This window comes from Rhodococcus sp. NPDC060090 (assembly GCF_042729855.1).
Classification (GTDB): Bacteria; Actinomycetota; Actinomycetes; order Mycobacteriales; family Mycobacteriaceae; genus Rhodococcus.
In genome coordinates this window covers 114373-172043 of sequence record NZ_JBHWXB010000009.1, presented here as the reverse complement: position 1 = coordinate 172043, position 57671 = coordinate 114373, and the positions used below count along the sequence as shown (strand labels likewise).

At 65.7% G+C, this 57671-nt stretch carries 57 protein-coding genes and 1 pseudogene (2 of these 58 only partly in view); 34 read left to right on the top strand and 24 right to left on the bottom strand.

Going from position 1 to position 57671, the window contains the following annotated elements:
* The 4 genes in view from ACFWCF_RS14555 to rfbD are tightly spaced (at most 59 nt apart) and all read right to left on the bottom strand, a layout consistent with a single transcriptional unit that may run on beyond the window.
* Positions 1–695 carry the 5' portion of an SGNH/GDSL hydrolase family protein gene (locus tag ACFWCF_RS14555; RefSeq protein ID WP_378562439.1) on the bottom strand. 70 nt of this gene lie to the left of the window's left edge, so only the first 695 of its 765 coding nucleotides appear in the window; it begins with the start codon at positions 693–695; its stop codon lies beyond the left edge, outside the window.
* 12 nt (positions 696–707) lie between these two features.
* Positions 708–1793, bottom strand: coding sequence for a sugar phosphate nucleotidyltransferase (locus tag ACFWCF_RS14550; RefSeq protein ID WP_378562436.1), 1086 nt, complete (start codon positions 1791–1793; stop codon positions 708–710).
* Complete coding sequence (locus ACFWCF_RS14545; protein ID WP_378562434.1) at positions 1790–2707, bottom strand: glycosyltransferase family 2 protein; 918 nt, start codon at positions 2705–2707, stop codon at positions 1790–1792. Before ACFWCF_RS14545 ends, ACFWCF_RS14550 begins: the two co-directional genes overlap by 4 nt.
* Positions 2708–2766: 59 nt before the next feature.
* The gene (rfbD, locus tag ACFWCF_RS14540) at positions 2767–3633 is read right to left on the bottom strand and encodes a dTDP-4-dehydrorhamnose reductase (RefSeq protein ID WP_378562431.1); all 867 of its coding nucleotides are present in this window, start codon (positions 3631–3633) and stop codon (positions 2767–2769) included.
* A gap of 267 nt (positions 3634–3900) precedes the next feature.
* Here rfbD and ACFWCF_RS14535 point away from each other — a divergent pair, with 267 nt between their 5' ends.
* The 6 genes and pseudogenes from ACFWCF_RS14535 to ACFWCF_RS14510 form a co-directional block, all read left to right on the top strand.
* Complete coding sequence (locus ACFWCF_RS14535) at positions 3901–5403, top strand: LCP family protein (RefSeq protein ID WP_378562428.1); 1503 nt, start codon at positions 3901–3903, stop codon at positions 5401–5403.
* A gap of 35 nt (positions 5404–5438) precedes the next feature.
* On the top strand, positions 5439–6149 hold the full coding sequence (locus ACFWCF_RS14530; protein WP_378562425.1) for a TIGR03089 family protein: 711 nt from the start codon (positions 5439–5441) through the stop codon (positions 6147–6149).
* A gap of 83 nt (positions 6150–6232) precedes the next feature.
* The gene (locus ACFWCF_RS14525) at positions 6233–6625 is read left to right on the top strand and encodes a hypothetical protein (protein ID WP_378562422.1); all 393 of its coding nucleotides are present in this window, start codon (positions 6233–6235) and stop codon (positions 6623–6625) included.
* Positions 6625–7875, top strand: coding sequence for a putative T7SS-secreted protein (locus ACFWCF_RS14520; protein ID WP_378562419.1), 1251 nt, complete (start codon positions 6625–6627; stop codon positions 7873–7875). Before ACFWCF_RS14525 ends, ACFWCF_RS14520 begins: the two co-directional genes overlap by 1 nt.
* Complete coding sequence (locus tag ACFWCF_RS14515) at positions 7872–8504, top strand: hypothetical protein (protein WP_378562416.1); 633 nt, start codon at positions 7872–7874, stop codon at positions 8502–8504. The genes ACFWCF_RS14520 and ACFWCF_RS14515 overlap by 4 nt, the downstream gene beginning before the upstream one ends.
* Before the next feature lie 1396 nt (positions 8505–9900).
* Positions 9901–10011 (top strand): annotated as a pseudogene (locus ACFWCF_RS14510) (ribbon-helix-helix protein, CopG family); the annotation flags it as partial.
* Positions 10012–10048: 37 nt separating this feature from the next.
* Here the strand turns inward: ACFWCF_RS14510 and ACFWCF_RS14505 are convergent.
* Complete coding sequence (locus ACFWCF_RS14505; protein WP_169686801.1) at positions 10049–10402, bottom strand: hypothetical protein; 354 nt, start codon at positions 10400–10402, stop codon at positions 10049–10051.
* 204 nt (positions 10403–10606) lie between these two features.
* A complete protein-coding gene (locus ACFWCF_RS14500) occupies positions 10607–12049 on the bottom strand; it encodes an MFS transporter (protein WP_378562413.1) in 1443 nt (480 codons plus the stop codon).
* Positions 12050–12196: 147 nt separating this feature from the next.
* Here ACFWCF_RS14500 and ACFWCF_RS14495 point away from each other — a divergent pair, with 147 nt between their 5' ends.
* Positions 12197–12676, top strand: coding sequence for a MarR family winged helix-turn-helix transcriptional regulator (locus ACFWCF_RS14495; RefSeq protein WP_378562410.1), 480 nt, complete (start codon positions 12197–12199; stop codon positions 12674–12676).
* An 84-nt stretch (positions 12677–12760) separates the two neighbouring features.
* Here ACFWCF_RS14495 and purE read toward each other — a convergent pair whose 3' ends face one another.
* Both purE and ACFWCF_RS14485 read right to left on the bottom strand, forming a co-directional pair.
* Entirely contained in the window at positions 12761–13264 is a 504-nt protein-coding gene (gene purE / locus ACFWCF_RS14490; RefSeq protein ID WP_378562407.1) for a 5-(carboxyamino)imidazole ribonucleotide mutase, read from the bottom strand.
* Positions 13265–13287: 23 nt separating this feature from the next.
* Entirely contained in the window at positions 13288–14559 is a 1272-nt protein-coding gene (locus tag ACFWCF_RS14485; RefSeq protein ID WP_378562404.1) for a 5-(carboxyamino)imidazole ribonucleotide synthase, read from the bottom strand.
* A gap of 222 nt (positions 14560–14781) precedes the next feature.
* Between ACFWCF_RS14485 and ACFWCF_RS14480 the strand changes: the two genes are divergently transcribed.
* Complete coding sequence (locus ACFWCF_RS14480; RefSeq protein ID WP_378491584.1) at positions 14782–15267, top strand: GtrA family protein; 486 nt, start codon at positions 14782–14784, stop codon at positions 15265–15267.
* Between the two features lie 10 nt (positions 15268–15277).
* Here the strand turns inward: ACFWCF_RS14480 and ACFWCF_RS14475 are convergent, their stop codons facing one another.
* The 4 genes from ACFWCF_RS14475 to ACFWCF_RS14460 are packed head-to-tail and all read right to left on the bottom strand — an operon-like array spanning position 15278 to position 18808.
* Positions 15278–16585 carry a sensor histidine kinase gene (locus ACFWCF_RS14475; protein ID WP_378491539.1) on the bottom strand — a complete coding sequence of 436 codons (1308 nt, stop codon included), beginning with the start codon at positions 16583–16585 and terminating at the stop codon, positions 15278–15280.
* Positions 16586–16615: 30 nt separating this feature from the next.
* Complete coding sequence (locus ACFWCF_RS14470) at positions 16616–17299, bottom strand: response regulator transcription factor (RefSeq protein ID WP_378562401.1); 684 nt, start codon at positions 17297–17299, stop codon at positions 16616–16618.
* A 48-nt stretch (positions 17300–17347) separates the two neighbouring features.
* Complete coding sequence (locus ACFWCF_RS14465; RefSeq protein ID WP_378562398.1) at positions 17348–17911, bottom strand: PH domain-containing protein; 564 nt, start codon at positions 17909–17911, stop codon at positions 17348–17350.
* A 48-nt stretch (positions 17912–17959) separates the two neighbouring features.
* Positions 17960–18808 carry a biotin--[acetyl-CoA-carboxylase] ligase gene (locus tag ACFWCF_RS14460; RefSeq protein ID WP_378562395.1) on the bottom strand — a complete coding sequence of 283 codons (849 nt, stop codon included), beginning with the start codon at positions 18806–18808 and terminating at the stop codon, positions 17960–17962.
* Positions 18809–18924: 116 nt separating this feature from the next.
* Here ACFWCF_RS14460 and ACFWCF_RS14455 point away from each other — a divergent pair, with 116 nt between their 5' ends.
* The 5 genes from ACFWCF_RS14455 to ACFWCF_RS14435 are packed head-to-tail and all read left to right on the top strand — an operon-like array spanning position 18925 to position 22744.
* Positions 18925–20565, top strand: a complete 1641-nt coding sequence (locus ACFWCF_RS14455; protein WP_378491535.1) for an acyl-CoA carboxylase subunit beta — start codon at positions 18925–18927, stop codon at positions 20563–20565.
* Entirely contained in the window at positions 20562–20879 is a 318-nt protein-coding gene (locus ACFWCF_RS14450; RefSeq protein ID WP_378562392.1) for an acyl-CoA carboxylase epsilon subunit, read from the top strand. The genes ACFWCF_RS14455 and ACFWCF_RS14450 overlap by 4 nt, the downstream gene beginning before the upstream one ends.
* Positions 20880–20882: 3 nt before the next feature.
* Positions 20883–21536, top strand: a complete 654-nt coding sequence (locus tag ACFWCF_RS14445; RefSeq protein ID WP_378562389.1) for a Maf family protein — start codon at positions 20883–20885, stop codon at positions 21534–21536.
* Positions 21529–22107, top strand: a complete 579-nt coding sequence (locus ACFWCF_RS14440) for a hypothetical protein (RefSeq protein WP_378562386.1) — start codon at positions 21529–21531, stop codon at positions 22105–22107. Before ACFWCF_RS14445 ends, ACFWCF_RS14440 begins: the two co-directional genes overlap by 8 nt.
* A complete protein-coding gene (locus ACFWCF_RS14435; RefSeq protein WP_378562383.1) occupies positions 22100–22744 on the top strand; it encodes a DUF6308 family protein in 645 nt (214 codons plus the stop codon). The genes ACFWCF_RS14440 and ACFWCF_RS14435 overlap by 8 nt, the downstream gene beginning before the upstream one ends.
* Before the next feature lie 30 nt (positions 22745–22774).
* Here ACFWCF_RS14435 and ACFWCF_RS14430 read toward each other — a convergent pair whose 3' ends face one another.
* Positions 22775–23167 (bottom strand): group III truncated hemoglobin, encoded by a 393-nt coding sequence (locus ACFWCF_RS14430; protein WP_378562380.1) that lies wholly within the window; start codon positions 23165–23167, stop codon positions 22775–22777.
* A gap of 62 nt (positions 23168–23229) precedes the next feature.
* On the opposite strand from ACFWCF_RS14430, the gene ACFWCF_RS14425 reads away from it, so the two are divergent.
* The 7 genes from ACFWCF_RS14425 to ACFWCF_RS14395 all read left to right on the top strand — a co-directional run bounded on the left by ACFWCF_RS14425 (position 23230) and on the right by ACFWCF_RS14395 (position 29109).
* A complete protein-coding gene (locus ACFWCF_RS14425) occupies positions 23230–24123 on the top strand; it encodes a sulfurtransferase (protein WP_378562377.1) in 894 nt (297 codons plus the stop codon).
* Entirely contained in the window at positions 24120–24533 is a 414-nt protein-coding gene (locus tag ACFWCF_RS14420; protein WP_378491528.1) for a SufE family protein, read from the top strand. The genes ACFWCF_RS14425 and ACFWCF_RS14420 overlap by 4 nt, the downstream gene beginning before the upstream one ends.
* Before the next feature lie 350 nt (positions 24534–24883).
* Positions 24884–25987, top strand: a complete 1104-nt coding sequence (locus tag ACFWCF_RS14415; protein WP_378562374.1) for a condensation domain-containing protein — start codon at positions 24884–24886, stop codon at positions 25985–25987.
* Positions 25988–26107: 120 nt separating this feature from the next.
* Positions 26108–27916, top strand: coding sequence for an acetyl/propionyl/methylcrotonyl-CoA carboxylase subunit alpha (locus tag ACFWCF_RS14410; protein WP_378491526.1), 1809 nt, complete (start codon positions 26108–26110; stop codon positions 27914–27916).
* Positions 27917–28050: 134 nt separating this feature from the next.
* Positions 28051–28308 (top strand): hypothetical protein, encoded by a 258-nt coding sequence (locus ACFWCF_RS14405; protein WP_378562371.1) that lies wholly within the window; start codon positions 28051–28053, stop codon positions 28306–28308.
* Between the two features lie 38 nt (positions 28309–28346).
* Positions 28347–28721, top strand: a complete 375-nt coding sequence (locus tag ACFWCF_RS14400; protein ID WP_378562368.1) for a DUF1707 domain-containing protein — start codon at positions 28347–28349, stop codon at positions 28719–28721.
* A gap of 91 nt (positions 28722–28812) precedes the next feature.
* On the top strand, positions 28813–29109 hold the full coding sequence (locus ACFWCF_RS14395) for a VanZ family protein (RefSeq protein WP_378562365.1): 297 nt from the start codon (positions 28813–28815) through the stop codon (positions 29107–29109).
* Positions 29110–29119: 10 nt separating this feature from the next.
* On the opposite strand, the gene ACFWCF_RS14390 is transcribed toward ACFWCF_RS14395, so the two are convergent.
* Both ACFWCF_RS14390 and ACFWCF_RS14385 read right to left on the bottom strand, forming a co-directional pair.
* Positions 29120–29956 (bottom strand): tyrosine-protein phosphatase, encoded by an 837-nt coding sequence (locus ACFWCF_RS14390; protein WP_378562362.1) that lies wholly within the window; start codon positions 29954–29956, stop codon positions 29120–29122.
* Positions 29957–30011: 55 nt separating this feature from the next.
* Positions 30012–30848 carry a tyrosine-protein phosphatase gene (locus ACFWCF_RS14385; protein ID WP_378491521.1) on the bottom strand — a complete coding sequence of 279 codons (837 nt, stop codon included), beginning with the start codon at positions 30846–30848 and terminating at the stop codon, positions 30012–30014.
* A gap of 117 nt (positions 30849–30965) precedes the next feature.
* Here ACFWCF_RS14385 and ACFWCF_RS14380 point away from each other — a divergent pair, with 117 nt between their 5' ends.
* On the top strand, positions 30966–32198 hold the full coding sequence (locus ACFWCF_RS14380; RefSeq protein ID WP_378562359.1) for a DUF222 domain-containing protein: 1233 nt from the start codon (positions 30966–30968) through the stop codon (positions 32196–32198).
* Between the two features lie 73 nt (positions 32199–32271).
* On the opposite strand, the gene ACFWCF_RS14375 is transcribed toward ACFWCF_RS14380, so the two are convergent.
* Positions 32272–32646 carry a pyridoxamine 5'-phosphate oxidase family protein gene (locus ACFWCF_RS14375; protein WP_378562356.1) on the bottom strand — a complete coding sequence of 125 codons (375 nt, stop codon included), beginning with the start codon at positions 32644–32646 and terminating at the stop codon, positions 32272–32274.
* Between the two features lie 123 nt (positions 32647–32769).
* On the opposite strand from ACFWCF_RS14375, the gene ACFWCF_RS14370 reads away from it, so the two are divergent.
* Complete coding sequence (locus ACFWCF_RS14370; protein WP_378562353.1) at positions 32770–33009, top strand: hypothetical protein; 240 nt, start codon at positions 32770–32772, stop codon at positions 33007–33009.
* Between the two features lie 302 nt (positions 33010–33311).
* Positions 33312–33677 carry a response regulator transcription factor gene (locus tag ACFWCF_RS14365; protein WP_378562350.1) on the top strand — a complete coding sequence of 122 codons (366 nt, stop codon included), beginning with the start codon at positions 33312–33314 and terminating at the stop codon, positions 33675–33677.
* Between the two features lie 12 nt (positions 33678–33689).
* Here ACFWCF_RS14365 and lat read toward each other — a convergent pair whose 3' ends face one another.
* Together lat and ACFWCF_RS14355 are read right to left on the bottom strand one after the other, a co-directional pair.
* A complete protein-coding gene (gene lat / locus ACFWCF_RS14360) occupies positions 33690–35027 on the bottom strand; it encodes an L-lysine 6-transaminase (protein WP_378562347.1) in 1338 nt (445 codons plus the stop codon).
* Between the two features lie 70 nt (positions 35028–35097).
* Positions 35098–35547: an Lrp/AsnC family transcriptional regulator gene (locus ACFWCF_RS14355; RefSeq protein ID WP_378562344.1), complete on the bottom strand. Its 450-nt coding sequence runs from the start codon at positions 35545–35547 to the stop codon at positions 35098–35100.
* Between the two features lie 36 nt (positions 35548–35583).
* Between ACFWCF_RS14355 and ACFWCF_RS14350 the strand changes: the two genes are divergently transcribed.
* From ACFWCF_RS14350 to ACFWCF_RS14325, 6 genes are all read left to right on the top strand, one after another.
* Positions 35584–37110, top strand: a complete 1527-nt coding sequence (locus ACFWCF_RS14350) for an aldehyde dehydrogenase family protein (RefSeq protein WP_378562341.1) — start codon at positions 35584–35586, stop codon at positions 37108–37110.
* An 83-nt stretch (positions 37111–37193) separates the two neighbouring features.
* Entirely contained in the window at positions 37194–38735 is a 1542-nt protein-coding gene (locus ACFWCF_RS14345) for an AMP-binding protein (RefSeq protein ID WP_378562338.1), read from the top strand.
* Positions 38732–40105, top strand: coding sequence for an FAD-binding oxidoreductase (locus tag ACFWCF_RS14340; protein WP_378490785.1), 1374 nt, complete (start codon positions 38732–38734; stop codon positions 40103–40105). Before ACFWCF_RS14345 ends, ACFWCF_RS14340 begins: the two co-directional genes overlap by 4 nt.
* A gap of 89 nt (positions 40106–40194) precedes the next feature.
* The gene (locus ACFWCF_RS14335; RefSeq protein ID WP_378490856.1) at positions 40195–40749 is read left to right on the top strand and encodes a hypothetical protein; all 555 of its coding nucleotides are present in this window, start codon (positions 40195–40197) and stop codon (positions 40747–40749) included.
* Positions 40750–40791: 42 nt separating this feature from the next.
* The gene (locus ACFWCF_RS14330) at positions 40792–45384 is read left to right on the top strand and encodes an ATP-dependent helicase (protein ID WP_378562335.1); all 4593 of its coding nucleotides are present in this window, start codon (positions 40792–40794) and stop codon (positions 45382–45384) included.
* 1 nt (position 45385) lies between these two features.
* Complete coding sequence (locus ACFWCF_RS14325; protein ID WP_378562332.1) at positions 45386–46165, top strand: DNA-formamidopyrimidine glycosylase family protein; 780 nt, start codon at positions 45386–45388, stop codon at positions 46163–46165.
* Here the strand turns inward: ACFWCF_RS14325 and ACFWCF_RS14320 are convergent.
* The gene (locus ACFWCF_RS14320; RefSeq protein WP_378562596.1) at positions 46156–46731 is read right to left on the bottom strand and encodes a TetR/AcrR family transcriptional regulator; all 576 of its coding nucleotides are present in this window, start codon (positions 46729–46731) and stop codon (positions 46156–46158) included. The two genes, ACFWCF_RS14325 and ACFWCF_RS14320, sit on opposite strands and share 10 nt — an antisense overlap.
* An 83-nt stretch (positions 46732–46814) precedes the next feature.
* Here ACFWCF_RS14320 and ACFWCF_RS14315 point away from each other — a divergent pair, with 83 nt between their 5' ends.
* A complete protein-coding gene (locus ACFWCF_RS14315) occupies positions 46815–47792 on the top strand; it encodes an oxygenase MpaB family protein (RefSeq protein WP_378562330.1) in 978 nt (325 codons plus the stop codon).
* 48 nt (positions 47793–47840) lie between these two features.
* The gene (locus ACFWCF_RS14310; RefSeq protein ID WP_378490789.1) at positions 47841–48377 is read left to right on the top strand and encodes a hypothetical protein; all 537 of its coding nucleotides are present in this window, start codon (positions 47841–47843) and stop codon (positions 48375–48377) included.
* 36 nt (positions 48378–48413) lie between these two features.
* On the opposite strand, the gene glpD is transcribed toward ACFWCF_RS14310, so the two are convergent.
* Positions 48414–50144 carry a glycerol-3-phosphate dehydrogenase gene (gene glpD / locus ACFWCF_RS14305; protein WP_378562328.1) on the bottom strand — a complete coding sequence of 577 codons (1731 nt, stop codon included), beginning with the start codon at positions 50142–50144 and terminating at the stop codon, positions 48414–48416.
* 124 nt (positions 50145–50268) lie between these two features.
* Between glpD and glpK the strand changes: the two genes are divergently transcribed.
* On the top strand, positions 50269–51801 hold the full coding sequence (glpK, locus tag ACFWCF_RS14300; RefSeq protein WP_378562326.1) for a glycerol kinase GlpK: 1533 nt from the start codon (positions 50269–50271) through the stop codon (positions 51799–51801).
* 29 nt (positions 51802–51830) lie between these two features.
* Here the strand turns inward: glpK and ACFWCF_RS14295 are convergent, their stop codons facing one another.
* From ACFWCF_RS14295 to ACFWCF_RS14280, 4 genes are all read right to left on the bottom strand, one after another.
* On the bottom strand, positions 51831–53417 hold the full coding sequence (locus ACFWCF_RS14295; protein ID WP_378562324.1) for an ABC transporter substrate-binding protein: 1587 nt from the start codon (positions 53415–53417) through the stop codon (positions 51831–51833).
* Between the two features lie 72 nt (positions 53418–53489).
* Positions 53490–54311: a MerR family transcriptional regulator gene (locus ACFWCF_RS14290; protein WP_378562322.1), complete on the bottom strand. Its 822-nt coding sequence runs from the start codon at positions 54309–54311 to the stop codon at positions 53490–53492.
* A gap of 10 nt (positions 54312–54321) precedes the next feature.
* Positions 54322–54738: a VOC family protein gene (locus ACFWCF_RS14285; protein WP_378490793.1), complete on the bottom strand. Its 417-nt coding sequence runs from the start codon at positions 54736–54738 to the stop codon at positions 54322–54324.
* Between the two features lie 199 nt (positions 54739–54937).
* Positions 54938–56335: an NAD(P)H-quinone dehydrogenase gene (locus ACFWCF_RS14280; protein WP_378490794.1), complete on the bottom strand. Its 1398-nt coding sequence runs from the start codon at positions 56333–56335 to the stop codon at positions 54938–54940.
* Between the two features lie 222 nt (positions 56336–56557).
* On the opposite strand from ACFWCF_RS14280, the gene ACFWCF_RS14275 reads away from it, so the two are divergent.
* Together ACFWCF_RS14275 and ACFWCF_RS14270 are read left to right on the top strand one after the other, a co-directional pair.
* Entirely contained in the window at positions 56558–57028 is a 471-nt protein-coding gene (locus tag ACFWCF_RS14275) for a gamma-glutamylcyclotransferase (RefSeq protein ID WP_378490859.1), read from the top strand.
* Positions 57029–57206: 178 nt separating this feature from the next.
* Positions 57207–57671, top strand: the 5' end (the start) of a protein-coding gene (locus ACFWCF_RS14270) for an ABC transporter substrate-binding protein (protein ID WP_378562320.1). 1179 nt of this gene lie beyond the right edge of the window; only the first 465 of its 1644 coding nucleotides appear in the window; its start codon is at positions 57207–57209; its stop codon lies beyond the right edge, outside the window.

The window sequence follows — 57671 nt, the reverse complement described above, 5'->3', positions numbered from 1 at the left end:
CGTCGCCCGACCCAGGGCACGAGGAACTCACGCGCCCACTTGGCGTCGGCCCGACGCTGGTCGGGGCGAGCAACGGCCGGTGCCGGTCCGAGGTCCACGGGCTCGATCTCGTGCTCGGCTCCCAGCGTGTCCAGGACCCGGATCGCCATGTTGCGATGGCCTTCCGGCGACATGTGCAGCCGGTCGAAGTCCCACATCCGGTAATCCTGATACTCAGCGAATCGCCAGTAGTCGACGAGTGTCGCACCCTGCCGGTCGGCGACCGCGCGGACGAGTTCGTTGTAGATCGCGACACGTCCCCGCAGATGCCGGAACACCGGGGCCCAGCCGACGTCGTACGCCGTCCACATCAGTACCCGGGCGCCGGTGCCGGTGAGTGCGGCGATCGCCTCCTCGTACTGCGCGACGAGCGCATCGAGATCCAGACCGGGTCGCATGATGTCGTTGCCACCGGCGTAGATGGTCACGAGATCGGGTTCGAGGGCGACTGCAGCATCGACCTGTTCGTCGAGGATCTGCCGGAGCACCCGCCCACGGATCGCGAGATTGGCATAGCCGAATCCCTCGTGGCTCCTGCCGAGCTGCTCGGCGACGCGGTCGGCCCATCCCCGCACACCGTTCGGACGGGACGGATCGAGATCACCCACACCCTCGGTGAACGAATCCCCCAGCGCTACATACCTATCGAACTTCATCTCGACTTCCGTTCAGACATCGGTGCTGAACCGGATGCCTCCATCCGGGATCCGGACGCCGGGCCACACCCGCGCACCACGCAACAGTTCGCAGCGCGCACCGATGTCGGCGCCGTCGCCGATCACACCGTCGCGGATCAACGCTCGCGGACCCACCCGTACACCGAAACCGACGATAGTCCGCTCGATGACCGCACCGGCCTCGACCCTCGCACCGTCGAAGATCACCGCGCCGTCGAGGCGGGCCCCCGCACCGATCTCGGCGCCACGACCGACCACCGTGCCACCGATCAGCAGCGCACCCGGCGCCACCGACGCACCGGGGTGCACCAGCGACTCGCCACGCTGCCCGTGCAGCGCCGGCGACGGAGCGATCCCACGTACCAGATCCGCCGAACCACGCACGAAGTCCTCGGGGGTACCCATATCGCGCCAGTACGCAGCGTCGACGTGGCCGAAAAGCTTCTTGCCCTCCGTCAACAGCGCGGGAAACACCTCACGCTCGACCGACACCGGACGGCCCTCCGGGATCGACTCGATGATCTCCCGGCGGAACACGTAGCAACCGGCGTTGATCTGGTCGGTCGGCGGATCCTGCGTCTTCTCGAGGAAGGCCGTCACCCGACCGTCGGCGTCCGTCGGCACGCAACCGAACGCACGGGGATCACCGACGCGAACCAGGTGCAACGTCACGTCGGCCTCGGTGCGGACATGCGTGTCGAGCACTGCACCGAGATCTGTACCACCGAGCACGTCACCGTTGAACACCATGACGTTTTCGGCACGAAGTTTCGGGAGCACATTGCGGATACCACCACCGGTCCCGAGGGGCTCGGTCTCGGTGACGTACTCGATCTCGAGTCCGAGATCGGATCCGTCCGCGAAGTGCTCCTCGAAGACCTCCGCCTTGAACGACGTTCCGAGTACCACGTGCTTGATGCCCGCCTCGCGAATACGCGCGAGCAGGTGTGTCAGGAACGGCAGACCCGCGGTCGGCAGCATCGGCTTCGGTGCCGACAGCGTCAACGGTCGCAGCCTCGTCCCCTGCCCGCCCACCAGAATCACCGCGTCGGTTTGCGGTGCGGCAGCACTCGTCATGATTTCCCCTGTTTCTCGTCGAGATCGATCCCCTCGCGGCCGACCTTGCCTGCATCGCGCTCACGTACGGCCGAAGCGACCGCCACCTTCGATCGCACCGCGAGGCCACCGCGCAATGCCCAGCGCAACGGGGCCTGCCACGGATGCGGGTGCCGATCGGCCTGGAACCGGTACGCACTCTCATGGTGCGCCGGAAGCATCAGCTCCGGATGACGTCCCGCAGCGTGACCTTTGGCGTGCGTGACCTCGGAGGACGGTACGAAGACGTTGTGCCACCCGGCGCGCCCGAGTCGGTCACCGAGGTCCACGTCCTCCATGTACATGAAGTACCGGGAATCGAAGCCGTCGACGGTGTCGAAGGCGGCACGGCGAAGAAGCAGGCAGGACCCGGAGAGCCATCCGACGGGCCGTTCACTGATCGCCTCGTTCTCCTGACGGTAACGCTGTGTCCACGGGTTCGTGGGCCACACCGTGCCGAGCAGTGCGTGCCCGGCGCCGGAGGACAACGTCGGCACAGTGCGCGCGGACGGATAGATACTTCCGTCCGGTTCACGAATCAGCGGACCCAGCGACCCAGCGCGCGGCCACCGCTGCGCCGCGTCCAGAAGGGTGTCCAGTGAGCCGGGACTCCACCGGACATCGGGGTTGGCGACCACCACGAACTCTGCCGACTCACCGATCTCGGCGACCGCACGGTTGACCGCGCCGCCGTAACCGATGTTGCCGCCGGTGTGCAGCAAGGTCACATTCGAATGTGCCTGCGCTGCCGCTTCCGGCGTCCCGTCGGTCGAGCCGTTGTCGGCCATGATCACCCGAGTAGGCAGCGACGTCGCGGTCGCGAGCGAAGTCAGAAAGTTCTCGAGGTGCTCGCCGGGCGAGTAGGTCACCGTCACCACGGCCAGCGTCGAATCCACGCGCGCCACCATAGCGGCCGCGGCCGTGTGCGACGAGTCACAGGCAGAGTTCGTCGGATTCACGCGGGTGAACCGAGCGCGCCGAGCGCCGCGTCCAACGCGTCCTTCCACGGCCGGAGCGGAGTGAGGCCGGCCACCGACCAGTCCCGCCCGTCCAGCACCGAGTACGCGGGACGCGGGGCCGGTCGCACGAACTCGTCGCTCGTGCAGGGCCGGACCCGTTCCGGCTCGGCGCCGACACCGGCAAAGACAGCGCGTGCCAAGTCGTACCACGTGGCCTCCCCCGCATTGGTCGCATGCAGGATCCCGCCCGGGACCGGATCTGTGTCGGTGCGCGCTGCGAGTTCGAGCAGGCCCGCGGCGAGGTCACGCGCATAAGTGGGAGAGCCGACCTGGTCGTCGACGACGCGCACAGTGTCGCGTTCACGCTCGAGACGTCGCATCGTCGCGACGAAATCGTTTCCGTCACCGGTGTAGACCCACGCGGTCCGCACGACGTGCGCGGACGGCAGGGCCGCGAGGACAGCCTTCTCGCCGAGTAATTTCGTCCGTCCGTATGCACTACGGGGGTCGGTGAGCGCATCGGTCGGGTACGGCTGTGAGGCATCCCCGGCGAACACGTAGTCGGTGGACACGTGGATCAGGTGTGCACCGGTGTCGGCGCAGACCCGGGCGAGGACGGCCGGGCCGTGCCCATTGACGGCTGCGGCTGCATCCTCGTCGGTCTCCGCCGCATCGACCGCCGTGTACGCGGCACAGTTGATCACCACCGAGCCGGGCTCGACAGCGGCAGACACCGATGCGGCGTCGGTGATGTCGATCTCGGCGGAGCCCGCGCCACGAATCGGGATTCCGGAGGAGGTCGCGAGGTCGAGCACATGACGGCCGAGCTGGCCGTGGGCCCCGGTCACGAGAACATTACGCACCTGGCCGAGTCTGGCACGCCGGTGTCGAACACGCCCGTCGGGGAATTCCACCAGTAACCTTCATCGAGTACCCGGACGACAGCCGAAGGAGGACCGCAGGTGCCGTCAGAGCCGCCCCGCCGCAGGACCAGGGCGCGCCCAAACACGGATGAGCGGCGTAGGACGCGTCCGACGCGCTCGTCGTCCCGGTCCGTAGGTGAGCAACGCAGCTCCCGGCGCAGCGCCGGTGAACGTGCAATTCCCCAGGCCACGCTCGGGGTGTCACGGGTGTTCACGGGCCGGCCGCGCCAGTTCGCGGCCGCGATCGCCGCCGGACTCGTCTTGATCGCCACCGGGGTCGGGTGGCGCACCTACGATTCGTTCGCATCGTCGCTCGCATCTGTGGAAGGCCTGAACCTCGGAAACGGCACGGACGGCGCCCTCGACATTCTCCTGGTGGGTACCGACAGTCGCACCGACGCGCACGGCAACCCCCTGTCGCAGCGCGAGCTCGACGCATTGCGCGCCGGCGATGAAGTAGCCAACAACACAGACACCATCATTTTGGTCCGAGTACCGAACGATGGAAGCTCGGCCACAGCCATCTCCATCCCTCGCGACACATATGTCGAGGTGCCGGACATCGGGATGTCCAAGATCAACGCCGCGTACGGCGCCACGAAGGAACTCGCACGGCTCGACGCCGCCGAATCCGGTGCCGATCAGGCAGAAGCAGAAAAGATCTCCACGAAAGCCGGCCGGGAAGCGCTCATCGAATCGGTCGCGGACCTTACCGGTGTGACTGTGGACCACTACGCCGAAGTAGGGCTCCTCGGATTCGTCCTGCTCACCGACGCGGTCGGCGGTGTCGACGTGTGCCTCAACGCCGCGGTCGACGAACCGCTCTCGGGTGCCCATTTCCAGGCAGGAGAGCAGACCTTGCAGGGATCGGACGCGTTGAGCTTCGTCCGTCAGCGCCACGATCTGCCGCGTGGAGATCTGGATCGCATCGTGCGTCAACAGGTGTTCATGGCGTCGCTCGTCCAGAAGGTACTCAGCGCCAAGACGTTGAGCAATCCGTCGAAGGTCGCGCAACTCACCGCTGCGGTACAGCGCTCGGTCGCGCTCGACTCCGATTGGGACATCGTGCAGCTCGCGACCCAGATGCAGGGCCTCGCGGGCGGATCCGTGCAGTTCTCGACGATTCCGGTGCAGGACATCAACGCAATGACCGACTACGGCGAGTCCGTCGTCCAGGTCGATCCCGACGAGGTACGTGAGCAGGTCGCCGGTCTGGTGAATGAGGAGGCCGGTCAGGAGGGGTCCGAGACCACCACCAGCGACACACCGGCCCCCGATATCGACCCGTCGACCGTCACCGTGAACGTCTCCAATGCCGGCAGCGTGTCGGGGCTGGCGTCCGCGGTATCGCTGGCAATGAGTTCCGAAGGCTACGTCGAGGGCGAGATCGGCAACTACTCCGGCGGCACGATGTCGTCGACGACCCTGTACACCGCCGACTCCGACTCCGACGAAGCACTCGCCGTTGCCGCAGCACTCGGAGACGTCGATATCGAATCCGACCCGAGTCTGCCTGCCGGCACCGTCGAGGTAGTGCTTGCCGACGACTACACCGGTCCGGGTTCATCGTCCTACTCCGGATCGAGCTCATCATCCGCGTCGGGCACGACCGCGCAATCCGGCGTGACACCGGCGGGTGAGTCGGCGACGCCTGCTCCTGCCGCGCCGCCCATCGACGCCGGGTCCGACGGTCCGCGCTGCGTCAATTGATCCATCCCGATACGACTCCCCAGAACGAGGTTTCCGTGACCACCTTGACCGCCGCCCTGCTCGACCCGATCCTCGCGTCCGATCCCGCCGGTCCGCGCATCACGTGGTACGACGACGCGACCGGCGCGCGGATCGAACTGTCTGCGATCACGCTCGCGAACTGGGCAGCCAAGACCGCCAACATGATCCGTGACGAGTTCGGAATTCTGCCCGGCGGCCGGGTGTCGGTGCTGCTACCCGCGCATTGGCAGAGCGCTGCGGTCCTGCTCGGCGCGTGGTGGGCGGGTGCGGAGGTCGTCCTCGACGCCGACCCCGACGCGGAGCTCGCGCTCGTCACCCCGGACCGACTCGACGAGGTCGACGATGTCGCCGAGGTGGCGGCGCTGTCACTGGACGCATTCGGACGCCCCGTTCCCGACCTGCCCCCGGGTGTCACCGATTACGCCACCAATGTGCGGCTGCACGGCGACCAGTTCCGTCCGTCCGGTGCCGGCGACGCCGCGCTCGACGGTCGCACGGTCGCCGATCTCCTTGCGGCAGCACAGGAGTCTGCGTCACGATCCGGGATCACCGGCACCGACCGTGTGTTGTCGAGTCGCGACTGGACCACCGTCGACGAACTCGTCGACGGGTTGATCTCGGTGCTCTCCGTCGGAGCTTCCCTGGTCCAGGTCAGCAATCCCGACCCTGCCGCGATCGGCCGTCGCGTCGAGAGCGAGAAGATCACCGCACGATTGGACGCATGACGCACACCCTCGTTCCGCACAATGGAAGTGAGGTCGGCCCCGTGCGGTAGTCTCCTCGCCGGAGAAGACACGTAGGGGGATTCGTGCCGGGGGGCTCACCATCAGAAGAACTGTTCATCGACGTCGTGGCCGTTGCCATGCTCGCGTCGACGCTCGACACGGCATCGGACGACATGTCGGCGGCGGTCAATGTCCTCGGATCGATCAGCGGTCAGGACCTCGGCTGCGCCGAATTGGATCGCGCTGCAGCCGATTTCCGTGACCGCTGGCAGGGCGGTATCCGCAAGATCGCGTCGGCCACAGACGGCCTCGCGGTCGCACTGACAGAGACGTGCGATGCCTACAGCGCTCAGGTTCATGCCACCGCTGCAGCATTGGGCGCGGTCGGTTCGGCACTGCCCGACGGGGGCGACTCCGCCGGGAATGCCGCACCTCCACCCGCCCGGCCCCCTGTCGTACTGCTGGGAGACTTCTGATGTCGGCACCCGGCACGTCAGGCGATTCGAATGCCGCGCTGTTCCCGAACCTCGGCTTCGACCCTGCCCCGGGCAATCCGGCCACGGTCGGTTCGGTCGCTACCCAACTGCGCACCACCGCACGCACGCTCGACGAAGCGCACCGAGCACTGGCCCGGATGGGGCACAGCGACGGCATCTGGCGGTCGACCGCTACGACAGCATTCCGCGCTCGAAGCGCCGAACTTCCACCGATACTCGACACCGCCGGCTCCTCACTCCAGCAGGCCGGTCGGGCGCTCGAGGCATGGAGCGACGACCTTGTCTCGCTGCAGAAAAAGGCAGTGAGCCTCGAAGAGCTTGCTCGGGTCGCACGCAGCAATGTTGCTGCGGCGGAATCCAATCCTGCGCTGCAGGAACGTCATCGCACGTACTCCGATCCCGACCGGTTGGCAGCTGCACAGGCCCGGCTCGACAGTGCCGTCGCGGAGTTGGATCGCGCCCGCACCACACTCGACGACATCATCGCGCGCGCCGAATCGCTCCGAACGCAACATCGCGGACTCGTGGACGAGACCACACGTGTCATCCGTAAGGCCGCCGAACAGGCACCCGACGAAGGACTCTTCGAACGGCTCGGGCGTCGCCTCGACGACTTCCTCGACGACGTCGGCGAGCTGTTCGAGGACATCTGGGATTACGTGCGGGACAATGCCGATCTCATCAACGAGTTGTCGAACACCCTCGCTACTTTGAGTTCTGTCCTCGGAGCTGCGGCAGCGGTCACGTTCTACTTTCCCGCCATCAGCGGACCGCTCGGAACGGCGGCTCTCGGATTGGGCGTCGCTGCGCTCGCTGGGCACGCACTCGCGAAGGCAGCCGGAGCCGAAGTGACCGCAACAACATTCGTGGTCGATATCGTCGGGGTCGCCACAGGCGGGATCGGCAAGGTTGCTTCGACGCTGGGAGACGGCGCCGGGATGGTCGTCAAAGGCGCCGACAGCATCGGGGACGCCCAGGGCGCTGCTGCCGCGGCCGTCCGGCAAGCGCAGCTTGAAGTGGTCGACAAAGCAGCAGGCAGGACCGGCGCGGGTACCGCACTTACCGTCCCGATTGCTGCACAGCTGACCGGCGCTGAAGGGGTGACCAACATCTTTCAGGACGTCAACAAGTACGTACTCCCTGATACCCCTTCCGAACAATTGAGCACTCTCATTCTCGGTCCGATATCCGGTTCAGTCTTCAACACTCTTGTTCGGGAGTCGTCGTGAGACTGCAACTCGATCTCCCGTCAGGGCTCTCTCTCATTCCGCTCCAAAGGGATATTCCGCTGAGGACAGCCGCAGCCGAGGCTCTTGTCGCCTCAGCCACTACACAAGACTCGAAGGCCGACATCTCCAGTGTTCTCGCAACAAGCGAACTCCTGTCGCATTGCGACCTGGTGCTGGCCGGCGCCCTCGCCCTGCCTGATTCCGAGCCGAGCGAGTTCGCCGCTGCGACGCTGGCCGTTCGGCGCCTCCCTGACGGACGCGGCCCCTTCGATCGACCTGAAGCACGGGATGAACTCGCACGAGCATTGGCGGACACACTGGCTCGGGCCAACCCTGCCGCGGTGGTTCAATACCGCCGACTCGGATGCGGACCGGTCGTCCTCGCGCTGAGGGCATCCCTGTTCGATCTGCCGGGGGACATGACGGTCACCGGCAAAGCGGTCCTGATCACTTCCGATTCGTTCCAAGCCCTGGTTCCGCTGCCTGGAGGTGCCGAGATGGCTGTACTCGATCTCAGTAGTTCATCACGCGAACTGTGGCCCCGGTTCGTGGACATCGCGCTGACGATGGTCGACAGCATCCGCATCGGATCCTCCGACGATGCCCACTCCGACCGAGCCGAGAGGTGAGCGTTGCATCTGCCGACACCATTGACCGCAATAGTCGCATCAGCCGATACCGGCGCTTACACCGCCAGCTGGTGGGCAAGCGTGGCGCTGCTCGTGGCCTTTCTGTATTACGTTGCCGTCTACGATTATCGAGTCGGTCACCGCTGGAAGGTACGAAGAGGTATCAAAAAAGCACCTGCTATCGACATTCAAGAAACACAGATCCGCGCAATTTTCGACGGCAGTCCCATTGCCACAATCGACCCCAGAGAATTTACGGTCACAGTGGCTCGCATGAACGGTATCGCCAACACCTATGGCTACCACTACATAGGAGAACACGGCCATGCCTATGGCAGCACTCGAATCGCGTTCCAGTTCCTGCCCTGCCGCCCCCCTCCGCGGATCCCTATCGTTTCGATTCGTTGGCGACCGTCCCCCCTTCCCCAGGTTCCGACCGCGACGCACCCCCAGCACTTCCCCACCGGCACGCAGCACGCCGGTTACCCACAGGGGTTTTCAGCGCATAACGGAATTCGGGCCGCACCCAGCTCGCCGCGCCCGGATCTATACAGAGCGACCAGGTACTTTTTCGACGGCCGCGACCTCGTACGCGTACGGGGCCCCTTGGAGGATCCGGTATACCTCGCCGACATTGCACACGAGCGCGGATATGCCTTCGCATGGTCGTATATGCCCAGAATCCGATCGTCGAAAAACGCACCGTGCTTCTGCTTTCGCCGCCTCTACCCCGCCGAATGACGCGCTCGTTTCGGGGGCGCCCCAACCTCGAGGGTGAGCTACTCATACTGTCGAGACCCACTCGCCGTGACGGACTCACTCCGCTCCAAGAAGACGGTCGCAGAGAACGGGCCGCGGCCGACGAACTCGTCGTATCGACCACCACCAGGCTCCTCCGACGACACCCACTTCCGCTGAGACGTCAAGAACGCACCGGACATCGACATACAGCAAACACAGATCCGCGCGCTCCTTGACGGCCGTCCGCTCGCCACTCTCGATCCGCGCGAGTTCACCCTCACAGTGGCCCGAATCAATGGCATTGCAAACGAGTTCGGGTATCACTACGTCAATGAATGCGGAAACAGTTTCGGGAGCATACGAGTGCAGTTCCAACGCCTTCCTGAACCTCCACCACCCCGAATACCGCATCTGCCGCGGCGCTGGGCGCAAGGACGCGCCTTCGGATCCACTGGGACGAACACCCCCGGATATCTACCACCAGAGCATGCCGATATTCTCCGCACGCATTGGGATCCCGTCTCGCTGATGCGGTGGAGATCGGCGAGTATGACGTGCTCGACAACTCGGTTGAGGTGCGTCCGGACTATCGCCCCGGCCGGCCCCGCAGTGGGGATGCTGCCGAAGAAACCCGGCCCTTGCCGTTCGACTCACCGAGACCGATCGGCGTCGGTTGGCGGAGTACTCCGAACGGACTGGGCGGCCGATGAGTGCTGTCATTCGAGCTGCGATCGACGAGTACCTGAGCAGGCATCCAGCCGCGTGAATTGAAGCGTCGGATTCAATTCGCAAACGTAGCGTCTTCAGGTGCGGTAGCCGCCGTCCTCGAGCCCCGCTTCGATTTCGAACTTGTTGCGCGAACCGGGGTTGTGTACTTCCTCCCACAGATAGCGCACCGCGAAACCGAGTCCGTGACGTGCCCACTGATCGGCGTGGACGGCCTCGTGGCGAAGCAGCCGGCGCGAGGGCATCGTGCGGGTGAGGAACACTCCCCCGATGGTGGTGCCGCCGCGCGCGAATCCGCCACGCATACCGGTACTCACGTAGAGACCGAACTCGTCGTCGAACGTCACCGCACCGCCCCAGAGACGTGCCCAGGTCAGGGCGAGGGCAGTCGGGATACGAGCGGAGGGGACTCCCCGCGACGCTCGCGTCATACGGTGTGGACTGCGGCCTGTTCTCGACACGCCTCGAGCCTAGCGACGACAGTGGGCGGCCTCCCACGAGGACCGCCCACCTCGACACTTTCCCCCACTTGTCCGAGTTTCCGTTGCCTCACGACCTACGGCAACCCAGGCAACGGGAGGAAAGTGTCGTGCGGTGGGCGACCTTCATACGACGACCGCCCACCGCGACACGTTTCAGACCCGGACAGGGACCGCTTCGTCGACCTTGTCGAGTTGCTTCCGCTTGGCAACCGGAATCGTCAGTGTGATCACGGCGGCGATCACGGCGACACCGCATCCGATGAGCAGACCGGTCTGGAATCCCGATTCGGTCGGGATGCTGTAGTCACCCGACTGGACGCTCATCTGAGCGAGCACGAGACCGACGACGGCGGCCGAGATCGAGGTGCCCATTGCCCGCATCAGGGAGTTGACGCTGTTGGCCGATGCCGTCTCGGTCTGCGGCACCGCCGCCATGATCAGCGCAGGCATTGCACCGTAGGCAAATCCGACGCCGGTACTGCAGATCGCTACAACAATCATCAGACCCCATGTCGACCCCATGAGCAGGAGGGACGAACCGTAGGCGATCGCAATGATCACGCAACCCACGAACAAGGAGACCTTCGGTCCACGTGCCGACGACAACCGGCCCGCGATCGGCGAGACCGCCATCATCATCAATCCGCCCGGCGCCATCCACAAGCCCATCTCCAGCATCGACTGGCCGAGTCCGTATCCGGTTTCAGTGGGCAGCTGGAGCAGCTGAGGGATGATCAGCGACTGCGCATACATTCCGAACCCCACGACAAGTGATGCCGCATTGGTCAGCAGCACCGCGGGCCGGGCCGCGATCCTCAGGTCGACGAGCGGGTCGGTGCGGCGCAGTTCCCACCAGCCCCAAGCCACCAGAACGATCGCCGCGAGCGCGAACAGTTCGAGCGTCGTCGCACTCCCCCATCCCCAGTCGGCGCCCTTCGATACCGCAAGCAGCAGCGATGTCAGTGCGATGCCCAGACCGATGGCGCCCACCATGTCGAAGCGTCCGGGATTCGCCTTGCGCGAACCATCGGGCACCACGTTCCACAGCAGGACGAACACCACGGCGCTCAGGACTGCCGTCGCCCAGAACAGCACACGCCAGCTCGTGTTCTCGGCAACGGCGGCGGCGATGGGGAGACCGAGGGCGCCACCGATACCCATCGATGCGCTCATCAACGCGATCGACGAGTGAAGACGTTCCGGCGGGAGGGCGTCACGCAGCAGGCTGATACCCAGCGGAATCAAGCCGACGCCCAGTCCCTGCAAGCCGCGACCGAGGAGCATCGGCAGCAGTGACGACGACAATGCACACACCACGGCACCGAGAATCAGCGGAACCGTGCAGATCAACAGCATCCGACGCTTGCCGTAGGTGTCACCGAGGCGGCCGATGACCGGTGTCGCCACTGCGCCTGCGAGAAGGGTGACGGTGATCACCCACGATGCGTTGGACGCTGTCGTGTCCAACATGGCGGGTAGTTGACCGATGAGGGGAACCACGAGCGTCTGGGTGAGGGCGCCGACGATTCCGGTGAACGCGAGCACCCCCACCAACAGTGAGGGACGCGCTTCCGGCGTCGCGACAGAACCTTGCATGGAACGAACTCCGTCTTCGAGTAAAGAAAAACCCAAGCTAGCGGGTAATATGTATTGAGCACATGGTATGCATGATGCATATTCGTGGGTCAACACCGAGTTCGCCCATACTGGGAAAACGCGACCTAGGAGTGATGAGACACACAGATGGACAAGCCGACGCACCTGATCGAGTTCGAAATGATGCTCATCGGGCGGCATCTCAACTTCTTCGGCCCCCGCCGGCGAGATGCCGGACGTCTGGACCGTAGTGCGTACACCATGCTCAGTCGCCTCTCCGCCCAGGGACCGATGAGCATCGGCCAGCTGAGCGACGCATTCGGACTCGATTCATCCACGGTCAATCGCCAGACCTCGGCACTGTTGAAGACAGGGTTGGCCGAGCGCATTCCCGACCCCGACGGGGGTATCGCACGCAAGTTCCAGATCACCGAGGACGGCGCCCGACGCCTGGACCACGAACGCGCCCGAGCGATCGAGTCGCTCGAGCGCGTTCTGGTCGATTGGGACGCCGAAGACGTGGTCGAATTCGCGCGCTATCTCGAACGGTTCAACACCGATATCGAGCGCTTGTCCGGCTCTCCATGGACCCGGCACGCCGACATCGGGCAGCCGAAGAACCCGTGACTATCCGGCCGGCGCAGCGACGGGCGACACGTGGGCACCACTCCACCGTTCGAGGATCGGGGTGGTCTGCACGGATCGCACCCGTCAGCCGAGCAGCTTCTGTCGCAATGCCTCGTCCTTGTCGAGCACCATGCTCTCGAGTCCGGCCTGGAACCGTTCCATCTGCTCACGCAGCGCGGGGTCGGATACTCCGAGGATGCGGGCGGCGAGCAGGCCTGCATTGCGGGCACCTCCGATCGACACCGTTGCGACGGGAACGCCCGCAGGCATCTGCACGATCGACAGCAGCGAATCCATTCCGTCGAGGTACTTCAATGGAACGGGCACACCGATCACGGGCAGTGGGGTCGCCGATGCCATCATCCCCGGCAGGTGTGCGGCACCGCCTGCTCCGGCGATGATGACCCGGATTCCGCGACCCGCGGAGTCCTTCGCATAGTCGAGCATCCGCTGCGGGGTTCGGTGCGCGGACACGACACCGACCTCGAATCGGATCCCGAACTCGGCGAGCGCCTCGGCGGCGGCCTCCATCGTGGGCCAATCCGAGTCGCTGCCCATGATCAGGCCGACCTGTGCACCCTGAGTCATGGCAGTTCCCTGCGTGGCGTCTGTCACTGTGCTTCTCCCGTGTGTTCGTTCCAGCCGTCGGTCCACTGTGCATGCGAGAGCCAGTGCGCGGCGCGCTCTGCACGTTCCCGGACCGCAGCGACGTACTCGGCGTCGTCGAGCGAGCCGGCCTGGTCGCCGAGCAGATTGACGTGCCCGATCTTGCGGTCTTTGCGTTCGCCCTTGCCGTAGAGATGCACGCGCACATCAGGCATCCGGGCGAACAGGTGATGCAGCCGCTCGTCCATGCTCATCGCCGGAGCTTCCGGAGCACCGAGGACATTCGCCATCACGACCACAGGTGCGAGCGGTGTCGTGTCGCCGAGCGGGTAGTCGAGCACCGCGCGCAGGTGCTGCTCGAACTGCCCTGTCCGCGCACCGTCCATGCCCCAGTGGCCAGAGTTGTGCGGGCGCATCGCGAGTTCGTTGACGATCAGCTCACCGGTCTGTGTCTCGAACAGTTCGACGGCCATCACACCGACCACGCCGAGTTCGCCAGCGATCCGCAAAGCGAGATGTTCCGCCGAGGCGGCGACATTTGCAGGCAGGTTCGGTGCGGGCGCGATCACGACGGCGCACTGGCCGTCGCGCTGCACGGTTTCCACCACGGGCCAGCTCGCACCCTGGCCGAACGGCGAGCGGGCGACCATCGCCGACAGCTCCCGACGCCACGCGACCTTCTCCTCCGCGAGCAGCGGCACACCGCGGTCGAGTTGCTCGGCAACGATCCGCTCGAGTTCGGACTCGTCGTCGACGATCCACACGCCGCGCCCGTCGTACCCGCCGCGGGCGGCCTTGAGGACGAACGGCCATCCGAGGTGTTCCCGTGCCTCAGTGAGGTCGCCGACCGAGGTGATCTCCGCGAACTTCGGCATCGGCGCACCGAACGCTCCGAGCCGCTTGCGCATCGCGATCTTGTCCTGCGCGAAGATCAGAGCCTGCGGCGGCGGCAGCACAGCCACACCCTCGCTCTGCAGAACTTCGAGGTGCTCGGTGGGGACGCCTTCATGGTCGAAGGTGAGCGCGTGGGCACCGGTAGCGGCGCGACGCAGCGCATCGAGGTCGTCGTGGCTGCCCAGCACGACGTCGGGGCTCACCTGGGCGGCCGGTTCGTCCTCACTGGCCGCGAGCACACGCAGGGTCTGGCCGAGAGCGATCGCAGCCTGATGCGTCATCCGTGCGAGCTGGCCACCACCGATCATCGTCACGACGGGCATTCCGGCCGTCAATGCGCGGGGGGAGTCGGATCTGGGAAGCGAGTCAGGTCTACCGGTCACAGCTGACAATGGTGTCACAGCGGGGGGATGCAGCCGCGCGGCGCCGTCGTGCGGCGATCCGATGAACATTTCGAGACGAACCTTCCGATTCGTCACATTTCCGTGGTATGTCTGAGAATTTTCGTTGTAGTTCGTAGAAACCGCTCCGGGTTTCGTAGACTCGGCCGAGTGTCCGTCGTCGATGATGCTTTGAGCCGCTTTCCCGCACCGCTACGGGAGCTGATGCTGCGTCATCGCGAACTTGTCAAGTTCGCGATCGTCGGTGGTACGACGTTCGTGATCGACTCCGGAATCTTCTACACCCTCAAGCTCACGGTCCTCTCGGAGAAGCCCGTCACGGCGAAAATCATCGCGGGTGTGATCGCGGTGATCTGCTCGTACGTCCTCAACCGCGAATGGTCGTTCCGGAACCGCGGCGGGCGGGAACGCGCGCACGAAGCGTTCTTGTTCTTCTTCGTCAGCGGCATCGGAGTGGTGCTCAGCTTCATTCCGCTGTGGATCTCGAGTTACGTATTCAATCTGCGGGTGCCCGAGGTCAGCCTCACCGTCGAGAACATCGCCGACTTCGTCAGCGCGTACATCATCGGGAACCTGCTGCAGATGTTCTTCCGCTTCTACTGTTTCAAACGGTTCGTGTTTCCCGACGAAACCGGCCCGGACGTGCACATTATCGACGCGCGGGACGAACCCGACCTCGACAGGGCCTGACCACACGCTCTCACCGCGGTTCCCGGGCACCGTCCGCACGTACCGCCGTCCAATCGCGTGCCGCGCCGAGGAACATCGCGAACAACGCAGGTCTGCGCCGCTGCAGTTCGAGGCGTCCACCATCCGCTTCCGCGAGCGCGCGGGCAAGTGCGAGACCGACACCGGTGGATCCCCGACCAGAGAACCCTCGATCGAAGATGTGCGGGACCATGTCGTCGCTGACGCCTTCTCCTTCGTCGCTGACTTCGACGCACACCGTCGAGTCCCCTCTCATCGCGACCTGCCGCACGGACACCGTGCAGGTCCCCCCGCCGTGCGCGAGCGCGTTGTCGACGAGGACGGCCGCCGCCTCGCGCAGACGCGACGCAGTCACGGACGATCGCAGAGACGGGTCGCCGCGAAGCAGCAACTCTCGGCCCGCATCCTGGTACGGACCTCGCCAGTCCGCGATCACCCCGGCGAGCTCCCCCACCACCGAGACCTCGGTACGCAGTTCCGCGCCACTGTTCCGTGACTGACGCACCAACCCGTCGATAGCGGTGGTGAGGCGATCCACCTGAGCCATCGCTGCCTCAGCCTCCTCGACCACCAGCGGATCTTCGTGCGTGGACAGCTCGTCGAGCCGCAATCGGATCGCGGTCATACGCGAGCGGAGCTGGTGAGAGACGTCCCCCACCAGTGCATGCTCGCGCTGCAGACGACCCGAGATCTCTACTGCGGCGGAATCGAGCACGTCCGAGACCCGGTCGAGCTCGACGATGGAATGACGCCGCGGCACCGGCCTGAAGTCGCCCTCGGCGAGCCGGGCGGCGCGGGACGCCACGTCACGCAGCGGGTCGGCCAATCGTCGCGCGGTGGCCACGGCCACGAGTGCTCCCACCGCCACGGACAACAGCACGAGGAAGCCCACAGCAGCGAGTACCTGGTGTTGCAGCGTGCGCATGCCATCGGAGGGCGCTTCGAGCCGCAGGGATCCCGATGTACCCATCGACAGCGATTCGACGAGCGGATTCTCCAAGGGGAGACCACCGATGTCGAGGCGCGCCACGTCGTTCTCGGGTGTGGGATACACCACCACCACCCGCCCGCCGTCCGGCACCAGCAGTCGTAGCGAACTGGTATCGAGTCCGCCGACGACGAGGCCGTCGGTGCCTTCCTGCGCGATGATCTCGTCGGACATCCGCTCGAGCCGATCCTGCAGGTCCCGACGCGTGGTGTCCTCCACGAACAGATAGGCCGTGAAAGCGAGAGGTAGTCCCAGCAGCAGAGCTACGAGCAGCACTGCTGCCAGGACGGCGTTCAGGATGCGCCTGCGCATCGCCGCGCCCCTTCTGGTCGGTGTTCAGCTCTAGTCGGTGTTCAGCCGGAAACCGACCCCGCGCACAGTCGCGATGCGGCGTTCCCCGGCGGGTCCCTCATCGCCGATCTTCCGGCGCAGCCACGACATGTGCATGTCGAGGGTCTTCGAGCCACGGAGGTCGGCGTCACCCCACACCTCGTCGAGGATCGCGTCGCGCGAGACCACCTGGCCGGCGTGTTCGAGCAGGACACGCAGGAGTTCGTATTCCTTGTTGGCGAGGGTGACCTCGGAGCCGTCGACCAGCACCCGCCGGGCCGCATGTTCGAGGCGGATTCCCGACACCTCGACGACGTCGTCCGCTTCGCCGCCACCGCGGCGGCGCAGCAGCGCGCGAACCCGCGCCATCAGTTCGGCGAGCCGGAACGGCTTGCCGACGTAGTCGTCGGCGCCTGCGTCGAGACCCACCACGAAATCGACTTCGTCGGTGCGCGCGGTGAGCATCAGCACCGCCAGGTCGGAACGGTTCGCCCGGATCTGACGGCACACTTCGAGGCCGTCCATCCCCGGCAGTCCGAGGTCGAGGATCAACAACTCGTAGTTTCCGGAGAGCGCCTGTTCGAGCGCGCTGGGACCGGTGGCCTCGGTGGTCACCTCGTAGCCCTCGCGCCCGAGGGCACGGGACAGAGGTGCAGCGATGGCTTCGTCGTCTTCCGCTAGCAGAACGGCAGTCACGCCGTCAGCCTACGGACCGACCGGCGGGAAACCGGCTCACCACGCCAATCACCACACCTTGCGATGTCTCTCACCCTCATCCGGGGGTCGCGCGGCGGAACGGTCGGTGGACGACCTGTCCTGCACATCGAACGCCGTCCGGTACAGCAGAGTGTGGACCTTCTGGACGTCGGGAATGTTGTCGAACTCGAGTGGGTCGTCGGCGGCGGAGACCACGACGAGGGTGCCGGTGCGCAGGAGCCGGTCGACGAGTCCGTGCCGGAACTGCACGTTGCTGATCCGCCCCATCGGGATGTCGATCCCCGAATGGGTGATCACGCCCTGGCGCACCAGCACGCGCCGATCGGTGACGATGAAATGAGTGGTCAGCCACCGGATGAACGGAACGAGACACCGCCACACCACGATGATCGCCCACAACACCAGGACCGCGATCACCACGAAGACGGACGCTCCTCCGTCGAGTCGGGTCTGCGCGAATCCCACGAGGAACCCGGCCACAGCTGTGGCCGGCAGGAAGACGAGGATGGGGATGATCAGCATCTTCGCGTGTGGATGACGGTGGAGCAGCAGGTTCTCGTCCGGTGCGAGGGCGTCCTCCGGGTATCCCATGGGCACCACGATGGCACACCCGATCACCGTACCCGAGTCCCTGCCCGTCTACACCGGCCGGAGGTGTGTGATGTCACCCGCAGCGATCGCGACCGGCTCGCCCTCGCCGTCCGGTTGGATGACGATGCGGCCCTGCTCGTCGATGTTCACGGCGACGCCGTGCAGTTCTGTGTCGCCGGGCAGGATCGCGCGCACCCGCCTGCCGATGGTGCTGCACCGGTCCCGGTACGCGTCGGCAGCAGCCGTGGGGTCCCAACCGTGCCGCTCCCACTGACGGATGCGTTCACCGAACGACACGAGCAGAGCCTCGGCGAGCCTCGTGCGATCGAGTTCGCGGGCACCGGCAAGCAACAGTGACGTTGCCGTGGGCACCGGTAGTTCGTCCTCGGTGAGCGTGACGTTGATCCCGACGCCGACAACGACCGTGGGAACCGGAGAGGTCGATGCGACCTCGACGAGAATGCCTGCGAGCTTACGACCGTCGACGAGGACATCGTTGGGCCATTTGAGCTCGGCCGGAACACCGGTGACCTCGCGGACGGCGTCGACCGTCGCGATGCCGGTGAGCAGCGGAAGCCAACCGAGGTCCGGAAGGGCGACGCCGGGCAATTTCAGCAGCACCGACACGATCACCTGCGCCCCGGGAATCCCGTTCCAGGCCCGCGCATGCCGTCCACGTCCGCCGCTCTGGAACTCGGCAAGCAGGACCCGTCGGTCGCCGGATGTGGCCTCGGCGAGCAGGTCGGCGTTCGTCGAACCTGTTTCGTCGACAACGTCGAGGCGGTCGTAGAACCCGGCACCGTCTTCTACACCGTCCACCAACACGTTCTGCAGCCGCGACACGTCGAGCGGCATACGCAGATCGGGATCATTCGGCAATCTGGGGTTGCGGGACATGAGCCCAGCCTAAAGTGGGCGAAAACCGATACTGGCCGGTAGCTCCAGTTCAATAATTGAACGCACACCGACCTCCGTGCGGCGGTGCAGATTGACGATCGCTAAGCTGACTGCCCATGACCACTGTCCAGGAGCCGTCCGCGCCCGAGGCGGCGAGTACGCCCGATATCCACACCACCGCCGGCAAGCTGGCAGACCTGCGCGAACGGCAGGCCAAGGCTCAGGCTCCGGTCGGTGAAGCAGCCATCGAGAAGGTCCATGCCAAAGGCAAGATGACCGCCCGTGAGCGCATCAACGCGCTCCTCGACGAGGGCTCGTTCGTCGAAATCGATGCGCTCGCCCGCCACCGCAGTACCAATTTCGGCCTCGCCGACAACCGCCCCGTCGGTGACGGCGTCGTCACCGGCTACGGCACCGTCGACGGTCGTGACGTCTGTGTGTTCTCCCAGGACGGCGCCGTCTTCGGCGGCAGCCTCGGTGAGGTCTACGGCGAGAAGATCGTCAAGGTGATGGACCTGGCGCTGCGCACCGGCCGCCCGCTGGTCGGCATCAACGAAGGCGCAGGCGCTCGCATCCAGGAAGGCGTCGTCTCGCTCGGTCTCTACGGCGAGATCTTCCACCGCAACGTGCAGGCCTCCGGCGTGATCCCCCAGATCTCGCTCATCATGGGCGCCGCAGCAGGCGGGCACGTCTACTCCCCCGCGCTGACCGACTTCGTGGTGATGGTCGACCAGACCAGCCAGATGTTCGTCACCGGCCCCGACGTCATCAAGACCGTCACCGGCGAAGACGTCACCATGGAAGACCTCGGTGGCGCGCAGACCCACATGGTCAAGTCCGGTGTCGCCCACTACGTCGGTGACGACGAGCAGGACGCCCTCGACTACGTCAGGGACCTGCTGTCGTACCTGCCGTCGAACAACCAGGCCGCGGCACCGCGCACCGCGCCGACCGACCCGATCGCAGGCTCGATCGAGGATTCCCTCACCGACGAGGACCTCGAACTCGACACGATCATCCCGGATTCGGCGAACCAGCCGTACGACATGCACGAGATCATCCGTCGCCTGCTCGACGACGACGAGTTCCTCGAGGTTCAGGTCGAGCGCGCCAAGAACATCATCGTGGGCTTCGGTCGTGTCGACGGCCGCAGCGTCGGAATCGTCGCCAACCAGCCGATGCAGTTCGCCGGCTGCCTCGACATCGACGCCTCCGAGAAGGCCGCACGCTTCGTGCGCACCTGTGATGCGTTCAACGTCCCGATCATCACCCTGGTCGATGTCCCGGGCTTCCTGCCCGGCACCGACCAGGAGTACAACGGCATCATCCGCCGTGGCGCCAAGCTCCTCTACGCGTACGGCGAGGCGACGGTCGGCAAGATCACCGTCATCACCCGCAAGGCGTACGGCGGCGCGTACGACGTGATGGGCTCGAAGCACATGGGCGCCGACGTGAACCTCGCATGGCCGACGGCGCAGATCGCCGTCATGGGCGCCTCGGGTGCCGTCGGGTTCGTGTACCGCGGCAAGCTCAAGGAAGCCGCCGCGAACGGTGAGGACGTCGACGCATTGCGCCTCGAGCTGCAGAACGAGTACGAGGACACTCTTGTGAACCCGTACATCGCAGCAGAGCGCGGTTACGTCGACGCGGTCATCCCGCCGTCGCATACTCGCGGCCAGATCGTGTCCGCGCTTCGACTGCTCGAGCGCAAGATGGTCTCGCTCCCGCCGAAGAAGCATGGGAACATTCCGCTGTGACCGCGCTGACCGAGGAAAAGATCATCACTGACGCAGAGCTGACCGCCGTGACCATCGGTGCCCTCGAGGACACCGCCGGTCCTGCGACCGCAGACGCAGAGCCGGCAGCGACCTCCGATGCTCCCGCTCTCCGCATCGTGAAGGGCAACCCGACCGACGCCGATGTCGCGGCGTTGGTCACCGTCCTCGCCGCTGCAGCCGCGGGCGGCGCGCCCGAAGGTGACGGGAAACCGCCGGAAACCTGGGGCGCCCCTACCCGGATGCACCGACAGTGGGCTCCGTTCTCGCCGTACTCGTATCCCAACCTCGGCTGATCGATGCCCCGATTGGTTCTCGCTTCGGCGTCGCCGGCACGGTTGTCCGTGCTGCGCGGCGCCGGGGTCGAGCCGTTCGTCCAGGTGTCGGCAGTCGACGAGGACGCGATCATCGCGGAACTCGGCCCCGACGCGCTACCGGAGGTCGTGGTCACCACGTTGGCCCGCGCCAAGGCCGCTGACGTTCTCCGCAGACTCACCGCAGAAGGCACTGCCTCCGACGATCTCGTCGTCATCGGCTGCGATTCGATGCTGCTGTTCGACGGGAAACTCCAAGGCAAACCGGGCACCGTCGAGGTAGCCCGGGCCCGCTGGAAGCGCATGTCCGGGCACAGCGCGGAGTTGCTCACCGGACACAGCGTGCTGCGTGCGCGCGGCGGGCAGATCGTTGCCCAGGCCGACGATCATTCCGGCACCTCCGTGCGTTTCGGCACTCCATCCGACGCCGATCTCGAGGCCTACCTCGCGACCGGTGAGGCTCTGCAGGTCGCCGGAGCGTTCACGCTCGACGGCCTCGGCGGCTGGTTCATCGACGGCATCGAGGGCGATCCGTCGTCCGTGATCGGGATCGGTCTGCCGCTCGTCCGGCGACTGCTCGCCGATGCCGGAGTCTCCGTCGCCGACCTCTGGTCCTCGAACCCTTCAGCACATGAGTGACCCCGGCACGTCCGAAGGCAGTTTCGAACGCCTTCGGCAGGACCCGTTCTTCGACGTGGTCGTCGACCTCGTCGCCGGCTACCTCGCCACCGCCTTCACCGATCCGGACTCGGTAGCGGGCGAGAAGTGGACCTTGACGTGTCTCCCGGCGCACAACGACAAGGCGGGGATGACCCGTCTGTTCTCACTCTGCGTCGGGCCGCTCGAGGTTCTCTACATCGATCAGTACACCGAGAACGGCGAGACGGTCGACTACCGCACCGTGATGGTCACCTCGACATCCGCGCTGACCCGGGAACTCGGATGCCCGCTCGACGATCTCCTCCTGCGCTATCCACTGCTGCGTTTCCGTCCTGTCGAGGATGCCGCCGCAGGCGGCGACGCCGTGGCGATCGACTGGTTCCTCTCCGACGACGGCGCCGACGATCAGTTCTTCACTCTGCCGCTCGACGAGTCCACGATCGCACCGCTGGCTGAACGGCTGGCCGACAAGGAGCTCGGCCCGAACCCTCGGTCCCACAACCGATGGTTCGCGCAGTACGTGCTCGACGCGATCGAAGACGATGACTGACAGTTCGATTCGCCTACCCAAAGTGCTCGCATCGGGAGACGACGACAGTGCCGTCGACGTGGTGCGAGAGTACTTCTACGAGGCTCTGGTCAAGACCGGCCGGATCCGCAGCGGAGCGCTGTGGGACGAGTGGGATTCGACGAGCACGCGACAGCGTGACGTCGATATCTTCACGGCCGACGATCTCGTTGCCGTCACTCTCTTGTCGGTATCGGTGGATCCCGATGGCGCACAGGTGCTTCTGAGGGAACGTCACGCCGAGTTCACCGAGCTGTTGCGCGAGATCGGACCCGACCGTGATCTCGTCGACGAGGCAGACGAGATCACACCCGAGTCGCCCGCGTGGCGGCTGGAGACGGCACTGTGGACGGTGCCGAGCATCGGTCGCACGATCGCCTCGAAACTGATCGCCCGCAAGCGCCCCCGGCTGTACCCCGTCTACGACCGGGTCGTGGGCGAGGTTCTCGGAACGAGAACGGCGCACATGGAACCGATCCGACAGGCGTTGCGAGCGAACGATCGGGAGCTACACCATCGCCTCGTCACAGTGCGGGAACGTGCAGCTCTGCCCGCAACGGTCCCCGCGATCAGGATTCTCGATGTTCTCGCCCGCATGCAGGTGAAGTCTCCGCGCTGACGCAGTTCCGGTCCCGAGCAGTTCCGGCGGTCACGCTCCGGTCGTCGCGCGACGCAGCGAAACAACCATCGCGTCGGCCTTCGACTTCGCCCGGCCTGCGTCGACGCCGGCGAACAGCTCGTCGACCGACTCGTGCCACAGCACCCGCCAGCGCTCGAACCGCTCGGGTGTCAGGTCGTACTTCCCGTGCAACGCGCGGTGGACGGGTATGAAGGCTCCCTGGTAGCGCGTCGTGCGGAAGAGGATCTGCTCCCAGAAGTCACCGACGACCACAAGGTGCTCGTCGAGGCCTACGATCGCGAGCACCTCGAACACCGGAGCCAGCAGAGGGTCGACCATGGCCCGTTCGTAGAAGACTCTCACCAGCCGGTCGATGTCGGCACGCGACGACAGTTCGGTGCGGCGGGGTCGGCTGGAGGTCACACCCACCGAAGGTACCGCCTAGAATCGACGACGCACCTGCCACCACTGCCTCAGGAGCCCCTGTGCCCGTCGCGCCCGATCCCACCACATCTTTCGCTTCCTACTCAGACCCCAGCCGCCTCGTGTCCACCGAGTGGCTGTCCGCTCATCTGGGCCACCCCGAGGTCAAGGTCGTCGAATCAGACGAGGACGTGCTCCTCTACGACGTCGGGCACATCCCCGGCGCAGTGAAGGTCGACTGGCACCTCGACCTCAACGATCCCGTCACCCGCGACTACATCGACGGTGCTGCGTTCGCCGCGCTCATGGACCGCAAGGGAATCCGGCGCACCGACACGGTCGTGATCTACGGCGACAAATCCAACTGGTGGGCCGCATACGCACTGTGGGTGTTCACGCTCTTCGGTCACGAGGATGTCCGTCTGCTCGACGGCGGCCGCGACGCGTGGATCTCCGAGAACCGCGACACCACCCTCGACATCCCCTTCACCACGACGAGCGGTTATCCCGTCGTCGAGCGCAACGATGCCCCCATCCGGGCCTTCAAGAGCGACGTGCTCGAGCACCTGGACAACGGACCGCTGGTGGATGTCCGGTCGCCGCAGGAGTACACCGGCGAACGGACCCACATGCCCGACTACCCGGAGGAAGGCGCGCTCCGTGGCGGCCACATCCCCACCGCGGTGTCGATTCCGTGGGCGAAGGCAGCGGCACCGGACGGTCGGTTCCGTTCGCGCGCCGAACTCGACGAGATCTACGCGGGCATCGGCAAGGACGACGACGTCGTCGCGTACTGCCGCATCGGCGAGCGGTCGAGCCATACCTGGTTCGTACTGACTCACCTCCTCGGATACCCGCACGTGCGCAACTACGACGGTTCGTGGACCGAGTGGGGCAACGCCGTGCGCGTCCCGATCGCCAAGGGCGAGGAGCCGGGGGCTGTTCCCGCATCATGAGCATCCCCGCACCACTCGCCGAGATCGTCGACGACTTCGCTGCCGTCGAGGGCCAGGACAAACTTCAGTTGCTCCTCGAGTTCAGCCGCGAACTACCGCCGCTGCCTGCAGAACTCGAGGAAGCAGGCATGGAGCCGGTCCCCGAATGCCAGTCGCCCCTGTTCCTCTCCGTCGACGCCACCGACCGGGCACACGTGAAGCTGCATTTCAGTGCGCCCGCCGAAGCACCCACCACGCGCGGTTTCGCGTCGATCCTGCATCAGGGACTCGACGGACTCAGCGCGCAGGAGATCCTCGACGTACCCGACGATTTCTATTCGGATCTCGGTCTCGCAGCCGCGGTCAGCCCGTTGCGACTGCGCGGTATGAGTGCGATGCTGGCGCGCATCAAGCGGCATCTGCGAGTCTGACGGGTCATGGAGTTCACGGAGCTCGCCGACTACTCGATCCCGGCGGGGGTCTTGATCGAGTGGTTGCCCTGCGCCGAGCAGGACGCCTGGCGTCAGGATCCCCGTCCCGCGTCGTACATCCATGAGGCACATCTGCGCCGGGCCGCAGACCCGCGGTCCGGCCAGGGCCGGGAATCGTGGCTGGGCACCGCATTCGAGATCGCCGGGCCACTCGATACCGACATCTTCGGCCGTGCCCTCCAGCGGTGGATCGACCGGCACGAACCCCTGCGCAGTCAGACGACGTTCGCGGCGGACGATGATCCGCTGGTGCCCTGGTCCGCCGGACTGCCCCACCCGGCAAGGTGTCGGTGCGGCGCATCCAGCACGATCCGGCCGACTCCACCATGGTCCGTACACAACTCCACTCGTTGTTCGACGACTACACGACACCGCATCTGTGGCCCGCATACGTGTTCGCGACGCTGGCCCACGAGTCCGCCCCTCCGGACACCCCAGGCGAAAACACCGCGTTCACCGTGTTCTTCGGTGCCGATCACTCGATCATCGACGGCTATTCCATAGTGCTCGTCGCTCACGAGATCACCGCGCTGTACGAGGAAGAACGGACCGGCCGAGCAGCCGAACTGTTCCCCGTCGGCAGCTACATCGACTTCGGGGCAGAGGAGCGTGCCGACGCCGGCGACCTCGACGCCGATCACGAGGCGGTACGGATCTGGCGGACGACGCTCAGGAAGACAGGCGGCGCGATGCCCGAATTCCCGCTGCCGATCGGACGACGCACCGCCCGGACGACACCCCAGAGGCGCCTGTCCGAGCGCTGGTTCGACAGCGACGATGCCACGCGATTCTCGGAGCGATGTCGCGATGCCGACGCCGGATTCTTCTCGGGTCTGCTCGCGTGTTTCGGTCAGACCGCCGTAGACCTCGTCGGCACCGATCACTTCCGCACCGTCGTTCCGTCACACACCCGGACCGGACCGATGTGGGCCGGATCCCTGGGGTGGTTCGTGGGGCTCCGGCCGATCGATCTCGACCTCGGTGGCTCTCCCGGTTTCGTCACCCTCGCGGGCCGCGCGGCGCAGGAGCTGCATCGCACCCGCGCGAGCGCGCGCATTCCCTTCGACAAGGTCGGTGAGCTCCTCGGCGTGCCCATCCGTCCACGATTTCTGGTGTCGTACATGGACGTCCGGTTCGTGCCCATGGCAGCTCAATGGCCGGAAGCGAATGCACGTGCCCTACGGAGCCGCAGCTATACCCACGACGTCTACATCTGGATCAACCGGACACCCGAGGGACTCAATGTCTCTGCGAGATTCCCCGACAATCCCGAGGCCTCGGCGAACGTTCCGGCATACCTGGGTGGAGTGCGCGAACTGATGCATCGGTTGAATACCTCCGGGCCGTGGGCTCCCGACCTGGAGATCCACGAGCTCCCAGCTACCGGCCGGTAGTATTGTGTGCTCGACTGCGCGCCGTAGTGTGTAGAGGCCATCCGGTTACATCGTCTATCCGATTGGTGCTTAGACTGCCGACGACGGAAATAACCTAACGATCGATCAACAGGAGGCTCCGTGCCCAGTCATGCCAGCGCGCAGATCTCGAAGGTGCTTGTCGCGAACCGCGGTGAGATCGCTGTGCGGGTCATCCGAGCCGCCAAGGACGCAGGCTACGGAAGTGTCGCGGTCTACGCCGAACCCGACGCAGACGCACAGTTCGTGAAGCTCGCAGACGAGGCGTTCGCCCTCGGTGGCCAGACCTCGGCCGAGTCCTACCTGGTGTTCGACAAGATCCTCGACGCCGCGGCCAAGTCCGGCGCCGACGCGATCCACCCCGGCTACGGCTTCCTCTCCGAGAACGCCGACTTCGCGCAAGCGGTCATCGACGCAGGCCTGATCTGGATCGGCCCCTCGCCGCAGTCCATTCGCGACCTGGGCGACAAGGTCACCGCGCGCCACATCGCCGAGCGCGCCAAGGCGCCGATGGCGGCCGGCACCAAAGACCCGGTCAAGAACGCCGACGAGGTCGTCGAGTTCGCCAAGCAGTACGGCGTGCCTGTCGCCATCAAGGCGGCCTTCGGCGGTGGCGGTCGCGGCATGAAGGTCGCGCAGACCATCGAGGAGATCCCCGAGCTGTTCGAGTCCGCGACCCGTGAGGCCATCGCCGCCTTCGGTCGCGGCGAATGCTTCGTCGAGCAGTACCTCGACAAGGCCCGCCACGTCGAGGCTCAGGTCATCGCCGACCAGCACGGCAACGTCATCGTCGCAGGCACGCGCGATTGCTCGCTGCAGCGCCGCTTCCAGAAGCTCGTCGAAGAGGCTCCCGCGCCCTTCCTGACGGACGATCAGCGTGGTCGCATCCATGCGTCCGCCAAGGCCATCTGCAAGGAAGCCGGCTACTACGGCGCAGGCACCGTCGAGTACCTGGTGCAGGGCGACACGGTCTCGTTCCTCGAGGTGAACACCCGCCTGCAGGTCGAGCATCCGGTCACCGAGGAGACCGCGGGCATCGACCTCGTTCGCCAGCAGTTCCGCATCGCCAACGGTGAGAAGCTCGAGCTCACCGAGGATCCGGCACCGCGTGGCCACTCCTTCGAGTTCCGCATCAACGGTGAGGACGCAGGCCGCGGCTTCATGCCCGCGCCCGGCCCCATCAGCGTCTACAAGGAGCCGACGGGCCCCGGCGTGCGCGTCGACTCGGGCGTCGTCCAGGGCGATGTCATCGGCGGCCAGTTCGACTCGATGCTCGCCAAGCTGATCGTCACCGGTGAGAACCGCGAGCAGGCGCTGCAGCGCGCCGCCCGCGCCCTCGCCGAGTTCGAGGTCGACGGTCTCGCCACGGTCATCCCGTTCCACCGCCACATCGTCGAGAACCCGGCGTTCATGGGCAGTGTGGATGAGAACGGGGTCGAGAAGTTCGACGTCTACACCAAGTGGATCGAGAACGACTGGGACAACACCATCGAGCCGTTCACCGGCGGTGGTGCAGCAGACGACGAGGACGAGGCACTGCCGCGTCAGAACGTCGTCGTCGAGGTCGGCGGTCGCCGCGTCGAGGTGTCGCTGCCCGGTCAGTTCTCGCTCAGCGGCAACGGTGGCGGCGCTGCAGGCGCCATCCGCAAGAAGCCGAAGGCACGCAAGCGCGGCGGCGCAGGCGGCGGCAAGGCCTCGGGCGACGCTGTGACCGCTCCGATGCAGGGCACCGTCGTCAAGGTCGCGGTTGCCGAGGGCCAGGAAGTTGCCGAGGGCGATCTGATCGCAGTGCTCGAAGCCATGAAGATGGAGAACCCGGTCACCGCGCACAAGGCCGGGGTCGTCACCGGTCTGTCGGTCGAGCCGGGCGCCGCCATCACCCAGGGAACGGTCCTCGCCGAACTCAAGTGATGATGGACTGAGCTGTGTCGCAGTGAGCTGTGTCGCAGTGAGCTGAGACACGCTGAACAAGTCGACGGCGCCCACCCCGAACTGGGGGTCGGGCGCCGTCGCTTTCTCCACCCCAACAGTCCGGAAGGCAGCTGATGGAACCTGTCGAGATCAACGCAGGCAACTGGTACCTGCTCGCACGCGAGCACACCGCCTGGGCCGACGACACCGCGTACAGCTGGTCGGTGTGCGAGTCGACGACCGCCGACGTGCAGGCCACCATCACGCTTCTCCCCGACGGTGCACTGAGCGGGACCGCGATCGACGGTCACGCCGACGCACTCGACGCGGCCCTCGCCGCAGTCACGAGATTTGCCACGGGAGCGCTCGGGCTGACCGTCCACGATGCGTGATCCGTACCGCCCTGCCCGGCTCCCACTACTCTGGGAACATGGCCGAACTGCCTGAAATCCGAATCGGTACCGCAGAGCGTGAAGAAGCGGTCGCGTTGCTCGGCGAGCACTTCTCGGCCGGTCGCCTGTCCCTCGTCGAATTCGACGATCGTGTCGCCTTTGCGGCACAGGCCGTCACTCGGGCCGACCTTGTTCCGTTGTTTTCCGATCTGCCGTCGGCACCGTCGTTCCTGGACGAACCCCCATCCGGCACCGTCGCCACCGACCTGCTGACACTGGTCCCGTTCGCGCTTCTCGCCCTGATCCTCATGGTCGCGGTCCGGCATCCGATCGCCATCCTGCTCGGATTCGTGATCCTGTTCGTGGTCGTCCGACGAGGACTACGACTGATGCGAGAGCCCGGATCGGGGTGACGAGCTGACTGTGCCCGGTTCTTCCTGGTCTCTCCGGTCATCCTGGTATCGCGTCGCTCCGTTGGTCCTCGCGACGATCACGATTACTTTCATGCTGCTGACGCCCGGCGGCACCGTGCCCAGCGGTCCTCCCCACACCGACAAGATCACGCACGCATTGATGTTCGCGGTGCTGGCCTTCTGCTCCCGATACGCCCGCGTCTCACCGATCGTCACCGTCGTGTGGCTCGCGGTCTACGGCATCGCCACCGAGATCCTGCAGGCCACGGTCGCGGTTCGGCGGTCGGGTTCGTTCTGGGATTGGTGCGCCGATCTCGTCGGTGTCGCGATCGGCCTGGCAATCGCCGCCGGTATCGGTCGGCGAGTTCGTGCCGGTCGGGCGCAGTAGACCACCAGCCCTATTCGACAGGTGGAGTGTTCTCGGCATCGATCATCCGGGTACGCAATGCCTGCAGGCTGTCGTCGTCGAGGCCGAGTCCCGACGCGAAGTATTCGTCGATCGTGCCGTATAGACGCAGCGCCTCGTCGACGGCCGCTTCGAGGTACTTGCGCTCGACGCCGAGTAACGGGACGAGCAGTGAGCGATCTCCGCCGAGCTTCTCGAAATGTACGAACATGTCCTCGAACTTCGGAAGCAGCAACTCGTTCGTCAACATGTAGTCGCCGAAGACGTCTTCCTCTGTCGCACCCGCGAACATGAGCAGCGCCGCGGCAGCCCAACCCGTCCGATCCTTTCCGGTGGTGCAGTGGATGAGCGCGGGAACATCACCCATGGCGATATCGAGGTACATCGTCCGATACGAACGCTGCGCGCTCGACAGTGTGACGAGGTCGCGGTACGTCTCGAGGAGAAACTGTTCGCCTCTCCCACCTCCGAATCCGCGCGCCGCCTGCACGGGATCGGCCGCTATGTCTCCCATTGCAGCGGCAATCGATCCCTCGTCCTTGTCGGCAAGTACATCGAGGTCCACACCCTTTGCTCCGGGTGGCAACCTGTCCGGTGCCTGATCGCGTTCGTCTACGGTTCTCAAGTCGAACACGGTGGTGATCTTCAGCTCGGAAAGGACGTCCAGATCGGTATCGGTGACAGTGCTCAGGTCGGTTGACCTGAACACCACTCCGGTGCGAATCGTCCCGCCGAAACTACTCGCGCTGCCCCCGATATCCCGCAGGTTGGCCAACGAAGGAACTGCGAAAGCCGCCACACCGGGGTCATTGCCCACCGCATCGGTCATACGCAACAAGCTACCGTCGGCGAGAGTATTCGGTGGCCACTTGCAACACCGAACATCACTGTCGGATGGACTGCACCTCGGTGTCGATCATCCGGGTACGCAATGCCTGCAGGCTGTCGTCGTCGAGGCCGAGCCCAGTTGCGAAATATTCGTCGATCGTGCCGTAACGCCGCAGCGCCTCGTCGAAAGCACTCTCGAGGTATTTTCGCTGCACCCCGAGCAGCGGCAGAAACAGAGCACGGTCGCCACCGGCGGCTTCGAACCGGGAGAACATCTCCTCGAACTTCGGTAGCAACATCTCGTTCGTCAACATGTAGTCATCGAAGACATCTTCCTCGCTCGCACCCGCGAACATGAGCAGCGCCGCGGCGGCCCAACCGGTCCGGTCTTTGCCTGCGGTGCAGTGAATGAGCGCCGGAACATCTCCGTGAGCGATACCGGTGTACAACTGCCGGTACGAGGTCACTGCACTCGGCAGGGTGATGAGTTCTCGGTAGGTGCCGAGCAGATGCTGCTCCGCGCGTCCGTCCCCCAGATGAGTTGCGGCAGCCACAGGGTCGGCGACCACGTCGCCGAGAGATCCCGCGACCGAACCCGTCGGACGATCCGCGAGCACATCGAGACCTACGAGCTTCGCGCCATCGGGCAGCCGATCCGGGCGTCGCTCACGTTCCGCAGCTGTCCGGAGGTCGTACACAGCTGAAATCTGCAGCGAAGTGAGGACATCGACATCGGTGTCGGTGAGATCGGCCAACGCTGTCGAGCGAAATACCACACCGGCGCGGATGGCGCCTCCGAACGAGCTGGCTATCCCACCGATGTCTCGGAGGTTGACGAGCGACGGAACCACAAAAGTCGGCGTGACATCGGTCGTGTCCACGGCATCGGTCATGCCATCCAAGTTACGCAACATGATCCGATTCAGCAGCATACGATCCCAGCTTCCGATTCATCGATCATTTGTTCTATTTTTGTTGTGCATCGCTCATACGTTCTATATAATTCGATCATGGGTGGGGACCTCTGGAAACTCGACAACACACAACTCATGGCCGAGACGCTCGCCGTCTCCGCCGAAATCCATACCTGGCAGGTACACCGCGTCGACCTGATGATCGCGATGATCGAACGCGACACCGTCCGCGAACACGGTTACCGCAGCCCGGCCCACTGGCTCGCCGCCGCCACCCACCTCGAACTCGGTGAATGCCACCGCATCGAAACACTGGCACGGCTACTGCGACTGGAACCGGAAGTACGCGAAGCGTATTCATCCGGTCTCTTGGATGCGGAGAAGGCACGGCAGATCGCCTACTTCTGCCAGCACTACCCCCGCACCATGAACCCCTGCGACTTCGAGAAAGCCCGCGACATCCTGATCGAGCACGCCTCCGACAAGGTCGCCACGAAAGCGACCGTCCGGGCCCTGATCCGCCGACTCGAACATCTCTACAACACCGGCGACGGACCACCACCGGGCGAAGACTCCTCACGCAACGAACTGTTCGTCTCCACCACCTGGCACGGCCGGGTCGTCATCAAAGGCGAGTTCGACGCCGTCACCGGTGCCCGCCTGCGGCATCTCCTCTCCCCACTTTCCGCGCCGAGGCCTGAAGTCAAGGGTGTCAAAGACGATCGGCCGGCGTCGAAACGCACCGCCGATGCGTTCGATCAACTGTTGCAGTTCGTCGAAGCCGCCGGCCTCGTCCCGGTCGAGGGCGGGGTGAAGCCGCACGTCACGGTCACCGCCTCCATCAAAGATCTGACGACGAACACTGCGGTGAAAGAACTGTTCACGAACAGTCCCGAGCACGGGTATGCGACCGAGCCCTGGGCGGGCCCATTGTCGATCGATGCCGCCCGGATGCTCGCCTGCGATTGCCAGGTCACCCGGATCCTGCTCGACGAACACGGCGTACCGCTCGCACACGGGCAGACCCGCCGCACCGCAAGCAGGGAGCAGCGACGCGCTCTGGCCGTCCGAGACGGCGGATGCGCCTTCCCCGGGTGTTCGACACCGCCGGCGTGGGCGGCTGCGCACCATATTCATCATTGGGTCGACGGCGGCGACACCGACCTCGACAATCTGGTGATGTTATGCGGACACCATCACCGGTTGATGCACCACACCGAGTGGGAAGTGGAGATGACCGACGAGCGTCGGCCGCAGTTCATTCCGCCCTCGAGTGTCGATGTGTTCCGTAAGCCGATCCCGGGGAGCAGGCCGGATCTGGTCGCCTGACCTAAAGATCAACGAATACAGCCACCGTCACCAGGGCACCCGTGTGCCCTGGTAACGGTGGCTGTCTCTGTTTCTACTTCTCCAGCGGTCGGCAGTCGGCCTCGCATCCGGAATTCGTCGCGGGGTGCTCGGCGGTGGCGGGTCGGTGCAGCACTCCCGAGCTCGGCCGGACATGCAGCACCGCTCCCGCCAGCTCAGCTTCGCCGTCGACAATCAACGAGTATCCGCCCGGTATCGCCGGCGGGTACACGAGTGAGACGATCGGGTGCACCTGTGCGTTGACGCTGGTCCGGCGCCCCGGCTCATCGATGCGGAACACACCATCGACGAGGACCGGGGACACCGCGACCGCATGCGGCTTGGCGTCGGCACTGGTAGTCAGCAGGTAGGCGTACCCGTATTCGCCGAGCGCGGTGTCGAGTGCGTCGAGGTCGACCTTGATGCTCATGACGCCAAGAGTTCCTTCCAGATGACATGAGGTCAATCCCCTCCACTGACGCTTCTGCGACGGATATCCGTGGCCACGACCTATCCCGGCACCTCGACAATGCCTTCATGACGCCCGGATCGGATGAGCGCGGGATGTCACTCGGTATTACCGGAGAGCGTGGTCCTGCTCACGGATTTCGGGATCGCGAAGGCCCTCGACGAACCCGGTCGTGTCACTCGTACCGGGATGTTCGTCGCGAGCCTGCAGAATGCCGCACCGGAGCAGTTCGACACGAGCGTGGAACTCGACGCCCGCGCCGACCTGTATTCACTCGGGTGCACGTTCTACCACCTGCTCACCGGACGGCCCCTACCCGGGTGAGACGCTTCCTCAGCTGTGGCACGGACACGCTCAGAGCCAGATCCCCCGGCCGAGTGCACTGCGCTCCGACGTCACCGCTGCGGTCGATGCCGTCGTCGCACGGGCACTGGCAAAGGACCGAGCCGACCGGTACGACACGTGTCGCAAGTTCTCCGACGCTGCCCGGGCAGCACTGGACCACGACACAGCGGCACTGCTCGATCCCACCCGGGTATCGCACTCACCGACCACAGCTGTTTGCCCGCACCGGTCCTCGGCGGCGACGGAGCAGCCCTCTCCGCGTCGTACTCGCCGACGACTCCGTGCTGATCAGGGAGGGCATCCGAAGCCTGCTCAGCGACGAGGGTCTCGATGTTGTCGGCGACGCACTCCACCGTGTCGCTGATGGCGGGTCAGCGATCGATCCGGGTGTCGTGAGCCGGATGGTGTCGCGTCCGCATTCCGGCTCCCGGCCGGTCGACGACCTGTCGACGAGGGAACGCGAAGTACTCACGCTCATGGCCCAGGGCCGATCGAATCGCGCGATCGGAGCAACGCTGTTCCTCGGCGAACGCACGGTGGAGGCGCACATCCGCTCGATCTTCCTCGAGCTCGGGCTGCATCCGGAACCAGAGGATCACCGCCGGGTGCTTGCGGTGCTGCGGCATCTCGAGTCGAGCACACCGTGAACGAGCCGCTCCTCAGACTGCAGTGGCGAGCACTCTGTCGAGCGCGGCGATCGCCTCGTCGAGATCGTCGGTGGTGACGGTCAGCGGCGGCCGGAAACGGATTCCGCGCTGCCCGGAACCGATCATCAGGACCTGCTCCTCGCGGTAGAGGCGAGCGAGTACCTCGTCACGAAAACCCTGCGACGGCAAGGTAATCGCGCACATCAGTCCACGACCTCGCGGTTCGGTGACCACCGGGCGCCGCATCGCGAGCCGCCGCAGCGCCGACAACAGGTGCGCACCGGTGATCCGCGCCTGATCGACCAGACCATCACGCTCGATGACCTCGAAGATCCGGCGGGCACGCACCATGTCGGTGAGATTGCCTCCCCACGTGGAGTTGAGCCGCGACGACACCGCAAAGACATTGTCCGGGATCTCGTCGAGGCGACCGCCCGCCATGATCCCGCAGACCTGTGTCTTCTTGCCGAACGCAACGATGTCGGGTTCGATCCCTAGTTGCTGGTATGCCCACATCGTTCCGGTCATGCCCACGCCGGTCTGCACCTCGTCGACGACCAGCAATGCATCGTTCTCTCGACAGAGCGCTGCGATCGCCTGGAAGAACTCCGGCCGGAAATGGTGATCACCGCCCTCACCTTGGATGGGCTCGGCGATGAAGCACGCGATGTCGTGGGGATTGTCGGCGAAAGCGGCACGTGCCTGCTCGAGTGCATGCGCGTCGGCCTCGTCGAGGTCACGTCCGTCGCGAAGATACGGGGCGTCGATGCGCGGCCAATCGAACTTGGGGAATCGATCGGTTTTGACGGGATCGGTGTTGGTCAGCGACATCGTGTACCCGGTGCGTCCGTGGAACGCTTCGGTCAGATGCAGCACCTTGGTCCCGAGCGTGGGATCGAGACCGCGGGATTCGTTCAGTCGGCTCTTCCAGTCGAATGCGGCCTTGAGCGCGTTCTCGACCGCGAGCGCGCCGCCGTCGATGAAGAACAGGTGTGGCAGGGCGGGGTCGCCGAGGACCCGCGCGAACGCTTCGACGAACCTGGCCATAGCCACGGTGTAGATGTCGGAGTTGCTGGGTTTGTTCGCGGCCACCGCAGCGAGTTCGTCTCGAAGCGCGGGATCGTCGGCGAGGTCGGGATGGTTCATTCCGAGTGCAGACGACGCGAAGAACCCGAACATGTCGAGATAGCAGGTGCGGTCGCGTCGGTCGACGAGCCTCACTCCCCTCGAGCGTTCGAGGTCGAGGACGAGGGGGAATCCGTCGGTCAGCATGTGTGTTCCGAGGACGGCATGTACCCGGTCGGGTGCCACGACTTCGGCACCGTCCCGATCACGGAATGCAGTGCTCATAATCGCGAGGGTACGCGAACTTTTCTCAGCTCATTCGCGGTTTCGGTGGAAGGTCCAAGCGTCGACACAGTTACTTCTCGTAAAATGTCTGCAGCACGACGGTACTGCGGGTGGCAACATTCGCGGTGGCTCGGATCTCCTGAAGGAGATACTCGAGTTCGCGCGGTGAGGCGACACGCACAAGCAGTACATAGCTTTCGTCGCCCGCTACCGAGTGACACGATTCGATTGCCTCGATGTGCCGCAGCCGCGCGGGAGCATCGTCGGGCTGGGACGGGTCGAGAGGGGTGATCGCGACGAACGCCGACAGCATGAGGCCGAGCGCTTCCGGGTCCACATTCGCGGTGTATCCGCGAATCACGTGCCGGGACTCCAGTCTGCGCACCCGCGACTGCACCGCGGAAATCGACAACCCGGCCTTCTCTGCAAGCACCGACAACGTGGCGCGTCCGTCCGCAACCAGCTCGCGCAACAGCAACCTATCGATCTCGTCCAGCGATTCTTTCGAAGATTCCGGCACCAGCGCAGGTTAACCGAGCGACAAAGGACCACACCGATGAATGCAACGGACAGTTTCAGCACTCGCGCGCGTGCCGCAGCGCAGAAATGCGGCGTCACCCTGCACGACAGCAGCGCCACTGCGCCCGATAGCACTGCCGCGCTGGTGGTCACCACGCCCATCGACGGCACCGAACTCGCGCGCCTGCAACCGCACACCGCTTCACAGATCGACGACGCAATCGGTTCGGCCGAAAAGTCATTCGAGCAGTGGCGGGATGTCCCCGCACCCGTTCGAGGTCGGCTCGTCCGGCGGTTCGGTGACCTGCTCATCGAGCACAAGCACGATCTCGCCGAACTCGTCACGCTCGAGGCAGGCAAGGTGCCGTCCGAGGCGCTCGGCGAGGTGCAGGAGATGATCGACGTGTGCGAGTTCGCCGTCGGTCTGTCCCGGCAGCTCTACGGGCGCACGATGCCATCCGAGCGACCCGGCCATCGCCTGATGGAGACGTGGCACCCTCTCGGCGTGGTCGGCGTGATCTCCGCATTCAACTTTCCGGTGGCGGTGTGGTCGTGGAACACCGCGATCGCGCTGGTGTGCGGCGACCCAGTGGTGTGGAAGCCGTCGGAGACCACTCCGCTGACGGCACTCGCGTGTGACGCACTTCTGCGCCGTGCAGCCGCTGACGTCGGTGCCCCCGACGATCTGCATCACGTCCTGATCGGCGACGCGACGGCCGGTGAGGCACTCGTCGACGATCCGCGGGTGGCATTGGTCAGCGCAACCGGCTCGGTTCCGATGGGGCGGATCGTGGCGCCCCGCGTCGCCGCACGGTTCGGTCGGTGCCTGCTCGAACTCGGCGGTAACAATGCCGCGGTCGTCACCCCGTCGGCGGATCTGGAGCTGACCGTGCGGGGAGTCGTGTTCGCCGCGGCCGGTACGGCCGGGCAACGCTGTACGACGTTGCGTCGACTGATCGTGCATCGTTCCGTCGCCGACGATCTCGTGGCGCGCCTCGCGACCGTATATGCCGGGCTGCGGGTGGGAAACCCGTTCGACGAAGGCGTTCTCGTGGGCCCGCTGATCTCGCCGCGTGCCTACGACGCGATGCGCTCGGCCCTCGATCGCGCCGAACTCGACGGCGGAATCCTCGTTGCGGGTGGGCAACGGGTGGCGGTGCCGGGCGATGGTGTCTACGTCTCGCCGGCCCTCGTGCGCATGCCCACCCAGACCGAGGTGGTGCGTGAGGAGACTTTCGCGCCGATCCTCTATGTGCTCCCCTACGACGACTTCGACGACGCGATCGCCCTGCACAACGGTGTCCCCCAGGGGTTGTCGTCGTCGATCTTCACCACCGATCAGCGCGAGGCCGAGCGGTTTCTTGCCCGTTCGGACTGCGGGATCACCAACGTCAACATCGGCACGTCGGGTGCCGAGATCGGCGGTGCGTTCGGTGGGGAGAAGGAGACCGGCGGGGGTCGCGAGTCCGGCTCCGATTCGTGGAAGACCTACATGCGCCGAGCCACCAATACGGTCAACTACTCGGACGAACTTCCGCTCGCGCAGGGCGTCGAATTCGGGTGAGATCGCTCTGAGTCGCGGCGTCCGATCACCACACCGGAACAGGTTCTGTGGCACACGCCACAACCTGTGGTAGACCATGGTGCATGTACCCAGGGAACTTCGTCGCCACCACACCGGACAAGCCCGCCATCGTGCGGCCGGCCGCCGGGGAGTCACTCACCTACCGGCAACTCGACGAGAGTTCGGTCCTGCTCGCGAAGTACTTGCGGGGGCTCGGCCTGAAGCCGGGCGACCACCTCGCGCTGATCTCAGACAACGACCTGCGGGTGATGGAGGTCTACTGGGCGGCGCTGCGCTCGGGGCTGTACATCACCGTCGTCAACTGGCATCTCACCGCATCGGAGGCCGCGTACGTGGTCGACGATTGCGGTGCGAAGGCTCTGATCGTCTCCGCGAACGCCGTCGGCGCGGTGGACCTGTCCGCCGGCGCCTACCCGAACGTGGAACATCGTCTGGTGTACGGCGGGGAGTTGGCCGGATTCGAGGACTACGATCGGGCACTCGGCCGGTTCGACACCACTCCCCTCGATGATCAGCCGCGGGGCCAGGACATGCTGTACTCGTCCGGCACCACCGGCCGGCCCAAGGGCATCAAACCGAAGTTGCCCGACGGGCAGGTCCAGGACATTCCCGACCCGTACACAGCGGTGTTCGCCCCGATGTACGGTTTCGACTCGGACACGGTGTACCTGTGCCCCGCCCCCCTGTACCACGCTGCGCCCTTGCGGTTCTGCGGCACCATTCAGTCGGTGGGCGGCACCGTGATCCTCATGGACAGGTTCGATGCCGAAGAAGCGCTCGCGCTGATCGATCGGTACGAGGTCACCGCCAGCCAGTGGGTGCCGACAATGTTCGTGCGCATGCTCAAACTCCCCGAAGAAATCCGCGCGAAGTACGACGTGTCGAGCATGAAGGTCGCCATCCACGCCGCAGCACCGTGCCCACCCGAGATCAAGCGGGCGATGATCGAGTGGTGGGGTCCGGTGATCAACGAGTACTACGCCTCCACCGAAGGCTCCGGCGCGACCTTCATCAACTCCGAGCAGGCACTCGCCCACCCGGGTTCGGTCGGACGAGACGGTGTGATGGGACTCGTTCGCATCTGCGGTGAGGACGGCCGGGAACTGCCCACCGGGTCGATCGGGACGGTGTGGTGGGAACGCGACGAGCGCCCGTTCGAGTACCACAACGATCCGGAAAAGACCGAGAAGGCAACACATCCCGACCATCCGACGTGGACGACGAGCGGCGACATCGGATATCTGGACGACGACCGGTTCCTGTACCTCACCGACCGCGCGGCATTCATGATCATCTCGGGTGGCGTGAACATCTACCCGCAGGAATCGGAGAATGTTCTCACCCTGCACCCGAAGGTGTTCGATGTCGCGGTCATCGGCGTGCCGAACGAAGAGATGGGCGAAGAGGTCAAGGCCGTCGTGCAGCTCGCCGAGGGAGTCGAGCCCGGGCCCGAGGTCGAGCAGGAACTGCTCGAATACGTGCGCTCCGCGGTGTCGCATTTCAAGGCTCCGCGCAGCATCGACTTCTCCGATGATCTCCCCCGTACCCCCACGGGCAAACTCGTCAAGCACAAGCTGCGAGCCCGGTACGTCCCGGCGCCATGACATCACGCAACGCGGATCTCGCAGCCCTGGCAGGGCGTCTTCCTGCCGGGGCTGTGGTCACGGATCCGGATGTCCTCGCCGGCTACCGGCATGATCGGGCATTCGACCCGGGTGCGGCCGTACCGCTCGCGCTCGTACGCGCGAGGTCCACCGCGGACGTGCAGGCCACGCTGCGGTGGGCGCACGAGCATCGCGTCCCGGTGGTGCCCCGCGGCGCCGGCACGAGCCTGTCGGGAGGTTCGAGTGGTCTCGCCGACGGGATCGTGCTCAGCACCGAGAAGATGCGTGACATCACGATCGATCCGGCCACGCGCACGGCCGTCGCACAACCCGGCCTGCTCAACGCCGAGGTGAAGGCAGCCGCAGCCGAACACGATCTGTGGTACCCGCCGGATCCGTCGTCGTTCGAGATCTGTTCGATCGGCGGTAATGCCGCGACCAACGCGGGCGGGCTGTGCTGCGTCAAGTACGGGGTGACGTCCGACTACGTGCTCGGACTCGAGGTGGTCCTTGCCGACGGCACCGCGGTGCGGCTCGGAGGTCCCCGGCTCAAGGATGTCGCGGGTCTGTCGTTGACGAAACTGTTCGTGGGCAGCGAGGGAACTCTCGGAGTGATCACCGAGGTGACGCTCCGCCTGATCCCCACGCAGCCGCCGGCATCGACGATGGTCGCGACCTTCGGATCGGTGGAGGCCGCGGCCGACGCCGTCATCGCGATCACCGCGACCATGCGCCCCGCAATGCTCGAGTTCATGGACCGCACCACGATCAATGCCGTCGAGGATGCGATGCGGATGGACCTGGACCGCGATGCCGAAGCCATGCTGATCGCGCGGTCCGACGCCCCGGGTGTGGCGGCGGCACACGAGATCGAGGTGATGGTGCAGGCGTGCCGAAAAGCCGGAGCCCACGACGTGTTCGACACATCCGATCCCGCCGAGGGTGAAGCGTTCGCGGCGGCGCGGCGGATGGCCATTCCTGCGGTCGAGCGCCTCGGGAGCCTCCTCCTCGAGGATGTCGGAGTGCCCTTGCCGATGCTCCCCGCACTCGTCGCCGGCGTAGCCGAGATCGCCGAACGCAATGCGGTGACGGTCGCGATGATCGCGCACGCCGGTGACGGAAACACCCACCCGCTGATCGTCTACGATTCCGGAGACGAAAGGATGGCGGCGCGAGCACACGCGGCATTCGGTCAGATCATGGATCTCGCGATCGAACTCGGTGGCACCATCACCGGGGAGCACGGTGTGGGCAGGCTCAAGAAGCCTTGGCTGTCCGATCAGGTGGGCCCCGACGTGATGGCGTTGACCCGCCTGATCAAGAACGCCCTCGACCCCCGTTCGATCCTCAACCCAGGGGCTGTCCTGTGACGAATAGCCAACCGACCGACCCCGCGACCACACCTATCCGCACCTCTGTGCCGCCGTGGCAGAGAACACGCCATAATCGGGGCGTGAACATGCGTACTCCAGAGTCCGGTACCGATCTTCCGCTACGCGACACCCGGTATCGGGAGCTCGAGCTCTACCCCGAGTTCGACTTCGTCACCAACTGGTTGCGCGACTACGTCCACTCCACAATCGAGAATGCACGCATCAGCGAGCGCGAGTACTGGTCGGCCGTATGTCTGCCCACCGTCGGCGCTTCCGACGAGGGCCACCGGATGATCAGCATCCACGCCGGTGACCAGGAAGTTGCGTGCTTGTATGTCGACACGAGCATCCGGGAGGACAGGCGGGTGGGTGGCTTCGTGACCGTCGACAAGCACAGCCTCGAGCAGTCGTGCGGCGCCGACATCGACCGGATCACGACAAGCTCCGCGGCACTGAGCGTCTACCCCACCGGTGACCAGGTGTCGATCGGATGGAGCGAGACCCCCGAGAGCCGCGAGCAGTTCGATGCGCTCCCGTGGCGTCCCGCCGCGCGCGAACTCGTCCGCCGGTTGATGCACAACGGCAGGAACCATTGGGCGGATTCGCACTGCCCGCAGCTCGCCATGTTCGCCCTCGAGTAGAAGAGCCACAAACCTGTCGGACGGCGGGTGCACCATGGAGTGGTGACCGACGTCCTCGCCCGCTTCTCGGCTCCAACTCGGGAGTGGTTCACCGGTGCGTTCGAAGCACCCACACCCGCCCAGCTCGGTGCGTGGGATGCGATCTCGTCGGGTGCGCACACCCTCGTCGTCGCACCCACCGGTTCAGGAAAGACGCTGTCGGCGTTCCTGTGGTCGCTCGACCGGCTCGCCTCCCCTCCCGAGACAGCCGCCCCAGAGTCAACAGATCCGGCGACTACCGGGGCGCCGCACGAACACCGCACGCGAGTCCTCTATATCTCGCCGCTCAAGGCACTCGGGGTCGATGTCGAACGCAACCTGCGCTCGCCGCTCGTGGGCATCAGCCAGACCGCGAAGCGGCTGGGCCTGACGCCGCCCGCGATCACCGTGGGTGTCCGCTCCGGCGATACCTCGCAGGCAGACCGTCGCAAGCTTGCCCGCACTCCCCCCGACATTCTCATCACGACCCCCGAGTCGCTGTTCCTCATGCTCACATCGGCCGCACGCGAGACCCTCTCCGGTGTCGAATCGGTGATCGTCGACGAAGTGCACGCTGTCGCCGGAACCAAACGCGGCGCGCACCTCGCGCTGTCGCTCGAGCGTCTCGATCTGCTGCTGCCGAAGCCCGCACAGCGGATCGGGCTGTCCGCCACCGTGCGTCCCCGCGAGGAGGTGGGCAGGTTCCTCGTCGGTGGCGAACCCATCCGGATCGTGGCCCCGCCCGCGGCCAAGACCTGGGACCTCACCGTCCAGGTTCCGGTCGAGGACATGACCGAGCTCGGAGTGTCCCATCCGAATGAGGACTCTGAATCGCCCACTCCCCAGGCCGGGTCGATCTGGCCGCACGTCGAGGAACAGATCGTCGATCTCGTCACCGCCCACCGCTCGACGATCGTGTTCGCGAATTCGCGACGACTGTCCGAACGATTGACCGGACGGCTCAACGAGATCTACGCCGAACGCACCGGCAGTACCGTCGACCGGGAGGTCGCGCCGCCCGCGATGCTGGGTGCATCGACCGAGGTGACCTACGGAGCCGAGCCCGTTCTCGCACGCGCCCACCACGGTTCGGTGAGCAAAGACCAGCGAGCTCTCATCGAGGACGACCTGAAGTCCGGTCGGCTGCGTTGCGTCGTGGCGACGTCGAGTCTCGAACTCGGTATCGACATGGGCGCGGTGGATCTTGTCATCCAGGTCGAGGCACCGCCGTCGGTGGCGAGCGGGTTGCAGCGAGTGGGCAGGGCGGGGCATCAGGTCGGTGAGACCTCACGTGGAGTGCTGTTCCCCAAGCACCGTACCGACCTGATCCACTGCGCCGTCACCGTGGAGCGGATGGTCGCCGGGCACATCGAGGCCCTTCAGGTCCCTGCGAATCCCCTCGATGTGCTCGCGCAGCAGACGGTGGCGGCGGCCGCGCTCGAACCGATCGCGGTCGACGACTGGTTCGACACCGTCCGGCGGAGCGGGTCGTTCGCGACGCTGTCGCGGGGCGTCTTCGAATCTGTGCTCGATCTGCTCTCCGGCCGTTATCCGTCCGACGAGTTCGCCGAACTGCGTCCCCGCGTGGTGTGGGACCGCACCGACGGCACCCTGACGGGCCGGCCGGGCGCGCAACGCCTCGCCGTCACCTCGGGCGGCACCATCCCGGACCGCGGTCTGTTCACCGTGTACATGGTGGGCGAGAAGAACACCCGTGTGGGAGAACTCGACGAGGAGATGGTCTACGAGTCGCGGGTCGGCGACGTGTTCGCCCTCGGCGCGACCAGCTGGCGGATCGAAGAGATCACGTTCGATCGAGTGCTCGTCTCCCCTGCATTCGGCCGTGCCGGGCGGCTCCCGTTCTGGCACGGCGACAACCAGGGCCGCCCCGCCGAACTCGGTGCGGCGCTCGGCGCGTTCATCCGCGAACTCGGTCACGCAGCGCCCGACGATGCCGACGCGCGATGCCGGGCCGGCGGGCTCGACGACTACGCGACCGCGAATCTGATCGGCCTTCTCGATGAGCAACGCACCGCCACCGGCCATCTCCCCACCGACCGCACTCTCGTCGTCGAGCGGTTCCGCGACGAGCTGGGCGATTGGCGTCTCGTCCTGCATTCACCGTTCGGTCTGCGCGTCCACGCACCGTGGGCGCTCGCGGTCGGGGCACGCCTGCTCGACCGGTTCGGTGTCGAGGCACATCCGTCGCCGTCCGACGACGGCATCATCGTCCGGCTGCCCGACACCGAGGACGACCCACCGGGCGCCGACATCTTCGTCTTCGACGACGACGAGATCGAGGATCTGGTCACCGAGCAGGTGGGTGGCTCGTCCCTGTTCGCATCCCGGTTCCGTGAATGTGCAGCGCGCGCGTTGCTGCTACCGCGGCGCAACCCCGGTAAGCGGGCGCCGCTGTGGCAGCAGCGTCAGCGTTCCGCGCAACTGCTCGACGTGGCCCGCCGGTACCCGAGTTTCCCGATCCTCCTCGAGACGGTGCGCGAATGCCTGCAGGATGTCTACGACCTGCCCGCTCTGCGCGAGCTTCTGGGCCGCCGCGGGCGACGGCAGATCCGTCTCGTCGAGGTCGAGACGGCAACGGCGTCGCCGTTCGCGAACTCGTTGCTCTTCGACTACGTCGGCGCGTTCCTCTACGAGGGCGACAGTCCTCTCGCCGAGCGGCGCGCGGCGGCGCTCTCGCTGGATTCGACGTTGCTCGCCGAGTTGCTCGGCCGGGTGGAGCTGCGCGAACTGCTCGACGCGGACGTGATCGATCAGGCCGAACTCGAGTTGCAACGACTGGTGGCCGAGCGGCGTGCTCGCGACGCGGAGGGTGTCGCGGATCTGGTACGTCTGCTCGGGCCCTCGACGGACGCCGAACTGCGCGAGCGCAGCACAGACGATCCGGGGCCGTGGCTCGCGGAGCTGTCCGCGCAGCGCCGCGTGCTGCAGGTGTCGTATGCGGGTGAGAGATGGTGGGCGGCAATCGAAGATGCGTCGCGCCTTCGCGACGCACTCGGGGTACCCTTGCCGATCGGCGTGCCCACCGCGTTCGTCGAACCTGTCGAGGATCCACTCGGCGACCTCGTCGCCCGTCATGCCCGGACACACGGCCCGTTCACCACTGCGGCGGTCGGAGCCCGGTTCGGTCTCGGTACGGCCGTCGTCGAGTCCGTTCTGCAGCGGTTGGCCGACGACAAACGTGTCACCTCGGGTGAGTTCCGTCCCGGCTCGACCGGGCCCGAGTGGTGCGACACCGAAGTCCTGCGCCGCCTGCGTCGCCGCTCTCTGGCCGCGGCACGGCACGAGGTCGAGCCGGTGAGCACCGCTACCCTCGGCCGGTTCCTGCCCGACTGGCATCATCTCGGCCGTGGTCCGGGTGCGAGCGCGCTCTACGGGCTCGACGGTGTCGCGGCGGTCGTCGAGCAGATCGCGGGTGTCCCCGTCCCCGCGAGCGCCCTCGAACCGCTGATCCTCGCCCCGCGAGTGCGCGACTACTCGCCCGCGATGCTCGACGAGTTGACCTCGAACGGTGAGATCGTCTGGTCCGGTGCCGGCTCGATCTCGGCGAAGGACGGCTGGATCACGCTGCATCCCGCCGACCTCGCCTCTGCCACACTCGCTCCCGCCGAGGACATCGAAACGACCGGGATCCATGAGGCGATCCTGGAGTCGCTCTCAGGCGGAGGTGCATACTTCTTCCGGCAGCTCGGAGATGCGGTGAAAGCCATCCAACCGGAGGCCACCGATACGGCGCTGACTGCGGCAATATGGGATCTGGTGTGGGGCGGGCACATTGCCGGCGACACTCTCGCACCGCTGCGTGCCCTCATCGGCGACACATCCCGTGCCACACCGGCACACCGCACGCCGCGCAGAGCTCCCCGCGCCCGCATGTATCGGGGGCGTCCTTCAGTTCCGTCGCTGACCGGGCCTCCCACGGTCGCCGGCCGGTGGTCGCTGCTGCCCGAACGTGAGACCGATCCGACGGTACGCGCACACACGACGGCAGAGCTGTTCCTCGAACGATACGGAGTGGTGACCCGCGGCTCCGTGACGGGCGAAGCCGTTCCGGGGGGTTTCGCACTCATGTACAAGGTGCTCAGCCGCTTCGAGGAGACGGGCCGTTGCCGACGAGGATATTTCGTCGATTCACTCGGCGGCGCCCAGTTCTCGACCCCCGATGTAGTGGATCGGCTGCGCTCGTTCTCCGATTCTCTCGAGGGTCGGCACACCCGTACCGAAGCCGTGACGCTCGCCGCGTGCGATCCCGCCAACCCGTACGGTGCCGCACTCCCCTGGCCGAAAGCAGCGGCAGACACCGAGAGCACATCGAAGCATCGGCCGGGACGGAAGGCCGGCGGTCTCGTGGTGTTGGTCGACGGCAACCTCGTGGTGTTCGTCGAGCGGGGCGGACGAACCCTGCTCACCTTCACCGACGATCCCGGCCGCCTCCGCACCGCATTCGCGTCGCTCGCTCACACCGTCAAGAACGGCGGTGTCGACAAGATCGTCGTCGAGAAGATCGACGGCGCCTCGATTCACGGTCATGCTCTCGCGGAACTTCTCGGTGAGGCCGGGTTCTCCGCAACACCACGCGGATACCGGTTGAGGTCCTGACGTGCCCGAAGGAGACACGGTATTCCAGGCGGCGGCACGGCTGCACGCAGCACTGGCCGGAAACATTCTGACCGAGAGCGACTTCCGTGTGCCCCGCTACGCGACGACCGATCTGACCGGCGACACCGTCGAGGACGTCGTCGCGCGCGGCAAGCATATTCTGGTTCGCCTGCCGCAGCGCACTTTTCACTCACACCTGATGATGGACGGGCAGTGGCACGTTTACGAGCGTGGAACACGCTGGCGCAAACCCGGTTTCAAGGCGCGCGTCGTGATCGGTACCGAGCAGGTGCAGGCGGTCGGGTTCGACCTCGGCATCGTCGAGGTGTTCCCGCGCGAGGACGAAACCGAGGCAGTCGGGCACCTCGGCCCGGATCTGCTCGGGCCCGACTGGGATCCGGCACTCGCGGCAGACAACCTCGCGCGAGAGCCGGACCGTCCCATCGGTCTCGCACTGCTCGACCAGCGCATCATGGCCGGCGTGGGCAACGTCTACCGCAGTGAACTGTGCTTCCTGCGTGGCGTCGACCCCGCGACACCGGTACGAGAGGCAGGCGCTCCGACCGCGTGGGCCGAACTCGCGCACCGCGTGTTGTACGCCAACCGGAACAGGACTGCGAGGGTGACGACCGGCGATCCGCGACACGGTCGCCGACTGTGGGTATACGGCCGTCGCGGCAAGCCGTGCCTGCGCTGCGGACGTCCCGTCGAATCGGGATCACTCGCAGGCCCCTCCGACCTCGAGCGGGTGATCTATCGCTGCAGGGCGTGTCAGCGTTGAGCGTCGCGACCGGCACGCTCGAGGAGCGCCACACAGTGTTGCACGAACGTCTCCCGAGGGACGGTGATCGCGCCGTCGAGATACCCCATGAACAGGCTGGTCAAGGCACCCACGAGCCCCACGGCCACCATGTTGCGCACCGCGTCGTCGCCGATCTCGGTGAGCTCGGCGCTGACGAGTGCCACGAACACCGGCGCGAGTTCGACTCCTCGCCCGCTGATCACAGGTTCGCGCAGCGGCGCGAGCAGAAGCACACGACCCATCGCCGGTTCGTCCACCATCAGGGCCACGAACGCACGGACCGCCGCTTCCGCCCGGTGCGTGTGCTCCGCTGAGGTCACCGCCTCGACAAGCGTGTCGCGGGCGCGTTCACCGACGAGTGCGTAGACCTCTCGGACGAAGGCGTCGCGGTCGGTGAAGCTCTCGTAGAAGTAGCGTTCGGTGAGTTCGGCGACCCGGCACACCGCGCGCACGTTCGCGGCGGATCCGTCGGGTGCGCCGATGAGGCCGATCCCCGCGTCGAGGAGACGTTCCCTGCGGACACGCCGGCGTTCGTCGAGGCCGATTCCCGCCCAGCTTCGGCGCGTGGTGTCCACCGTGTGCGATTCCCGTCGTTGACTGCGTGTCCACCGGATCCTACTCTGACAACATGCGTAGTCAGAGATCTTCGCAGGACGCCGGCCCCGCCACGCCCGAGATCGAGCCCCGACCACTCGGGCCCGATTCCCTGACCTGGAAATACTTTGGTGGGTGGCGGGGCATGCTGTTCGGCCCGTGGGCAGGGTCGATGCAGAACATGCACCCGGGTCTCGGTGCCGGCGTCGAGGATCACTCGCAGTTCTTCGACGAGCGATTCGAAAGGCTCTACCGGTCGCTGTACCCGATCTACGGGGTCGTGTTCGACGGCGAACGCGCACCGGAGACTGCCAGGCAGGTGCGCGGCTACCACAACACGATCAAGGGTGTCGACAAGTTGGGCCGCAAGTACCACGCGCTCGACCCCGACACGTTCTACTGGGCTCACGCAACATTCTTCTACAGTCTCGTGATCTCCATCGAGTGGTTCGAGGGTCCGCTCACCGCCGAGCAGAGGCATCGGCTGTTCGACGAACACGTCCAGTGGTACCGCCTCTACGGCATGTCGATGAAGTCCGTCCCCGAATCGTGGGAGGCGTTCGTCGAGTACTGGGACGACATGTGCCGCAACGTCCTCGAAGACAACAAGGCCACCCGCGACGTGCTCGACCTGTCGCAACTCGACCGGCCACCGTTCACGCGCTGGCTCCCCGAACCGGTGTGGAAGATCGTGCGCCCACCTGTCACCCGAGGATTCATCTGGCTCACCGTGGGCCTTTACGACCAGCCCGTGCGCGACCTCCTCGGATACAGCTGGAGCTCACGCGAGGAGAAACTCCACCGAGTGGTCGGGCGTGCCATCGGCCTCGGGAACCGGCTCGTGCCCTGGCGGTACCGCTACCATCCGCGTGCCCGCGCAGGCTGGGATCGCGTGTCCGGCCGCATCACTCCGGACACCCCACTCGTGCACACCCCGGCCCGGAATCTACCTCCGGTCGACCGTCGCGACTCACCGGTCCACTACAGCCCGGACCTTTCGGGACAACGCTGACATTTCTAAACGCTGAGATTTTCGGCGGCGCATGCGACGCTTGTCGTTATGCGACTCGACGCCCACGCGTTTCTCCACGGGCCGTTGTTCTCCAGAGATGCGCCGCTCGACCGAACCAACGCGGCGAGCCGCATCAGCGCGTACGTGTACGGCAACGTCCTGGTGCTGGCGGCCCTGATCCCGATTGTCACGACGCCTACCTACGTCGGAATCGCAATCGTCCTCGGTACCGCCCTGTCGACGTTCGTGGCGCACGCTTTCGCGGAATCGGTGGGGCACAGTGTCCGGAGGGGAAGCCGCCTCTCCACCGCCGAACGACGCGCCGAGGTGCGCGACTCGGTGCCGATCCTCACCTCCGCGGTGGTCCCGTGCGTCGTTCTCGCGATCGGGTGGCTCGGCTGGATCGAGCCGCGCACCGCCCAGTTGCTCGCGGAGCTCGCGGTGCTGGTGCGGATCGGTGGTATCGCATTCGTGATCGGACGGCTCAACGGTGAGCGTCCCAGCACTCGACTGTTGATGACCGCAGCCGCTCTGACCCTGATCGGAGCAACGATCGTCGCGATCAAGGTACTTCTGACGCACTGATCACTTCACGGGCACTGATCACTTCACGGGCACTGATCACTTCACGGGCACAGGTTCGAGAATCTCTGCACGTGCTTCCGGAGCCGCGGCACGCAGGGCATCCGCGGATTCGTCGTCCAACCGGCTCTGCGAATCGATCTCGGCCTCGACCCGGGCCCGATAGGTCTCGACCTCCCGATCGATCGCCGCAGCATCCCAGCCGAGTACCGGTGCCACCAGGTGCGCGACCTGCTCGGCGCAGTGCATGCCCCGGTGCGGATACTCGATCGAGATCCGGGTACGGCGGGCGAGGATGTCCTCGAGGTGCAGCGCGCCTTCGGCGGCAGCCGCGTAGACGGCCTCCACTTGGAGATACAGCGGAGCATCGGTGATCGGTTCGAGCAGTTCGGGCCTGCCCTCCGCGCACGCGAGTACGTCGTCGATGAGTGAGCCGTACCGGTCGAGGAGGTGCTTGACGCGGTACGGGTGGAGCCCGTATTGCTCGGCGAGGTGCATCGTCTGATTGACCAGGGCGAAGTACCCGTCGGCGCCGAGGAGTGGCACCTTCTCGGTGATCGACGGTGCGATGCGGGACGGAATGTCCTCGGCGGCCAGATCGACCGCGTCCTCGGCCATCACCCGGTAGGTCGTGTACTTGCCGCCTGCGATCGCGACCAGCCCGGGCGAGACCCGCGCCACCGCGTGTTCGCGCGAGAGTTTCGATGTCTCGTCGCTCTCCCCCGCCAGCAGCGGGCGAAGACCCGCGTAGACCCCGTCGATGTCGTCGTGGGTGATCGGCACGACGAGCGCGCTGTTGACGCGGTCGAGGATGTAGTCGATGTCGGCCTTCGTCGCGGCGGGGTGTGCCAGATCGAGGTTCCAGTCGGTGTCGGTGGTGCCGATGATCCAGTGGTTTCCCCATGGGATGACGAACAGGACCGACTTCTCGGTGCGCAGGATGATCGCGGAGTCGCTCACGATCCGGTCGCGCGGGACCACGATGTGCACGCCCTTCGACGCCCGGACCCGGAACCGACCGCGTTGATGCGACAGCGCCTGAATTTCGTCGGTCCACACTCCGGTTGCATTGATGACCACGTGGGCGCGTACTTCGGTGACGGAACCGTCCTCGCTGTCGCGCACCCGCACACCCGACACCCGGTCGGCTTCACGGAGGAACCCGACGACCTGGGTCGAGGTTCGCACGACCGCGCCGTACTGGGCAGCTGTCCGCGCGACCGTCATGGTGTGGCGAGCATCGTCGACGACTGTGTCGTAGTATCGGATCCCGCCGACGAGCGAGTTGCGCTTGAGTCCCGGCGCCATCCGCAGCGCACCCGCGCGGGTCAGATGTTTCTGCGCGGGAACGGTTTTCGCTCCACCCATCCGGTCGTAGAGGAACATCCCGGCTGCCATGTACGGCCGCTCCCACCCTCGATGCGTGAGCGGGAACAGGAACTTCAACGGTTTGACGAGGTGCGGCGCGAGCGTCGACAACGACAGTTCGCGTTCACGCAGCGCTTCACGCACAAGCCCGAATTCGAGCTGTTCGAGATAGCGCAGACCACCGTGGAACATCTTCGACGACCGACTCGATGTACCCGACGCGAAGTCCCGGGCCTCGACGAGCGCAACTCGCAGACCTCGGGTCGCGGCATCGAGCGCAGTCCCGGCACCCACGACACCACCACCGATCACCACGACGTCGAACTGCTCGTCGCCGAGACGTCGCCACGCTTCCTTGCGCTGCTGCGGACCGAGAATCTGCACACCTGATTGGTTGGTCACCGAACCGCTCCCTCAGTCGCCGACATGTCTCGCACAACGCTAGTAGGTTCGACCGCACAGTGCTGTGCCAGTGCGAACAACAGTGCTGTGCCAGTGAACACCTTCCGAGACCTCGAGGATCCTTGTGAGTCCGTACGACACCGCGAACCAGTACATCGCCGCGATCGACCAGGGCACCACCTCCAGTCGATGCATCATCTTCGACCACGACGGGCGCGTCGTCTCGGTTGCCCAGAAGGAGCATCGGCAGGTCTTCCCGCAGGCAGGCTGGGTCGAGCACGATCCCGAGGAGTTGTGGCTCAACACCCGCGAGGTGGGGGCCGCCGCCCTCGCGAAGGCCGATCTACGCAGGAAGGACATCGCGGCGATCGGTATCACCAATCAGCGCGAGACGACGATCGTGTGGGACCGCACGACCGGTGTTCCGGTGTACAACGCCATCGTGTGGCAGGACACGCGCACGGATCGGCTGGTGGAGGAACTCGCCGGCGACGCCGGTCCCGACCGGTATCGCGCGACTACGGGGTTGCCGTTGTCCACCTACTTCTCCGGGCCGAAGGTCCGGTGGATCCTCGACAATGTCGACGGAGCTCGGGAGAAGGCCGAATCCGGGCGGCTCGCGTTCGGCACGGTCGACACCTGGATCCTGTGGCACCTCACCGGCGGGTGCGGACAGGACGGCAACCCGCCGGGCGTCCACATCACGGACGTGACCAATGCGTCGCGCACGATGCTGATGGATCTCGAGACCTTGCAGTGGGATCCGCAGATCTGTGAAGACTTCGGTATTCCGATGTCGATGCTGCCGGAGATCCGCAGTTCGTCGGAGGTGTACGGGCATGCGCGCGAGCGCGGACCGCTCGCGGGTGTACCCGTCGCCGGTATTCTCGGCGACCAGCAGGCCGCGACATTCGGGCAGGCGTGCCTGTCACCCGGCGAGGCCAAGAACACCTACGGCACAGGCAATTTCCTGCTCCTCAATACCGGTACGACGCCGGTGCACAGCACTCACGGCCTGCTCACCACTGTGTGTTATCGCATCGGTGATGCCGACGCCGTCTATGCCCTCGAAGGGTCGATCGCGGTGACCGGATCACTTGTGCAGTGGTTACGCGACAATCTCGGCATCATCGACTCCGCTGCGGAGATCGAGACGCTCGCGTCGGCGGTGCCCGACAACGGCGGTGCCTACATCGTTCCGGCGTTCTCCGGTCTGTTCGCCCCGCGATGGCGGCCGGATGCGCGCGGAGTGATTGTGGGCCTCACTCGGTTCGTGGACAAACGCCATCTGGCCCGGGCCGCCCTCGAGGCCACGGCGTTCCAGACGCGCGAGGTGCTCGAAGCGATGCGCGCCGACTCCCACGTCGATCTGAGCACCCTCAAGGTGGACGGAGGGATGGTCGCGAACGAACTGCTCATGCAGTTCCAGTCCGACATGCTCGACGTGCCGGTGGTGCGGCCGGTCGTGCCGGAGACCACTGCGCTCGGCGCGGCCTATGCCGCCGGACTCGCCGTCGGCTACTGGAGCGGCGAAGACGATATCCGGCGGAACTGGGCGGCCGACAAGAGCTGGGAACCCGCCATGGCCGCGGACGAGCGGGAGCGTCTCTATGCCGCATGGAACAAGGCGGTCGAGCGCACCTACGACTGGGCATGAGCGCAGACTGGGCATGAGCGCCGGGACTGCTATCCGGTGAGCCACATGCCGTCGGGGATCGGCGCACCGAGACCGGTCAGCCGGACTCCCTGGATGTCGTCTCCGATCAGTACTGCCGGGGCCGGTCGGACATACCATGCGCCCTGATTCAGCTCCACGAGCCGCTCCTGCACGATGTCGTACGCGGCCTTTCGCTCGTCCACCGTCGTGCCGACACGACCCGCGTCGAGGGCTACGTCGAGCTCAGGATCGTTCACCCCGATGATGTTTCCCTGCGACGTGGAGTGGAAGCTCGACCAGAGAGAGTGATCGGGGTCCTGAATGGTCACGCCGTGAACCATCATGTCGAAGTCGCGCGTACCGAACCTCGCGAATGCCGCCGGGAAATCGAGTACTTCGACGTCGACGGTGACGTTGTCGAAAGCACCGAGCTGAGCCTGCGTGGTCTCCGCGACCGCCTTGTTCTCCACTGTCGGGAACGTGGTGAAGGTGAACGACACCGGCTTCCCCTCGGCCGCCAGCTCATCGAACAGTTGCTGTGCAGCTTCCGTGTCGTGGCCGCCGAGCGGGATGTCCGAGTACCACGGCGAATCCTCCAGGAAGAGGGTGTCAGGTACGACGCCTTCGCCGTTGTAGACGGTCAGGTTCATCGCCTCCAGATCGACCGCGAGCGACACTGCGCGCCGGGCGCGAGGATCGTCGAAGGGAGCACGACGGTTGTTCATGCCGAGATACTGCCCGCCGCCCATCGGCACGATCTCGACAGTCGTTCCGACATCCTCGGCCTTCGCGAGGGTGCCCCAGTTGCTGTCCGAGGCAAGGTCGACGGCGCCGGTGGTGATCGAGTTGAGCCGCTGCGTCGTGTCGGCCGACGTGCGGATCGTGAGTCCGTCCAGATACGGCCGGGGTGCATCCCAGTAGTTCGGGTTCTTCTCGAGCTCGATGACGTCCTGCCTTGCCCAGTTGGCCAGGGTGAAAGGACCGGCACCGATCGGATTCTCGTCGAACGCCGCTGAGCTCTGCTCCAACGCAGCCGGGGACGCGATCCAGTTCATCGAACTGACGATCACGCTGTGCGCGTAGTTCGGATTCGGTGCAACCAACGTGACTTCGAGTGTCGTCCGGTCGAGTACCTCGGTCGACGCGATCTGCGATGCTTCACCGATCGATCCCGACGCGGTAGCGGGGTCGCGCAACCGATCCCAGTTGAACTTCACGGCCTCGGCGTCGAGCGGTGTGCCGTCGGAGAACGTCACATCGGGTCGCAGCGACAGCACCATCGTGACACCGCCGTCGTCGCTCGAGAAGTCTGTGGCCAAGCCGTACTCGATCTCGAGTGTGTCGACATCGGTGGTCATCAGCGTGCCGTACAGCGCATTTCCCAGCAGGGACGAGCCCGCATACGTGTTGCTCATGGCCGCGGGGTCGAGGGTGCGCGGCTCTCCCATCTGGATGACGGTCGCGACACCACCCGCTACCGGCTCCCCGGCCTCCGCCGGATTGCCTGCGCTGTCGGAATCGGATCCGCCGCACGCGCTCAGGAGCAGGACGGAACATACCGCGACGACAGCCGCATCGATGCCGCGTCTCCGCCATGACAATTCCCGTCGAAACATTGGCACCCTTCCCGGCATCCTCGTCTGGACGTCACCGAGATTACGTCATTACTGTAAGGCGCACCATAAGATTTACTGCGGAGGTGTCGGCAGCGTCCCATCGAGGTCGGCCACGGGATGCACGACCCTCGTGCGCATGTTCTCGGCCCCGACCTCCGCGGGATCGGTGAGGTAGTACTCCCGCACGGGGCCGACGGCATCGACCCCGCGAGCAGCAAGGTCTGCGAACAGGGAGTGATAGGCGACGGGCAGGAGTGATGCTGGTCCGGTGAAGTCCACCGCGGCGAAGTGTCCGCCGGGCATGAGGACAGCGCCGGCGCCGAAATCCGCTGCGACCTCGATCCCCACCCCGAAGTCGACAGCTCCTTCCAGGACCACCGGGTACCGCCCGAGCACCGGCGCAGCCGTGTCGACACCGAGCGCAGCAGCCTCGGCGAGCAGGACCTCGATCGAGGCGGCAACCGTGCGGTCGAGATCGTCCGCGTCGGCGCTGCCCTCGCGCCACAGCACCACCTGATCGTCGATGCGACGCACCCGAACGGGAAGTTCCGTTGCGGCAAGCTCTTCCAGCGACCCGATGAGGGCGAGCGAGCGAAGCACCCGCTCGGCCTCGGACTCGATGCGCGCACGCTCGGCGGCGAGCACGTCCGCGCCGCGCACCGGGTCGTCGACGATGCTCCGGATTGCGGCGATCGACACTCCGGCCCGGCGCAGCAGACCGATCCGCAGTGCCGTGGCGAGCTGGTCCGGCGCGTAGTACCGATATCCGGTGTGTGGATCGACCCGCCCCGGCGTCAGCAGCGCCTCGCGGTCGTAATAGCGCAGGGCTTTCACGGTGAGCCGGCACGCCCGCGCAAAGTCACCGATGCTCATCCACCGAATCGGATCGATCATGCACCCATGGTCAACTGGTGACCGCTCCGCTCGCAACGGTCTCGTCGGAGTACGGGATCACCGTGATCACATCCACGAGAAGACCGTCGGGGTCGACGGTCATGAAGTGCCGTTGCCCGAAGGCCTCGCTGCGCAGACTCAGCACGATGGGCAGCTCCGCCGACGCGGCACGCGCATGCACCGTGTCGACGTCGTCGACCTCGACCGAGACGAGTACTCCCGCGGGCGATCCGCGGAATCCCTCCGGGATCGTGTCGTGCCCTCGAATGACGAGCCCGAGCTGCACGGATTCGCTGTTCGGTGAGTGCAGCTGCACGTACCAGTCGCTGTCGTACACGACGGCCAGGCCCAGGAGTCCTGCGTAGAAGTCGCGGCTGCGGCGGATGTCGGCAACCGGGACGACGGGAAAGATGCTGTGTGTGGTCATGCCTCCACCGTCGGCTCTCCCCCCAGGGGAGAGTCAACTCCCGGGTGCTCGCTGTATCTGCAGTCGGCGGTGCCCGGAACTTTCCTCCGATAGTCGGGGTTTCCTCAGGTCGTCGACATGCGGAAACCCGTGGCACCGGAGGAAAGTTGCCGCCTCGGTGTAGATGACGCCCGTGGCGCCTTCACTGCGCGTGAGCCGGTCAGCCCAGATCGTCATGTCGCATCAGCTGACGCGCGGCCTCGGTCACCGAACCGCTCAGCGACGGGTACACCGAGAAGGTCTGCGCGAGATCGGTCACGTTGAGGTTGTTCTGCACCGCCAGCGCGATCGGCAGGATGAGTTCGGATGCGTTGGGCGCGACGATCACACCGCCGATCACCACTCCCGTCGCGGGCCGGCAGAAGATCTTGACGAAGCCGCGGCGCAACCCCGACATCTTCGCCCGCGGGTTCGTGTTGAGCGGCAACATCACCGTGCGAGCGGGGATCTCTCCCTTGTCGATGGTGGCCTGACTGACACCGACAGCTGCGATCTCGGGGCGGGTGAACACCGCCGCCGCCACTGTCTTGAGCTTGATCGGGCTCACGCCCTCGCCGAGTGCGTGGTACATCGCGATGCGTCCCTGCATCGCAGCGACCGAGGCGAGCGGCAGCAGTCCCGTGCAGTCGCCTGCGGCATAGATTCCGGACACCGATGTGCGCGACACCCGGTCGACGGGCAGGTAGCCGCCCCGGTCGAGTTCGAGCCCTACCTTGTCGAGTCCGAGGCCCTGGGTGTTCGGGACAGATCCGACCGTCATGAGGGCGTGGCTGCCCTCGACGATGCGGCCGTCCGAGAGAAGCACCCGAACGCCGTTCTCGGTGTTTTCCACCGAATCGGCACGCGCGTGCTTGACCAGGGTGACGCCACGTTCGGTGAGCACGTCCTCGAGCACGAGTGCAGCATCTTCGTCCTCGTGGGGCAGGATGCGGTCGCGGCTCGAGACCACGGTGACCTGAACCCCGACTTCTGTGTATGCCGACACGAACTCGGCGCCGGTCACGCCCGAACCGACCACCACAAGATGCTCGGGGAGCTTGTCGAGGTCGTAGAGCTGACGCCATGTCAGGATGCGTTCACCGTCGGGTTCGGCGTTCGGGAGCACACGAGGACTCGCACCGGTTGCGATGAGCACCACATCGGCGTCGAGGACTTTGTCGTCTCCGGTGAACAGCTTCGCGCGAACCTTGTGCGCAGCCATCCCGACCTCGGGGTCGATCAGCTCACCGTGCCCGGACAGCAGCGTGATGCCCGCAGCCTCGAGCTTCGTGCGGATGTCGGCCGACTGGGCACGCGCAAGGCTCTTCACACGTGCGTGCACCTGCGGCAGCGAGACGGTGGTGCGCTCGAGTTCGATTCCCAGGTCGGCGGCGCGCCGCATATCGGTGCGGATTCCCGTCGACGCGATGAAGGTCTTGGACGGAACGCAGTCGAAGAGAACGCATGCTCCACCGATTCCGTCCGAATCGATCAGAGACACCGACGCGCCGTACTGCGCTGCCACGAGCGCCGCCTCGTAACCGGCAGGTCCGCCGCCGATGATGACAATCCGAGTCATTGTTCTCCTCTGTATCGATTCCGAATAAGGGTATCGGGCCCAACTCGGGCGCCCGCGGGGGTGTGCGGTCGGCCCGCAACCAACGCTATGCCACGACGAGGGCGCTGCGCAGAGAGACCGGTAGGAGAGGCAGCGACACCACGCCAGCGTCGACGACCTCTCCGTCAATGCAGTCGGCGCCCGGCACGGTGCTATCGAGACCGAACCGTTAGCCTTATGGACGTGCCGATCTACGCCGCCTACGGGTCCAACATGCATCCGGAGCAGATGCTGACGCGCTGCCCGCATTCGCCGATGGCCGGTACCGGCTGGTTGCACGGATGGCGACTGACCTTTGCCGGCGCCGACATCGGTTGGGAAGGCGCGCTGGCGACGGTCGTCGAGGATCCGACAGCGAAGGTCTTCGTCGTGCTCTACGACGTGCCGGAAGACGACGAGCGCAGTCTCGACCGCTGGGAAGGCGCCGAACTCGGCTTCCATCGCAAGATCCGCGTTCGCATCGACACAGCCGACGGCCCCGCTCTGGCGTGGCTGTACGTCGTCGACGGATACGAGGGTGGGCTTCCGTCCGCCCGCTACCTGGGTGTCATGGCCGATGCCGCAGAGATCGCCGGAGCTCCGTCCGACTATGTGATGAGCCTGCGCACCCGCAACAGCCGTAACGTCGGCCCGGGACGCCCCGACGCCTTCTGACGCTCGGCGAACCGATCCCCCTCGTCCCGCGATGACCTCGAGTCGTCGCGGGATTCGTGTTTTTCACGGTCACGCCACGGCATCGCCCGCTCAACACGACGACCACCACGGTGGTATAAGGTCACGCTAACCAAACTTAGGTAAGCCAATCTTGGCCCCGACCAGAATGTGACTCCTCGTGATTCGTACTCACCGGCGTGCCCGCGCCGCACCCGCGCTGGTCTTGATTCCCGCGCTGTTCGCCGCCGCATGCGGCTCGTCCGACTCGTCGACGACTGCCGACGGCCCAGAGACAGCCGAGTCCCTGACGATCGCCGTCGCGAAGGACAGTGGCCCGGGCAACATCTTCGCCGGTCAGACCGATCAGATGACCGAGCTCATCTACGACAAGCTGCTGTCGCCGTCACCGTACGTCGCCGATCCACAGCCGTGGCTTGCCACCGATGTACGACAGGTCGACGCGACGACGTGGGACGTCGATCTGCGCGACGATGTCACCTGGCACGACGGTGAGGCGTTCACAGCCGACGACGTCGTCTTCAGTTTTCACTTCATGCACGCTGCTCCGACCGGACGCTTCACACATCACGTCAACGACACTCCGTCGATCTCGACCGTGGAGGCGACGAGCCCGACGTCGGTG

Bases quoted from the DNA above. Each gene is read 5' to 3' on its own strand.
- ACFWCF_RS14550 (WP_378562436.1), bottom strand. From the start codon at position 1,793: ATGACGAGTGCTGCCGCACCGCAAACCGACGCGGTGATTCTGGTGGGC.
- ACFWCF_RS14520 (WP_378562419.1), top strand. From the start codon at position 6,625: ATGTCGGCACCCGGCACGTCAGGCGATTCGAATGCCGCGCTGTTCCCG.
- ACFWCF_RS14505 (WP_169686801.1), bottom strand. From the start codon at position 10,402: ATGACGCGAGCGTCGCGGGGAGTCCCCTCCGCTCGTATCCCGACTGCC.
- ACFWCF_RS14500 (WP_378562413.1), bottom strand. From the start codon at position 12,049: ATGCAAGGTTCTGTCGCGACGCCGGAAGCGCGTCCCTCACTGTTGGTG.
- ACFWCF_RS14495 (WP_378562410.1), top strand. From the start codon at position 12,197: ATGGACAAGCCGACGCACCTGATCGAGTTCGAAATGATGCTCATCGGG.
- purE (WP_378562407.1), bottom strand. From the start codon at position 13,264: ATGACTCAGGGTGCACAGGTCGGCCTGATCATGGGCAGCGACTCGGAT.
- ACFWCF_RS14480 (WP_378491584.1), top strand. From the start codon at position 14,782: ATGCTGCGTCATCGCGAACTTGTCAAGTTCGCGATCGTCGGTGGTACG.
- ACFWCF_RS14475 (WP_378491539.1), bottom strand. From the start codon at position 16,585: ATGCGCAGGCGCATCCTGAACGCCGTCCTGGCAGCAGTGCTGCTCGTA.
- ACFWCF_RS14465 (WP_378562398.1), bottom strand. From the start codon at position 17,911: ATGGGATACCCGGAGGACGCCCTCGCACCGGACGAGAACCTGCTGCTC.
- ACFWCF_RS14460 (WP_378562395.1), bottom strand. From the start codon at position 18,808: ATGTCCCGCAACCCCAGATTGCCGAATGATCCCGATCTGCGTATGCCG.
- ACFWCF_RS14455 (WP_378491535.1), top strand. From the start codon at position 18,925: ATGACCACTGTCCAGGAGCCGTCCGCGCCCGAGGCGGCGAGTACGCCC.
- ACFWCF_RS14445 (WP_378562389.1), top strand. From the start codon at position 20,883: ATGCCCCGATTGGTTCTCGCTTCGGCGTCGCCGGCACGGTTGTCCGTG.
- ACFWCF_RS14440 (WP_378562386.1), top strand. From the start codon at position 21,529: ATGAGTGACCCCGGCACGTCCGAAGGCAGTTTCGAACGCCTTCGGCAG.
- ACFWCF_RS14435 (WP_378562383.1), top strand. From the start codon at position 22,100: ATGACTGACAGTTCGATTCGCCTACCCAAAGTGCTCGCATCGGGAGAC.
- ACFWCF_RS14420 (WP_378491528.1), top strand. From the start codon at position 24,120: ATGAGCATCCCCGCACCACTCGCCGAGATCGTCGACGACTTCGCTGCC.
- ACFWCF_RS14405 (WP_378562371.1), top strand. From the start codon at position 28,051: ATGGAACCTGTCGAGATCAACGCAGGCAACTGGTACCTGCTCGCACGC.
- ACFWCF_RS14400 (WP_378562368.1), top strand. From the start codon at position 28,347: ATGGCCGAACTGCCTGAAATCCGAATCGGTACCGCAGAGCGTGAAGAA.
- ACFWCF_RS14395 (WP_378562365.1), top strand. From the start codon at position 28,813: ATGCTGCTGACGCCCGGCGGCACCGTGCCCAGCGGTCCTCCCCACACC.
- ACFWCF_RS14390 (WP_378562362.1), bottom strand. From the start codon at position 29,956: ATGACCGATGCGGTGGGCAATGACCCCGGTGTGGCGGCTTTCGCAGTT.
- ACFWCF_RS14385 (WP_378491521.1), bottom strand. From the start codon at position 30,848: ATGACCGATGCCGTGGACACGACCGATGTCACGCCGACTTTTGTGGTT.
- ACFWCF_RS14380 (WP_378562359.1), top strand. From the start codon at position 30,966: ATGGGTGGGGACCTCTGGAAACTCGACAACACACAACTCATGGCCGAG.
- ACFWCF_RS14375 (WP_378562356.1), bottom strand. From the start codon at position 32,646: ATGAGCATCAAGGTCGACCTCGACGCACTCGACACCGCGCTCGGCGAA.
- ACFWCF_RS14370 (WP_378562353.1), top strand. From the start codon at position 32,770: ATGAGCGCGGGATGTCACTCGGTATTACCGGAGAGCGTGGTCCTGCTC.
- lat (WP_378562347.1), bottom strand. From the start codon at position 35,027: ATGAGCACTGCATTCCGTGATCGGGACGGTGCCGAAGTCGTGGCACCC.
- ACFWCF_RS14350 (WP_378562341.1), top strand. From the start codon at position 35,584: ATGAATGCAACGGACAGTTTCAGCACTCGCGCGCGTGCCGCAGCGCAG.
- ACFWCF_RS14345 (WP_378562338.1), top strand. From the start codon at position 37,194: ATGTACCCAGGGAACTTCGTCGCCACCACACCGGACAAGCCCGCCATC.
- ACFWCF_RS14340 (WP_378490785.1), top strand. From the start codon at position 38,732: ATGACATCACGCAACGCGGATCTCGCAGCCCTGGCAGGGCGTCTTCCT.
- ACFWCF_RS14335 (WP_378490856.1), top strand. From the start codon at position 40,195: ATGCGTACTCCAGAGTCCGGTACCGATCTTCCGCTACGCGACACCCGG.
- ACFWCF_RS14315 (WP_378562330.1), top strand. From the start codon at position 46,815: ATGCGTAGTCAGAGATCTTCGCAGGACGCCGGCCCCGCCACGCCCGAG.
- ACFWCF_RS14310 (WP_378490789.1), top strand. From the start codon at position 47,841: ATGCGACTCGACGCCCACGCGTTTCTCCACGGGCCGTTGTTCTCCAGA.
- ACFWCF_RS14295 (WP_378562324.1), bottom strand. From the start codon at position 53,417: ATGTTTCGACGGGAATTGTCATGGCGGAGACGCGGCATCGATGCGGCT.
- ACFWCF_RS14290 (WP_378562322.1), bottom strand. From the start codon at position 54,311: ATGATCGATCCGATTCGGTGGATGAGCATCGGTGACTTTGCGCGGGCG.
- ACFWCF_RS14285 (WP_378490793.1), bottom strand. From the start codon at position 54,738: ATGACCACACACAGCATCTTTCCCGTCGTCCCGGTTGCCGACATCCGC.
- ACFWCF_RS14280 (WP_378490794.1), bottom strand. From the start codon at position 56,335: ATGACTCGGATTGTCATCATCGGCGGCGGACCTGCCGGTTACGAGGCG.